Source organism: Serratia sp. LSHTC3, assembly GCF_057197125.1.
In genome coordinates, this window is sequence record NZ_JBXUNP010000006.1 from 57,370 (window position 1) to 114,003 (window position 56,634).

General features: G+C 62.0%; 52 protein-coding genes (2 of these 52 cut by a window edge). 29 read left to right on the top strand and 23 right to left on the bottom strand.

Going from position 1 to position 56,634, the window contains the following annotated elements; genetic code table 11:
- On the top strand, positions 1-502 hold the 3' portion of the coding sequence (gene yidA, locus AC2CGI_RS20185) for a sugar-phosphatase (protein ID WP_021504165.1). The gene continues 314 nt to the left of window position 1, outside the view; only the last 502 of its 816 coding nucleotides appear in the window; the start codon falls outside the window, past its left edge; the stop codon is at positions 500-502.
- Positions 503-527: 25 nt separating this feature from the next.
- Here yidA and AC2CGI_RS20190 read toward each other — a convergent pair whose 3' ends face one another.
- Both AC2CGI_RS20190 and AC2CGI_RS20195 read right to left on the bottom strand, forming a co-directional pair.
- Positions 528-1,469, bottom strand: a complete 942-nt coding sequence (locus AC2CGI_RS20190; protein ID WP_076741175.1) for an ornithine cyclodeaminase family protein — start codon at positions 1,467-1,469, stop codon at positions 528-530.
- Positions 1,456-2,424: a threonine/serine dehydratase gene (locus tag AC2CGI_RS20195; RefSeq protein ID WP_076741174.1), complete on the bottom strand. Its 969-nt coding sequence runs from the start codon at positions 2,422-2,424 to the stop codon at positions 1,456-1,458. The genes AC2CGI_RS20190 and AC2CGI_RS20195 overlap by 14 nt, the downstream gene beginning before the upstream one ends.
- 39 nt (positions 2,425-2,463) lie before the next feature.
- On the opposite strand from AC2CGI_RS20195, the gene AC2CGI_RS20200 reads away from it, so the two are divergent.
- Both AC2CGI_RS20200 and AC2CGI_RS20205 read left to right on the top strand, forming a co-directional pair.
- Positions 2,464-2,877, top strand: coding sequence for a hypothetical protein (locus AC2CGI_RS20200; RefSeq protein WP_139339710.1), 414 nt, complete (start codon positions 2,464-2,466; stop codon positions 2,875-2,877).
- A 38-nt stretch (positions 2,878-2,915) separates the two neighbouring features.
- Entirely contained in the window at positions 2,916-4,196 is a 1,281-nt protein-coding gene (locus AC2CGI_RS20205) for a YidR family protein (RefSeq protein WP_021504162.1), read from the top strand.
- Between the two features lie 30 nt (positions 4,197-4,226).
- Here the strand turns inward: AC2CGI_RS20205 and AC2CGI_RS20210 are convergent, their stop codons facing one another.
- Positions 4,227-4,574: a YceK/YidQ family lipoprotein gene (locus AC2CGI_RS20210; RefSeq protein ID WP_004933911.1), complete on the bottom strand. Its 348-nt coding sequence runs from the start codon at positions 4,572-4,574 to the stop codon at positions 4,227-4,229.
- Between the two features lie 309 nt (positions 4,575-4,883).
- Here AC2CGI_RS20210 and ibpA point away from each other — a divergent pair, with 309 nt between their 5' ends.
- The 3 genes from ibpA (at position 4,884) to AC2CGI_RS20225 (ending at position 7,659) form a co-directional block, all read left to right on the top strand.
- On the top strand, positions 4,884-5,297 hold the full coding sequence (ibpA, locus tag AC2CGI_RS20215) for a small heat shock chaperone IbpA (RefSeq protein ID WP_004933919.1): 414 nt from the start codon (positions 4,884-4,886) through the stop codon (positions 5,295-5,297).
- Between the two features lie 107 nt (positions 5,298-5,404).
- Entirely contained in the window at positions 5,405-5,833 is a 429-nt protein-coding gene (ibpB, locus tag AC2CGI_RS20220) for a small heat shock chaperone IbpB (protein WP_004933922.1), read from the top strand.
- Between the two features lie 167 nt (positions 5,834-6,000).
- Positions 6,001-7,659 (top strand): putative transporter, encoded by a 1,659-nt coding sequence (locus AC2CGI_RS20225; RefSeq protein WP_015376152.1) that lies wholly within the window; start codon positions 6,001-6,003, stop codon positions 7,657-7,659.
- Between the two features lie 39 nt (positions 7,660-7,698).
- Here the strand turns inward: AC2CGI_RS20225 and AC2CGI_RS20230 are convergent, their stop codons facing one another.
- Together AC2CGI_RS20230 and AC2CGI_RS20235 are read right to left on the bottom strand one after the other, a co-directional pair.
- Positions 7,699-8,952, bottom strand: coding sequence for a valine--pyruvate transaminase (locus AC2CGI_RS20230; protein WP_076741172.1), 1,254 nt, complete (start codon positions 8,950-8,952; stop codon positions 7,699-7,701).
- 135 nt (positions 8,953-9,087) lie between these two features.
- Positions 9,088-11,151, bottom strand: coding sequence for an alpha-amylase (locus AC2CGI_RS20235; protein WP_015376154.1), 2,064 nt, complete (start codon positions 11,149-11,151; stop codon positions 9,088-9,090).
- Positions 11,152-11,346: 195 nt separating this feature from the next.
- On the opposite strand from AC2CGI_RS20235, the gene AC2CGI_RS20240 reads away from it, so the two are divergent.
- Positions 11,347-11,499 carry a hypothetical protein gene (locus tag AC2CGI_RS20240; RefSeq protein ID WP_015376155.1) on the top strand — a complete coding sequence of 51 codons (153 nt, stop codon included), beginning with the start codon at positions 11,347-11,349 and terminating at the stop codon, positions 11,497-11,499.
- A 1-nt stretch (position 11,500) separates the two neighbouring features.
- Here the strand turns inward: AC2CGI_RS20240 and ghrB are convergent, their stop codons facing one another.
- The 8 genes from ghrB to AC2CGI_RS20280 all read right to left on the bottom strand — a co-directional run bounded on the left by ghrB (position 11,501) and on the right by AC2CGI_RS20280 (position 18,926).
- Complete coding sequence (gene ghrB / locus AC2CGI_RS20245) at positions 11,501-12,478, bottom strand: glyoxylate/hydroxypyruvate reductase GhrB (protein WP_033631399.1); 978 nt, start codon at positions 12,476-12,478, stop codon at positions 11,501-11,503.
- 73 nt (positions 12,479-12,551) lie between these two features.
- A complete protein-coding gene (locus tag AC2CGI_RS20250) occupies positions 12,552-13,820 on the bottom strand; it encodes an MFS transporter (RefSeq protein ID WP_004933942.1) in 1,269 nt (422 codons plus the stop codon).
- A 130-nt stretch (positions 13,821-13,950) separates the two neighbouring features.
- A complete protein-coding gene (locus tag AC2CGI_RS20255; RefSeq protein WP_033645233.1) occupies positions 13,951-14,916 on the bottom strand; it encodes a sugar kinase in 966 nt (321 codons plus the stop codon).
- 7 nt (positions 14,917-14,923) lie between these two features.
- The gene (locus AC2CGI_RS20260) at positions 14,924-15,676 is read right to left on the bottom strand and encodes a sugar phosphate isomerase/epimerase family protein (RefSeq protein ID WP_015376158.1); all 753 of its coding nucleotides are present in this window, start codon (positions 15,674-15,676) and stop codon (positions 14,924-14,926) included.
- A 165-nt stretch (positions 15,677-15,841) separates the two neighbouring features.
- On the bottom strand, positions 15,842-16,876 hold the full coding sequence (locus AC2CGI_RS20265; protein ID WP_015376159.1) for a LacI family DNA-binding transcriptional regulator: 1,035 nt from the start codon (positions 16,874-16,876) through the stop codon (positions 15,842-15,844).
- Between the two features lie 124 nt (positions 16,877-17,000).
- Entirely contained in the window at positions 17,001-17,663 is a 663-nt protein-coding gene (locus tag AC2CGI_RS20270; protein ID WP_004933954.1) for an OmpA family lipoprotein, read from the bottom strand.
- 247 nt (positions 17,664-17,910) lie between these two features.
- Positions 17,911-18,363, bottom strand: coding sequence for an N-acetyltransferase (locus AC2CGI_RS20275; protein ID WP_015376160.1), 453 nt, complete (start codon positions 18,361-18,363; stop codon positions 17,911-17,913).
- Positions 18,360-18,926, bottom strand: a complete 567-nt coding sequence (locus AC2CGI_RS20280; protein ID WP_004933960.1) for a DNA-3-methyladenine glycosylase I — start codon at positions 18,924-18,926, stop codon at positions 18,360-18,362. Before AC2CGI_RS20280 ends, AC2CGI_RS20275 begins: the two co-directional genes overlap by 4 nt.
- 196 nt (positions 18,927-19,122) lie before the next feature.
- Between AC2CGI_RS20280 and AC2CGI_RS20285 the strand changes: the two genes are divergently transcribed.
- From AC2CGI_RS20285 to AC2CGI_RS20315, 7 genes are all read left to right on the top strand, one after another.
- Positions 19,123-21,111, top strand: a complete 1,989-nt coding sequence (locus tag AC2CGI_RS20285) for an autotransporter domain-containing esterase (protein ID WP_044030180.1) — start codon at positions 19,123-19,125, stop codon at positions 21,109-21,111.
- A gap of 766 nt (positions 21,112-21,877) precedes the next feature.
- Positions 21,878-22,795 carry a glycine--tRNA ligase subunit alpha gene (gene glyQ, locus AC2CGI_RS20290; RefSeq protein WP_076741171.1) on the top strand — a complete coding sequence of 306 codons (918 nt, stop codon included), beginning with the start codon at positions 21,878-21,880 and terminating at the stop codon, positions 22,793-22,795.
- A gap of 9 nt (positions 22,796-22,804) precedes the next feature.
- A complete protein-coding gene (gene glyS, locus AC2CGI_RS20295) occupies positions 22,805-24,874 on the top strand; it encodes a glycine--tRNA ligase subunit beta (RefSeq protein ID WP_004933969.1) in 2,070 nt (689 codons plus the stop codon).
- A gap of 331 nt (positions 24,875-25,205) precedes the next feature.
- Entirely contained in the window at positions 25,206-25,925 is a 720-nt protein-coding gene (locus AC2CGI_RS20300) for a DUF3053 domain-containing protein (RefSeq protein WP_015376162.1), read from the top strand.
- A 541-nt stretch (positions 25,926-26,466) separates the two neighbouring features.
- Positions 26,467-28,380, top strand: a complete 1,914-nt coding sequence (locus tag AC2CGI_RS20305; protein WP_044030181.1) for a PTS mannitol transporter subunit IICBA — start codon at positions 26,467-26,469, stop codon at positions 28,378-28,380.
- 58 nt (positions 28,381-28,438) lie between these two features.
- A complete protein-coding gene (locus AC2CGI_RS20310; RefSeq protein ID WP_021504154.1) occupies positions 28,439-29,584 on the top strand; it encodes a mannitol-1-phosphate 5-dehydrogenase in 1,146 nt (381 codons plus the stop codon).
- Between the two features lie 94 nt (positions 29,585-29,678).
- The gene (locus tag AC2CGI_RS20315) at positions 29,679-30,230 is read left to right on the top strand and encodes an MltR family transcriptional regulator (protein WP_016929575.1); all 552 of its coding nucleotides are present in this window, start codon (positions 29,679-29,681) and stop codon (positions 30,228-30,230) included.
- Here AC2CGI_RS20315 and AC2CGI_RS20320 read toward each other — a convergent pair.
- Entirely contained in the window at positions 30,227-30,835 is a 609-nt protein-coding gene (locus AC2CGI_RS20320; protein ID WP_015376165.1) for a LysE family translocator, read from the bottom strand. The two genes, AC2CGI_RS20315 and AC2CGI_RS20320, sit on opposite strands and share 4 nt — an antisense overlap.
- Positions 30,836-30,977: 142 nt before the next feature.
- On the opposite strand from AC2CGI_RS20320, the gene AC2CGI_RS20325 reads away from it, so the two are divergent.
- A complete protein-coding gene (locus tag AC2CGI_RS20325) occupies positions 30,978-32,444 on the top strand; it encodes an aminotransferase-like domain-containing protein (RefSeq protein ID WP_015376166.1) in 1,467 nt (488 codons plus the stop codon).
- A 73-nt stretch (positions 32,445-32,517) separates the two neighbouring features.
- Positions 32,518-32,880 carry a YibL family ribosome-associated protein gene (locus tag AC2CGI_RS20330; RefSeq protein WP_015376167.1) on the top strand — a complete coding sequence of 121 codons (363 nt, stop codon included), beginning with the start codon at positions 32,518-32,520 and terminating at the stop codon, positions 32,878-32,880.
- Positions 32,881-32,890: 10 nt separating this feature from the next.
- Here AC2CGI_RS20330 and AC2CGI_RS20335 read toward each other — a convergent pair whose 3' ends face one another.
- Both AC2CGI_RS20335 and yiiM read right to left on the bottom strand, forming a co-directional pair.
- Positions 32,891-33,670 carry a class I SAM-dependent methyltransferase gene (locus AC2CGI_RS20335; RefSeq protein WP_021504151.1) on the bottom strand — a complete coding sequence of 260 codons (780 nt, stop codon included), beginning with the start codon at positions 33,668-33,670 and terminating at the stop codon, positions 32,891-32,893.
- Positions 33,671-33,770: 100 nt separating this feature from the next.
- The gene (gene yiiM, locus AC2CGI_RS20340) at positions 33,771-34,442 is read right to left on the bottom strand and encodes a 6-hydroxyaminopurine reductase (protein WP_015376169.1); all 672 of its coding nucleotides are present in this window, start codon (positions 34,440-34,442) and stop codon (positions 33,771-33,773) included.
- 131 nt (positions 34,443-34,573) lie between these two features.
- Between yiiM and AC2CGI_RS20345 the strand changes: the two genes are divergently transcribed.
- Positions 34,574-35,188 carry a histidine phosphatase family protein gene (locus AC2CGI_RS20345; RefSeq protein WP_031299772.1) on the top strand — a complete coding sequence of 205 codons (615 nt, stop codon included), beginning with the start codon at positions 34,574-34,576 and terminating at the stop codon, positions 35,186-35,188.
- A gap of 32 nt (positions 35,189-35,220) precedes the next feature.
- Here the strand turns inward: AC2CGI_RS20345 and AC2CGI_RS20350 are convergent, their stop codons facing one another.
- The gene (locus AC2CGI_RS20350) at positions 35,221-37,149 is read right to left on the bottom strand and encodes a methyl-accepting chemotaxis protein (protein WP_076741170.1); all 1,929 of its coding nucleotides are present in this window, start codon (positions 37,147-37,149) and stop codon (positions 35,221-35,223) included.
- A 125-nt stretch (positions 37,150-37,274) separates the two neighbouring features.
- Positions 37,275-37,895: a superoxide dismutase [Mn] gene (gene sodA, locus AC2CGI_RS20355; RefSeq protein WP_004934003.1), complete on the bottom strand. Its 621-nt coding sequence runs from the start codon at positions 37,893-37,895 to the stop codon at positions 37,275-37,277.
- 416 nt (positions 37,896-38,311) lie between these two features.
- On the opposite strand from sodA, the gene fdnG reads away from it, so the two are divergent.
- The 8 genes from fdnG to selB all read left to right on the top strand — a co-directional run bounded on the left by fdnG (position 38,312) and on the right by selB (position 48,555).
- Complete coding sequence (gene fdnG, locus AC2CGI_RS20360; RefSeq protein WP_130054971.1) at positions 38,312-41,359, top strand: formate dehydrogenase-N subunit alpha; 3,048 nt, start codon at positions 38,312-38,314, stop codon at positions 41,357-41,359.
- A 12-nt stretch (positions 41,360-41,371) separates the two neighbouring features.
- Positions 41,372-42,274 (top strand): formate dehydrogenase subunit beta, encoded by a 903-nt coding sequence (gene fdxH / locus AC2CGI_RS20365; RefSeq protein ID WP_004934014.1) that lies wholly within the window; start codon positions 41,372-41,374, stop codon positions 42,272-42,274.
- The gene (gene fdoI / locus AC2CGI_RS20370) at positions 42,271-42,906 is read left to right on the top strand and encodes a formate dehydrogenase cytochrome b556 subunit (protein WP_004934017.1); all 636 of its coding nucleotides are present in this window, start codon (positions 42,271-42,273) and stop codon (positions 42,904-42,906) included. Before fdxH ends, fdoI begins: the two co-directional genes overlap by 4 nt.
- Positions 42,906-43,835, top strand: a complete 930-nt coding sequence (fdhE, locus tag AC2CGI_RS20375; RefSeq protein ID WP_004934019.1) for a formate dehydrogenase accessory protein FdhE — start codon at positions 42,906-42,908, stop codon at positions 43,833-43,835. Before fdoI ends, fdhE begins: the two co-directional genes overlap by 1 nt.
- Before the next feature lie 114 nt (positions 43,836-43,949).
- Complete coding sequence (locus AC2CGI_RS20380; RefSeq protein ID WP_004934023.1) at positions 43,950-44,600, top strand: DcrB/PsbP domain-containing protein; 651 nt, start codon at positions 43,950-43,952, stop codon at positions 44,598-44,600.
- A gap of 35 nt (positions 44,601-44,635) precedes the next feature.
- Entirely contained in the window at positions 44,636-45,241 is a 606-nt protein-coding gene (locus AC2CGI_RS20385) for a glutathione S-transferase (protein WP_076741169.1), read from the top strand.
- A 66-nt stretch (positions 45,242-45,307) separates the two neighbouring features.
- Positions 45,308-46,702, top strand: coding sequence for an L-seryl-tRNA(Sec) selenium transferase (gene selA / locus AC2CGI_RS20390; protein ID WP_076741168.1), 1,395 nt, complete (start codon positions 45,308-45,310; stop codon positions 46,700-46,702).
- Positions 46,699-48,555 (top strand): selenocysteine-specific translation elongation factor, encoded by a 1,857-nt coding sequence (selB, locus tag AC2CGI_RS20395; RefSeq protein ID WP_076741167.1) that lies wholly within the window; start codon positions 46,699-46,701, stop codon positions 48,553-48,555. Before selA ends, selB begins: the two co-directional genes overlap by 4 nt.
- Here selB and AC2CGI_RS20400 read toward each other — a convergent pair.
- Positions 48,545-49,456 (bottom strand): LysR family transcriptional regulator, encoded by a 912-nt coding sequence (locus tag AC2CGI_RS20400; RefSeq protein WP_015376176.1) that lies wholly within the window; start codon positions 49,454-49,456, stop codon positions 48,545-48,547. The two genes, selB and AC2CGI_RS20400, sit on opposite strands and share 11 nt — an antisense overlap.
- A 121-nt stretch (positions 49,457-49,577) precedes the next feature.
- On the opposite strand from AC2CGI_RS20400, the gene AC2CGI_RS20405 reads away from it, so the two are divergent.
- Positions 49,578-50,204 (top strand): LysE family translocator, encoded by a 627-nt coding sequence (locus tag AC2CGI_RS20405; protein WP_075684580.1) that lies wholly within the window; start codon positions 49,578-49,580, stop codon positions 50,202-50,204.
- Positions 50,205-50,257: 53 nt separating this feature from the next.
- Here the strand turns inward: AC2CGI_RS20405 and AC2CGI_RS20410 are convergent, their stop codons facing one another.
- Positions 50,258-51,505: an MFS transporter gene (locus tag AC2CGI_RS20410; protein ID WP_004934040.1), complete on the bottom strand. Its 1,248-nt coding sequence runs from the start codon at positions 51,503-51,505 to the stop codon at positions 50,258-50,260.
- A gap of 217 nt (positions 51,506-51,722) precedes the next feature.
- Here AC2CGI_RS20410 and AC2CGI_RS20415 point away from each other — a divergent pair, with 217 nt between their 5' ends.
- A complete protein-coding gene (locus AC2CGI_RS20415) occupies positions 51,723-52,715 on the top strand; it encodes an acyltransferase (protein ID WP_021504144.1) in 993 nt (330 codons plus the stop codon).
- Here the strand turns inward: AC2CGI_RS20415 and AC2CGI_RS20420 are convergent.
- From AC2CGI_RS20420 to AC2CGI_RS20430, 3 genes are all read right to left on the bottom strand, one after another.
- Positions 52,710-53,633 (bottom strand): GlxA family transcriptional regulator, encoded by a 924-nt coding sequence (locus AC2CGI_RS20420; protein WP_021504143.1) that lies wholly within the window; start codon positions 53,631-53,633, stop codon positions 52,710-52,712. The two genes, AC2CGI_RS20415 and AC2CGI_RS20420, sit on opposite strands and share 6 nt — an antisense overlap.
- Positions 53,634-53,635: 2 nt before the next feature.
- Positions 53,636-54,187, bottom strand: a complete 552-nt coding sequence (locus AC2CGI_RS20425) for an isochorismatase family protein (RefSeq protein WP_004934049.1) — start codon at positions 54,185-54,187, stop codon at positions 53,636-53,638.
- A gap of 100 nt (positions 54,188-54,287) precedes the next feature.
- Positions 54,288-55,676, bottom strand: a complete 1,389-nt coding sequence (locus AC2CGI_RS20430) for an amidohydrolase family protein (protein WP_076741166.1) — start codon at positions 55,674-55,676, stop codon at positions 54,288-54,290.
- Positions 55,677-55,882: 206 nt separating this feature from the next.
- On the opposite strand from AC2CGI_RS20430, the gene AC2CGI_RS20435 reads away from it, so the two are divergent.
- Both AC2CGI_RS20435 and AC2CGI_RS20440 read left to right on the top strand, forming a co-directional pair.
- On the top strand, positions 55,883-56,503 hold the full coding sequence (locus tag AC2CGI_RS20435) for a nucleotidyltransferase domain-containing protein (RefSeq protein ID WP_021504141.1): 621 nt from the start codon (positions 55,883-55,885) through the stop codon (positions 56,501-56,503).
- Positions 56,454-56,634: the 5' end (the start) of a hypothetical protein gene (locus tag AC2CGI_RS20440; RefSeq protein WP_021504140.1), read on the top strand. 260 nt of this gene lie beyond the right edge of the window; only the first 181 of its 441 coding nucleotides appear in the window; the start codon lies at positions 56,454-56,456; its stop codon lies beyond the right edge, outside the window. The genes AC2CGI_RS20435 and AC2CGI_RS20440 overlap by 50 nt, the downstream gene beginning before the upstream one ends.

Consider the following 56,634-nt stretch of genomic DNA (forward strand, 5'->3'; position numbering starts at 1 on the left):
TCACTTCCAGGCGTTTGATTTCGATACCTTGTATACCCCGAACAAGGACATCGGCAAGTACACCATACACGAGGCGGAAATGACCGGCATTCCGCTGAAATACCGCAGCGTGGAAGAGATGGATCGCCAGATGCGTTTTCCAAAAGTGATGATGATCGACGAACCGGCGCTGCTGGACAGCGCCATCGCGCGCATCCCGGAGGAAACGCGCGCGCGTTACACTATCTTGAAAAGTGCGCCTTACTACCTCGAGATCTTACATAAAAACGTCGATAAGGGCGCCGGGGTGAAAATGCTGGCCGAGCACCTCGGCGTGGCGCGGGAAAACATCATGACGCTGGGGGATCAGGCTAACGATACGGCGATGATCGAATATGCCGGCGTCGGCGTGGCGATGGGCAACGCCATTCCCGAGCTGAAAGCGGTGGCGCAGTTTGTCACCAGCGCCAATACCGAAGACGGCGTGGCGCGCGCTATCGAGAAGTTCGTGCTCAACGCCTGAGAAAACGGGGCGCTGCGGCGCCCCTTTATACTTTCGCCAACACCCCTTTGGCGATCTGCAGATCCTGAATCGCCAAGCCGGTGAGATCGGCGATGGTGATGTGCTGCGGCTCGCGTCGTACCCGCCCGCCCTGCGCCAATGCGGCGCCCATTTCGACGATCGGCGTTGAAGTCAGCTTGTTCTGCCGATAAGCCGTCGCGATCTCGCCATAGTCTGTGCACTGAGCCAGCGCATCGACCAGCAGCGCGTCCGCGCGGGCCACCAGCTCGGTCGCCAGCTCCTGCTTACCGGGCGCGTCGGCGCCCACCGCGGTAATGTGCGTGCCGGGCCGAATATCCGCCGCCTGCAAAATCGGTTCGCGGCTGGGCGTGGTGGTGACGATCAGCTGACAGTGCGCCGCCAGCTCCGCCGCATCCTGCGTGACCCGCACCCGAAAACCCTCAGCCTCGGCATCGCGCCGATACGCCGCCAGCGCCTGTTCGTTGCGGCCCCACACCCATACCTCGCGGCAATCGGTCACCGGTTTCAGACATTGCAGCTGCAGCCGCGCCTGCAGGCCGGTGCCGACCATGCCGATCGCCTGAATATGCGGCGGCGCGCACAGCTCGGCGACGATGCGGCCGGCCAGGGCGGTGCGCAGCGCGGTCAGCCAACCTTCATCTTGCAGCAGCGCCTGCGGCTCGCCGGTCTGGGCGGAGAACGCCATCATCAGCCCCTGATTGCTCGACAGGCCGTGTTCGGCATTGCGATAGAAACCGGTAGAGATCTTGACCACGAACAGTTCGTCGCTTTCCAACCAGGCGGACTTGATGCAGCAGTCGCCGGCGGCCTGCTCGAACAGGAAATGCTGTACCGGCGGCTGTTGCACCCGCTGTTGCGAGTAGGCGATAAAACCCTGCTTCAGCAGCGGCGTAATGGCCTCGGCGTCGAACGCGGCGAGGATTTGCTGCTGATTAAGGATGCGCATCGGCGATGGCCTTGAGGTATTTCTCCAGCACGATGTTTTTACCGCACAGCACCACCGCCACCTTTTTACCTCGGTATTCCGGCGCCAGTTTGCTCGCCGCCGCCAGCGCCACGCCGGCCGCGCCTTCGATAATCCAGCGATCGCTGGCGGCGATCCGGCGCATCGCGTGTTTGATCTCCGCCTCGCTGACCAGCACTTTACGGTCAATCAGCTGCTGGCACAGCGGGAAGGTCACGGCGCCCGGCTCGACGCCGCCGGCGGTGCCGTCGGACAGGGTTTCTTGTTCTTCCACCGGGAAGATATGGCCGGCTTCCAGCGCGCTGTACAGGCTGGTGGCGTTTTCCGGCCAGCAGGCGATAAGCTGCGTGTTCGGCGACAGTTGCCGCAAAACGGTGCCGATGCCGGCGATATAGCCACCGCCGCCGACCGCCACGAACACCGCGTCAAGATCGGCGAGTTGTTCAACCAGCTCCATGCCGCAGGTGCCCTGGCCGGCAATGACCTGCTCGTCGTTATACGGCGAGATGTAGGTTTTCCCCTGTTCGCGTGCGGCTTGTTCCCCCGCCAGTTCGGCGTTCAGCGCGTCGCCCGGCACCAATTCCACGGTGCCGCCCAGCGCCCGGATGGTGTCGAGCTTGATGCTCGCCGCCGTCTCCGGCGCATAAACCGTGACGCCAACGCCCATCCGTTGCCCCGCCAGGGCGACAGCCTGGCCGTGGTTGCCGGTTGAGGCGGCGATCACGCCGCGCCGGCGTTGCTCGTTATCCAACAGCCGCAGCTTGTTGCTGGCGCCGCGAAATTTAAAGGAACCGGTGTGCTGCAGGTGGTCGCATTTCAGATACAGCTCGCAGCCCAACTGCTGAGAAAGCAGCACGCTGCGCTCCAGCGGCGTGACCCGCACCTGAGGGCGCAGTTGCTGATGAGCGGAAACAATGGCATCGAAGAGGGTGTTCATACCGGCTCCAGAAAATTAATTTGGACTTAAAAATCCAGTTTGTACTTTTTTGTATTGATTGTAAACCCCGCGGCCCGACCTTCGGGCACACCGATCAGAAAACGGCAACGGTCGGCGGGAGCATTGCCGTTTTCGGTGAAAATAATCATAAACCTGTCGTTTAGCGGCACGATTTTTTATTTATTTGCGTTAAGTAAGGCGCTGCCGCTGCCTTATTCTTATAAGGGAAGTGAGAATAAAAAAATAGCGTTTGCATCACCCACCTCTATTACATTGGCGCCGTTGAGTCTCGCCGGCAGGAATTCTATCGCCTGGTCGGCCGCTTATTTCCTGCCGACGCCGTCGATCGGCTTAAATGATAAGACGCTGGAAAATAATTGCGTGATTTCGAATCGAAAAATCCTCCCGCCTCACCCTCACAGGCCATATGAAACGCTGCGGGCGATCCGGTAAGATGACGGCTCAGTGCCAGCATGTGCAGGAGAGCCGCCATGAGCCATCGGGAAAAACAACTGACTTTCGACCCTCGTGGGCATCAGTTAACCAATATCAACGTCTGGACGCCGGACAGTCAATGGCTGGCTTATGACGTGCGCCCGCGCGGCGCCTCTTTCACCGGCCTCAGCATCGAGCGTGTCAACGTCGCCAGCGGCGCGGTGGAGGTGATTTATCGCGCCCAGCACGGCGCCCACGTTGGCGTGGTCACGGTCAGCCCCGATGCGCCGGCGCGCTATGCCTTTATTCACGGACCTGAGCACCCGGACAGCGCCTGGCAGTATGATTTTCACCACCGCCGCGGGGTGATCGTCAGCGAACCGGATCGCGAGTTGGCCATCACCCTCGACGCGCTGGATATCACCGCGCCCTATACCCCCGGCGCGCTGCGCGGCGGCAGCCACGTGCACGTTTTCAGTCCGGACGGCAGCCGCCTCAGCTTTACCTACAACGATCACGTGATGCATGAACGCGATCCGGCGCGCGATCTGCGCAACGTCGGCGTGGCCGTGCCGCTGCACGGGGTTAATCCGCCAAAACAGCACCCGCGCGAGTACGACGGCAGCCACTATTGCGTGTTGGTCAGCGAGACGGTGCCGCAGCCGCAGCCGGGTAGCGATCAGATCAATCGCGCTTACGAAGAAGGCTGGATCGGGCGCGAAGGCTACCGTAAGGCCGACGGCAGCCGGCAGCGCTGGGCGCTGGCATTTATCGGCGATACGTTGTCCGCTGCCGGAGAGAAGCTGTCTGAGGTGTTTATCGTCGATCTGCCGGAGAACGACGTCGACTACGCCCGGGCGGGCGCTCTGCCGCTGCAGGGGACGGAAAGCGAGCTGCCGGCGCCGCCGCTTGGCGTCAGGCAGCGGCGGGTAACCTTTACCGGGGATCGCCGTTTTCCTGGCGTGGCTGGTGCGCCGCGCCACTGGCTGCGCAGTTCGCCGGACGGCAGCCAGATAGCTTTTCTGATGAAGGACGACGGCGGCGTGGTGCAGCTGTGGACGGTGTCGCCTAACGGTGGCGAGCCGCGCCAGGTGAGCCGCAGCGAGCATGACATCCAGTCGGCGTTCAGCTGGCACCCGCAGGGCGGGACGATAGCCCTGGTGTGCGACAACAGCGTGATGCTGTGCGAGGTGGCCAGCGGTCGCCTGCAGCGTTTGACGCCGCGCAGCGTGCAGCCGCCGTCGGGGGATGCCGTGGTGTTCTCGCCGGATGGCAAGAAAGTGGCGTTTATGCGCGAGATAGCGGGGTTCAACCAGATCTTCGTGGTTGAGGCGTAAGGCGGGCCTGATGACCCGCTGCGTGCGCGATTAGTGCGTGGCGGTGCTGTCGTCGCCCTGGCCGGGATTGCCGGTCGCCGCCAAATTCTGCTGCTCGCTGCGCAGGATACGCGCTTTTGGCGAGTCTGCGGTGGCGTCGTTGCCGGATCGCAGATAGTCGTAAGGCAGCAGCACGGTATCCATCACCGCGGAGAACGGCAGATCCAGCGCCACCAGCGGCATCATCGCCCAACTGGTGTTGTCGTCCTTCAGCATGTCCACGCTGGCGCGGGTGCCGGGATAGTAACCCTGATTCGGGCCGGTATGGCTCATCACGCTGGAGCAACCGCTGGTCGCCAACAACATGCAGCCCGTCGCTATCGCTTTCATCATCGTCATTAATCCATCCTGCAGGGTTGCTGTGCCCCTAAATTAAGCTGATTTATAACATCCTGTTGCTGCTTTAAAAGAAGCAAAATCCCGCTCTGTGGCGGCTCTCTCACTTTAGTGTAAGTGGTAAAAAAAACTTTTACCTTATTGGTGCAAATTTTTTTGATCCTCGCCTGTTGAATTGATGAAAGCAACCCCCATTTTATCATCAGAGCCGAATTGAGAATTCGCCGTAAGGGAATTCTGGCTTAATTAGCCTGTCCAGAGTGGAAGGCGTATTTATTTCAACCTCGCTGAAGTGCCTTAGGAGGCTGTTTTATGCGTAATTTTGATCTTTCCCCGCTATACCGTTCCGCCATTGGTTTCGATCGCCTGTTCAACGCGCTGGAGGCTGGCCAGAGTCAGGGCAACGGCGGTTATCCCCCTTATAATGTCGAGCTGGTGGATGAAAATCATTATCGGATCGCCATCGCGGTAGCCGGGTTTGCCGAGCAGGAGCTGGAGATCACCACGCAGGACAATCTGCTGATCGTGCGCGGGGCGCACAACAATGAACCGGCAGAAAAAACCTATTTATACCAGGGCATCGCCGAGCGTAATTTCGAGCGTAAATTCCAGCTGGCCGAACATATTCAAATTAAAGGCGCCAAACTGGAGAATGGCCTGTTGTATATCGACATGCAACGCATCGTGCCGGAAACATTAAAACCGCGCCGCATCGAAATTAAATAAATTTCCGTTTCGCCGGCAGGTACGCTGCCGGTAAATATGAAGTCATGATTAGCCTGCCGTCAGGGGGCTGAATAAACACATCTCGCTTAATGAAAGGAGTTGTTCCTATGCGTAATTACGATTTATCCCCGCTTCTGCGTCAGTGGATTGGTTTTGATAAATTGGCCAGTTCAATGGGCGGCCAGGAACCCCAGGGGTTCCCGCCGTATAACATCGAGAAAAGTGACGACAATCACTACCGCATTTCTCTGGCGCTGGCCGGTTTCCGGCAGAGCGAACTGAATATTGAAGTGGAAGGGCCGCGGTTGACCGTCAGCGGTAAACCCACGCCGCCGGAAAAACAGGTCGAGTACCTGCATCAGGGGCTGGTGTGCAAAGAGTTCCAGTTGACCTTCACCCTGGCGGAACACCTGCAGGTGTCCGAGGCCAAATTTGAAAATGGCCTGTTGCACATCGATCTGGTGCGTCAGGTGCCGGAAGCCTTGCAGCCTCAGCGCATCGCCATCGGCGCGACGCCGGAGCTGGAAGCGAAATAACCGGCTGAAAAACGGCCATCATCATGCGGGGGAGATCCAAACGGATCTCCCCCGTTGCGTTATGTGGCGCACGCCACAGTCCCCTCGTCTGCCCGATGCCATAATCCTTGTTAATTGTGTGTCTTTGGCCGCAAATCCCATGTTCAACTTTGGCAAGGATGTGACCTATGAGCGATATCGCCCTGACCGTCAGCATGTTGGCGTTGGCGGCCGTCATTGGGCTGTGGATGGGGAACTGGAAGCTGTATGGCGTCGGGTTGGGCATTGGCGGCGTGCTGTTCGGCGGTATCCTGGTCGGCCACTTTGCCCAGAGCGGGCAAATCAGCCTGAATGGGGACATGCTGCACTTTATCCAGGAGTTTGGCCTGATCCTGTTCGTCTACACCATCGGCATCCAGGTCGGCCCCGGTTTCTTCTCTTCGCTGCGCGTCTCCGGTCTGCGGCTCAACGCCTTCGCGGTGCTGCTGGTGCTGACCGGCGGCATCGTGGCGGCGGCGGTACACAAGCTGTTCGACGTGCCGCTGCCGATCATCCTCGGCGTGTTCTCCGGCGCGGTCACCAACACCCCGGCGCTGGGCGCCGGTCAGCAAATCCTGACCGATCTCGGTTCCGATCCGGCGCTGGTGGACGGCATGGGGATGGGTTACGCCATGGCCTATCCGTTTGGCATATGCGGCATCCTGCTGGTGATGTGGCTGATCCGGCTGATTTTCCGCATCAACATCGAGCGTGAGGCTCAGGCGTTTGAAAGCAGCCTGGGCAATCAGCGCGAGTTGCTGCACGCCATCAACGTGGCGGTGCGCAATCCCAATCTGCAGGGCATGGCGATCAAAAGCGTGCCGCTGCTCAACGGTGAAGCGATCGTCTGTTCGCGCCTCAAGCGCGGGGAGCTGTTGATGGTGCCGGCGCCGCACGAGCGGCTGGAGCTTGGCGACTACCTGCATCTGGTGGGCAAACGCGAAGATCTGGAGAACGCCCGGTTGGTGATCGGAGAAGAGGTGGATGCCTCGCTGTCGACGCGCGGCACTGCGCTGCAGGTGGTGAGGGCGGTGGTGACCAACGAGCAGGTGCTGGGCAAGAAAATCCGCGATCTGAATCTGAAGCAAAAGTATGACGTGGTGATTTCACGCCTCAACCGCGCCGGCGTGGAGCTGGTGGCCGGCAGCAACGTGACGCTGCAGTTTGGCGACATTCTCAACCTGGTCGGCCGGCCGGAGGCCATCGACGCGGTGACGGCGATTGTCGGCAACGCCCAACAAAAACTGCAGCAGGTGCAGATGCTACCGGTCTTTATCGGTATCGGCCTCGGGGTGTTGCTCGGTTCCATTCCGCTGTTCGTGCCCGGCTTCCCGGCGGCATTGCGGCTGGGGCTGGCCGGCGGGCCGCTGGTGGCGGCGCTGATCCTGGGGCGCATCGGCAGCATCGGCAAGCTGTACTGGTTTATGCCGCCGAGCGCCAACCTGGCGCTGCGCGAACTGGGCATCGTGCTGTTTCTGGCGGTGGTTGGTTTGAAATCGGGCGGTAACTTCATCGATACGTTGCTGCACGGCGAGGGGCTGACGTGGGTCGGGTACGGCGCCTTGATCACCGCGATTCCGCTGCTGAGCGTCGGTATTCTGGCGCGCACGGTGGGCAAGATGAACTACCTGACGCTGTCCGGCATGCTGGCGGGATCGATGACCGATCCGCCGGCGCTGGCGTTCGCCAACGGTCTGCATCCCACCAGCGGTGCCGCGGCGCTGTCTTACGCCACCGTTTATCCGCTGGCGATGTTCCTGCGCATCATGTCGCCGCAGCTGCTGGCGGTGCTGTTCTGGACGCTGTAATCCATCAGGGCGCCGTGGTGGCGCCCCAATGGATTGCGCTTAGTTCGCTTCCTGATGCGCGCGTTCGATCTCTTCTGCCAGGATCGCCACGCCGCGCTCGATTTTCTCCGGGTCGGGCACGTAGTTCATGCGCATGCACTGGTGGGTGTGCGGCCAGTCGTGCTCCAGCCCCGGGAAGAAGTAGTGGCCCGGCACCATCAGCACGCCGCGCTTTTTCAGGCGCTGATACAGCACCTCGGTAGTGATCGGCAGATCCTTGAACCACAGCCAGAGGAAGATGGCCCCTTCCGGTTTGTGGATCAGGCAGCGCTCCGGCGACAGGTAGCGGCGGATAATCTCGATGGTGTGTTCGACGCGCTGTTTGTAAAACGGGCGAATCACCTCGTTCGACAGGCGCAGCAGATCGCCGCGCTCGATCATTTCCGTCGCCATCGCCGGCCCCATGCTGCCCGGCGACAGGCTGATGATGCCGTTCATGTTGGTCAGCGCGGTGATCACCTTCTCGTCGGCGATCACGATGCCGCAGCGCGAGCCCGGCAGGCCGAGTTTGGACAGGCTCATGCACAGGATGGTGTTCGGGTTCCACAGCGGCGTGGCGTCGCTGAAGATAATGCCGGGGAACGGCACGCCGTAGGCGTTGTCGATCACCAGCGGAATATCGCGCTGCTGCGCCAGCAGGTCGAGCTTCATCAGCTCTTCGTCGGTGATCACGTTGCCGGTCGGGTTGGTCGGCCGTGAAACGCAGATCATGCCGATGTCGTCGCCGATGGTGAGGTGTTCGAAATCAACGTGATATTTGAACTGGCCGTCCGGCAGCAGCTCGATGTTCGGTTTGGCGGAGACGAACAGCCCTTCGTCCAGCCCGGCATCGGCATAGCCGATATATTCCGGCGCCAATGGGAACAGCACGCGACGGCGCGAACCGTCAGCGTAGCGGCCGGCGAACAGGTTGAACAAGTAGAAAAACGCGCTTTGGCTGCCGTTCGTCAGTGCAATATTCTGTGGTGAAATCTCCCAGCCGAGCTCGTCGCGCAGCAGATTGGCCAGCGCTTTCAGCAGCGCGTCCTTGCCTTGCGGGCCGTCATAGTTGCACAACGCTTCGGTCAGTTTGCCCTGGTCGAGCATCTCCTGGCACAGCTGTTTGAAGTAGGCTTCCATCTCTGGGATCTGCGCCGGGTTGCCGCCGCCGAGCATGATGGCACCGGGGGTGCGCAGGCCTTCGTTCAGGTCGTCCATCAAACGGGTAATGCCCGCATAACGGGTAAATTTTTCGCCGAAAAGTGAGAAAGTCATAGGTGCAGCAGTACTGTTTTTTAGCAGGTAATCCCCCACCATACCGCCAGACAAATTCCTCTGCAATGCGGCCGACAAATCGACCAATGGGCAAAAGCTTTGCTCATTAGCCGATTGTCAGCATATTACGCTGGATTATTGTGACCGTTCGCCGGCCCATACCACCATCACCTTATCGTCGCCGAGTCGACGGCTGAAGGCATAGTAGGCGGCATGCGGCTGCGGCGTTTGCACGCCGCCACCGATCGCCGGGTGGCGAGCGCGGAACTGCCCCAACCGTTGCCAGTGGGCCAGCAGCGAGGCTTTTTCCCCCTGCAACTCAGGCCAGTTCATGTCGGAGCGGGTGCCCTGCAGCGGATCGGAACCGGTTGGGCCGAGCGGGCGGCCGCTTTCATCGCCGTAGTAAATCTGCACCGCCCCCGGCGCCAGCAACAGCAGGTTCGCCGCCCGCTGTTGGCGCACCTGCGAGCCTTTGGCGTCGCTGGCGAAGAACAGCCGGGTGTCATGTGAAGAGAGGTAGCTCAACACGTTGAAATCCTGCAGCCGCTCGGCCATCTGCCGGTAGGTGGCATCGATGTCGGCAAAGCAGCCCAGCGCCTGCGACGCCTGGTCCTGGAAATCGAAGTTGATCATCGCGTCGAAGCCGTTTTGGTAATAGTCGCTTTTCATCACCCCGTGGCCCCAGGCCTCGCCGGTCATCCAAAACGGCGCGTCATCCAGCGCCTGCTGTGGATGCTCCGCTTTCCACGCCGCCAATGCCGCCGTGGCGCGCCGCTTCAACAGCGCCAGCGTCGGTTTTTCCACGTGCTTGGCGGTGTCGACGCGAAAACCGTCGATGCCGTAATCGCGCACCCACTGGCTGAGCCAGACGGTCAGGTAATCGCGGGTGGTGGCGCCGGGCATGTCGCGAGCGGCGGTGTCGGGTTTGTGGCGATAGAACAGCGGCAGGCCGCTGGCGCCGGGCGCTTCGGTTTTGATGTCCGGCAGGAAGGCCAGCGACATCGTCAGGTCGTCATAGCCCGGCGCGTCATAGTCGCCGATGTCGGTGCGGATCCAGTTTTTCCCCCACCATGGGCGCCAGCCCGCCTTGTCGCTGAAATTGATGTAGTCGTTGAAGCTGTGCCAGTTTTGCCCTGGCCCGGGGCGCCAGTCGCTCCAGTTTTTCCCCAGGGTTTTCTCCACCTCTGCACCCTGCAGATACAGCGAGCCGAAGTGGAACGTTTGCATATCCGCCAGCGTGGCGTAGCCGACATGGTTCACCACCACGTCGAACAGAATGCGAATGCCGCGCTGATGGGCCTGCTCGACCAGCGTGCGCAGCTCCTGTTCGGTGCCCATGTTGGCGTCGAGGCGCGTCCAGTCCAGCGCGTAATAGCCGTGATAGGCGTAATGCGGGAAATCGCCTTGGGTGCCGCCGCCGACCCAGCCGTGGATCTGCTCCAGCGGTGAGCTGATCCACAAGGCGTTGACGCCGAGCTGCTGCAGATAATCCAGCTTCTGCGTCAGGCCGGCCAGATCGCCGCCGTGAAAGGTGCCTATTTCCTGCAGGCCGTCGCTGCGGCGCCCGTAGCTGTGGTCATTGGCCGGATTGCCGTTCTCAAAGCGATCGGTCAGCACGAAGTAGACCGTGGCGTTATGCCAACTGAACGCCGCCGGTTTCGCCGTGGCGGCGGATTCCAGCAGCAACAGGCCGCCGCTGGCGGCGGCGGGCTGCAGCGTGATTTTCCCCTGGCTCACCTGCGCCGTTTGGCCGGAATAGAAATCGCGCAGCGTTTCGCCTTCGGTGAAGGTGGAGGCGACGTCGACCGTGACCGGCTTGCCGTCCCAGCGCGGGCAGCTGCGCACGGCAACGGCGGCGCTTTCCGGCGCGCTGCTCAGGCTGAGCTGCAGCGTCGGCGTGCCGCTGCGGGTGTCGATGCGCACCTGATAATCGCCGGCGCGGAACTGCCGCCAGCTGGCCGGCGGATGGGCGCCGCAGGGCTGCAGCGACAGCGTTTGGTTAAGCTTCACCGCCTCGGCGGGCTGCCAGCAGTGGTTATCCTGATACAGCCGCAGCGGCAGCTGGCCTTTGGGCAGCGCGGCCTGGCTGGCGAACAGCCCGGCGGCAGTTTCGTCGAAGGCCGGGAAACCCGCCAACGTCCAGCCGGCCAGTGCCGAAGGCGACAGCAGTATCAACAAGGGCAGGGGTAACAGTTTCATGGCTCTCCTTACGCGTGGCAGGAAGCGTTTTTTCCGCTGGGTAGCGCCAGTGTGGCAAACGGCGGAAAAATGGCCTCCTCCCTGCGAGGGTTTTTCGGGGAGGAGGAGAAGGGCGGAGCGTTTTCGGATTGATTCGGCTTGGCTTTGCGCGCGCGCTGCGGCAGATTAAACGATGAACATCAAAGGAGGTTAGCGATGACGGACAAAAACTGGCGAGAAGAGATCGTTCGGGCAATTCAGGATGCCGAATTGCAGCACTTCGCCGAAGAACATCAGCTGCAGGCGCTGTTCGCGCCGCAGCAGGAAGAGCAACACGGCCGGTTATCCGCAGACCACCGGCCGCGCTGAGTTATTTCCGCAACAGCTGCGGATTGACGCAGTTTTCTTTCACCGTGCCGGTCAATGCCGCGATCAAGTTATCCACCGCGCAGGCGGCCATGCCGTAGCGGGTTTCATGGGTGGCGGAGCCGATGTGCGGCAACGCCACCACGTTCGGCATGCTGAGCAGCGGCGAATTGGCCGGCAGCGGCTCTTTCTCGAACACGTCCAACCCGGCGGCGTGGATCACGCCGTTTTGCAGCGCTTCGATCAACGCCTGCTCATCCACCACCGGCCCGCGGCCGGCGTTGATCAGAATGCCGCTTTTCTTCATTTTCGCCAGCTGATCGCGGCCGATCAGATGGAAAGTTTGTTCGGTCAGCGGCAACGTGATGCAAACGAAATCCGATTCGGCCAGCAGGGTATCCAGATCGCAGCGACGGGCGTTGAAGCGTTGCTCCGCCTCTTCGTGCGTGCGGCGGGCGTTGTACAGCACCGGCATGCCGAAGCCGAAGTGCGCGCGCTGCGCCAGCGCCAGGCCGATGCGCCCCATGCCGAGGATGCCGATGGTTTTGTGGTGCACGTCGACGCCGAACCAGTCCGGCCCGATGCTGCCGCGCCATTCGCCGGCCTTCACCCGCTCCGCCACTTCCACCACCCGGCGCGCGGTCGCCAGCACCAGGCTCATGATGGTGTCGGCGACTGTTTCGGTCAGCACCGTCGGGGTATGCATCAGCAGCACGTTATGGGCGTTGAGCGCCTCGACGTCGAAGTTGTCGTAGCCGACGGAAACGGTCGAGGCCGCGCGCAGTTTGGGCGCCTGCTGCAGGAAAGCTTCGTCAATTTTACCGCCGGAACCGATGATCCCTTCGGCCTGCTGCAGCGCCTGGCGCAGTTCGTCGCGGTTCTCCGGCTGCAGGCCGTTGAAGGCGTGCACGGTGAAGTGCTGTTCCAGACGTTCACGCAGATCGGCGGGCAGGCTTTTGTACAATACGATAGAAGGCTTCATCACGAACTCCAGCTGGGCCAAAGGGGGCATGGCGCCCCCCCGGTTGGGTTAACAGAGAAAAAGTATAACCGGATCAAGCCAATTGTGGCTGGATCTCGTTGCGGGCGGGCTTGACGATCAGCGTCAGCACCACCGCCACCACCAGTGCGATGGCCATAAACATGTAAGAGGCCGCCGGGCTGCCGGTGGCGCCATTCAGATAGCCGACGAACCACGAACCGAAGAACGAACCCAGCGCGCCCATGCTGTTGATCAGCGCCATGGCGCCCCCGGCGACGTTTTTCGGCAGCATTTCCGGAATGATGGCGAAGAACGGCCCATAAGGGGCGTACATCGCGGCGCCGGCGACCACCAGCAGGCCGTAGGAGATCCAGAAGTGGTTGGTGCCGACGGCGTAAGAGCCGAAGAACGCCAGCGCGCCGATCAGCAGCAGCGGCCAGACGAACAGCTTGCGGTTTTGCATTTTGTCCGACGCCCAGGAGACGACGATCATGGCGATGGTTGCCGCCAGGTAAGGCACCGCCGACAGCCAGCCGGCTTCCACCATGCCCATCTGCATGCCGCTGCGCAGGATGGAAGGCAGCCACAGCACGAAGCCGTACACGCCGATGCTCCAGGCGAAGTACTGCACGCACAACAGGATCACGTTGCGTGAGCGGAAGGCTTCGCCGTAGTTGCGCACGGCCTTGATGCCTTTCTGTTCTTCGTCCAACTGCTGTTGCAGCGCCTGTTTCTCATCGGCGCTCAACCAGCCGGCCTGCGCCGGTTTGTCTTTCGCCAGCACCCACCAGCAGAACGCCCAGATAACCGCCGGAATGCCCTCGATGATGAACATTTCGCGCCAGCCGAAGGCGTGGATCAGGTAGCCTGACACCACAGACATCCACAGCACCGTCACCGGGTTGCCGAGGATCAGGAAGGTATTGGCGCGTGACCGCTCCGATTTGGTGAACCAGTTGCTGATGTAGATCAGCATCGCCGGCATCACCGCCGCTTCCACCACGCCGAGGATAAAGCGGATGGCGGCCAACATCGGGATATTGCTCACCACGCCGGTCAGCGAGGCGCAACCGCCCCACAGGATCAGGCACCAGAAGATCAATTTTTTGACGCTGCGGCGTTCGGCGTAGATGGCGCCGGGAATTTGGAAGAAGAAATAACCGAGGAAAAACAGCGCGCCCAGCAGCGAGGCCATGCCCTTGGTGATGCCGAGATCCTCATTGATGCCGGCGGCGGAGGCGAAGCTGAAGTTGGCGCGATCGAGATAGGCCAGGCTGTAGGTGATAAACACGATGGGCATGATGTACCACCAGCGTTTGGCCGCGACAGTCGCTTTGTTCATGTTCAGTATCCTTCAGTGGTGTTGCATCCCCTTCGCCCGGCATGCCAGAAGAAGGGGCAGATGCTCTCCCGACGCGTCCCGGTTGTAGGGCCAGAGGCTGACGTCATGCGGAGAAGTCGTTTTTTTATTGTTATTCGGCCAGCGCCGCGCGGGTCGGCAGGCCTTCGCTGTCGCCGATGGCCTGGATCGCCAGCGAACCGATTTTGTTGCCGCGCTGCACCGCCTGTACCAGCGTTTTGCCTTCCAGCAGGGCGCTGAGGGTGCCGACGGCAAAGCCATCACCCGCCCCCACGGTATCCACCACGTTGTCGACCTTGACTGCGGCCACCGCCGCCTTATCGCCGGCGGCGGTTTTAAACCAGGCGCCGTCCGGGCCGGTTTTGATGATCACCGCCTGCACGCCGCGTTCCAGATAGAAATCAGCGATGCCTTCCGGCGTCGATTGGCCGGTGAGGATCTGCCCCTCTTTCAGCCCCGGCAGCACCCAGTCGGCGGCGAACGCCAGCTGGTTCAGCTGCTCGATCATCACCTCGCGGCTGGGCCACAGCACCGGGCGCAGATTGGGGTCGAACGAAATGGTTTTGCCCATGGCGCGCATCTCGCGCGCCGCATGGTGGCACAGCGCCAGCGATTCGCCGGACAGCGCCGCCGCCACGCCGCTCAGGTGCAGGTGGCGCGCGGAACCGAAATACTCGCGGTTAAAATCGGCAATCGACAGGTGGCTGGCCGCCGAGCCCTTGCGGAAGTATTCCACGCTGGGATCGGTACCATCGGTGGTTTTGGATTTCACCTGAAAACCGGTCGGATAGTGGCCATCGACCGTCACCTGCCGGTAGTTGATGCCTTCTTTTTTCAGCTGCTGCAGGGCGAAGCGGCCGAACGAGTCATTGCCGACGCGGCTGACCCAGCCGACGTTCATGCCCAGACGCGCCAGGCCGATCGCCACGTTCAGTTCGGCGCCGGCGATGCGTTTGGTGAAGGTTTCCACCTCCGCCAGGTCGCCGGTTTGCGCCGCCACGAACATCGCCATGGCTTCGCCCAGCGTGACCACATCCAGGGGCGTCTGCTGCGCCGTCGTTGCCGTTAACGTTGTCATCATGGGGTTACTCCGCACGCAAAATATTGACGTAATGACGGGTGACGGCCTCCAGGTCATCGCCCTGCAACGGGAATTCGATACCGCGCGGCGCATCGTGCGGCAGGCGGGCCAGCAGATCGCGCCAGCTGCCGTCGGTATCGTCCAGCGCGACGGCGCGCCAGCCGCGCGGGCCTTGGGTGGCGGCTTTGACGTGCACGTAACCGACGTGGCGGGCCAGGCGCTCGGCGGCGGCGAAGGCGTCTTGCCCCACCCACAGCCAGTTGGCCATATCGAAGGTCATGCTGACCGGCAGATGGCTATCTTCCGCGGCGTGGAAAAAGGCGTTCAGCATCGACAAAATGCCGCAGTCCGGCGTTTGGTCGTTCTCGACCACCAGCTTGACCGGGTGTTGCTCCAGCGCCACTTTCAGCTCGGTAAAATCGAAGCCGGGGCGGAAATGACCGAGGGACAGCTTCAGCTGGCGCGCGTTCAGCGCCTGCGCTTCCGCCAGCAGCGCCGGCAGGTTGGGGTTCAGCGTATGTTGCGGGGTGAACAGCGCCTCAGGGGCGGAGTAGACGGCGAACAGCTGCTGGCGATCGATCTCTTGCGCCAGCACCGGCAGGCTGTCCAGCTCGCCGGCGGCGAACAGTTCGCGGCGGATCTCCACCCCGTCGGCGCCAGCGCCGGCGATGAGGGGCAACAGCGCGCGCTGGCCGCCGTGTTGTTTGACGGTATCGGTGCCGTAGGCGCCGGTGACCACGATGATTTCTGTTTTCATTTTGACTCCTGAGGCGGCATTGTCGCCGCCGCTGCTGTTACCGGTACGTTAAATGGAACCGGTTCCAGCGAAAAGCGGCAGAGTGTAAAAATATGATCGCAATCACGAAGCTGAGCAAAAAACAGCCGGTGAGGGCGGGACGGTTAACGCCCCGGAAAAGGCGGGTTAGCGGGTGGTGGAGCCGCGGACGATCAGCTCGCCGGAGAACATCTGCTCGCCGCTGGGGGCGGCCAGGCCCTGAATGCGATGCACCAGCCGTTCCAGCGCAGCGTGCCCCATTTGGTAGGTGGGCTGTTTCAGCGTGGTGATGCCGACGCCCGCCAGTTCCGCCCACTCCAGTTCGTCAAAGCCCAGCAGGCCGATGTCGTTGCCCCACTGGATGCCGAGCCGACGCATGGCGCGCGCCACCTGCAGCGTCAGGGCGCCGTTGGCGGAGATCACCGCCTTGCGCATGCCGCGGTGGCGGCCGCTGAAATCGCTCAGCACCTGCTCCAGTTTCTGCCGATCGTTGAGCGGCGTTTCGGCCTGCTCCGCCAACAGCGCGGGGTGCTGCGCCATGGTATGCCTGAAGGCGTGCAGGCGTTCCAGGCGGGTATTGACCGTACCGAGCGGCTCGCTGAGGAACAGGATCGCTTCGAAACCTTGTTGCAACAGGTGTTCGGTGGCGACGGTGGCCGCTTCGCGGTTGTTCAGGCCCACCACGTCGCAGGCGAAGTCGGGGATTTTGCGGTCGATCAACACCATCGGCAGCATCGACTGTTGCAGCGTGGATAACGCTTCCTCGCGCATGCCGACCGCGTTGACCACGATACCTTCCACCCGGTAACTGCTGAGCAACTGCAGATAGTGCTGTTCCTGATTGACTTCGTTGTTGGTATTACACACCAGCAGGGTAAAGCCGTGCTGGCGGCAGGCGGCCTCGATGCCGCGCATCACGTCCACCGAATAGGGGTTGGTGATATCGGCGAGGATCAGGCCGATCAGGCGGGTCTGGCCGCCCTTCAGGCTGCGCGCCATCTGGCTTGGCCGGTAGTCGAGCTGCTGGATCGCCTGTTCGATGCGCTGTTTGAGATCGTCGGAAAGCAGGTGTTGTTCACCATTCAGATAGCGCGACACGCTGGTCTTGCCGGTTTTGGCGATGCTGGCCACATCGCTGATGGTGGCGCGTCCCGATGCGCGCGTTGCCTTGACAGTGCTCACAGCCGATCCCTCCTGCGGTTAATTGCCAAGGAGACTACCATACCCGATGTGCGGGCGGGAATGTTGAAGGGTAAGGAGAAAATCGCAGGGAGGCGGCGGGGCGCAGGTGGCGCCCCGCACGGGATTACTGCAGCGGGCTGAGCGTGATCTCGACGCGGCGGTTTTGCGCCTTGCCTTCCGCGGTGCTGTTGGAGGCGATCGGGTTGTCCGGGCCGGCGCCGGTGGTGCGGATACGGTTCGCCGCCACGCCCTGGGTGATCAGCGCGCTGGCTACGCCGTCGGCGCGCTGCTGCGACAGGTTCATGTTGAGCGAACGGGAACCGGTGCTGTCGGTGTAGCCGACCACGTTGACCGCGGTTTTCGGATACTCTTTCAGCACCATGGCGACGCCGGTCAGGGTGTTGGCGCCCGCCGGTTTCAGCGTGGCGCTGCTGCTGTCGAAGGTCACGTTGTTCGGCATGTTCAGCACGATGTTGTCGCCCTGACGGGTGACGCTGACGCCGGTGCCTTTCATCTTGTCGCGCAGTTTGGCTTCCTGCACGTCCATGTAATAGCCTACGCCGCCGCCGAGGGCTGCACCGGCCGCTGCGCCGATCAGCGCACCCTTGCCGCGATCTTTCTTGGAAGAGGACAGCACGCCGACGCCGGCGCCCAGTGCGGCGCCGAGGCCTGCGCCGATGCCGGATTTGCCGGCTTCGGATTCACCGGTGTAAGGGTTGGTGGTACAGGCCGACAGCGCGAGCGTAAGGCTCACGGCGCCGGCAATAATTGCAATGCGTTTTTTCATGTTCTTGTCCTTAATGGCATCAGAATCTGTACGCGCCGGCCCAAAGCGGGGACGCAAAAAAGTGGGTGACGCAGGGAGCCCGCATCGCCGCGCTACCTATGACGCGCGCTTTCGCCGGCAGTTCCGGAGAAAAACGTGACAAATGATGAGCGCGGGTAAGTGCTGGGGGAGTTATGCGGCAAAACGCCGGGCGGCGCCATGCAGCGGATTCCTAATTGTGCGCATCCGGGGTGCGGATGCGCCTTTTTTAAGCGTAACCGGTTGAGTTTTCGACTGCCGGCCAGTTCATGATCAGCGTATAGGCCTGGGTTTCATCATTGAACAGGCGCTGCGTTATCTGAAAGCCGTGCTTGTGGTAGAACGCGCAGGCGCGCAGGTTCTGTTGGTACACCTCCAGACTGAGTCGGCGGTAGCGCTGTTGCACGTGCGTCATCAGCGCCTGGGCGACGCCGCGGCCGTGAAACGCCCGATCGACAAACAGCGCGCCGATGAACTGCTCGTCCAGCACGCTGATAAAGCCGACGATCTCGCCTTCGTGCCAGCAGGCCCAGCTTTGCGCGCGCGGCAGGTAGTTTTCCCGCACCAGCGCGGCGCTCTCACGCCAGTATTTTTCCGCCACGAACGGATGGGCGGCGATGGTGCTGGGCAGCCACAGCGCCATCAGCCGTTCGATATCCTCCGGGCCACAGGGGCGGATCACCGTGGCTTTGGGTAACACATGCACCCCGTGAGATGATCGTTCACCAGCCCGCTGGCCTGCATGAAGGCGTAACAGATGGTGGAGCCGATAAACTTGAAGCCGCGCTTTTTCAGCGCCTTGGACATGGCGTCGGACTGCTCGGTTTTGGCCGGCACCTGGTTCAGCGCTTGCCAGCGGTTGAGCTGCGGCCGGCCGCCGACGAAGTCCCAAATGAAGGTAACGAAATTCTCCCCGGCCGCCTCCATCGCCAGATAGGCCTTGGCGTTGGTGATGATGGCTTCTATCTTGCCGCGATGGCGGATGATGCCGCTGTCCTGCAGCAGGTTTTCCACGTCTTGTTCGGTCATGGCGGCGACCCGCTGCGGATCGAAACCGTGGAAAGCGCGGCGGTAGTTCTCGCGCTTTTTCAGGACGGTGATCCAGGAAAGGCCGGCTTGCTGCCCCTCGAGGCACAACATTTCAAACAGCTCGCGCGCGTCGGTGGTGGGCGCGCCCCATTCCTTGTCGTGATACTCGAGATACAACGGATCGGCCGTCACCCAACCGCAACGTTCGTCTGCCATCCTGAATGTCCTTATGCTGTGTTTATGAACAGTAATCATCGCTCGAAGCGCCGAACTTGGCAAGTCTCTGATTGTTTTGTCATCAGCCCGCTTGACGTGACGAAAAAGCCGACAATAGTTACTACATGGCCGGTGGAAAACTGACCAGCGATAAAAACGACATGGCCTTCATTTGCAGGCTCTCAGGAGTCGATTCATGCCTCTAAAAATAACGTGCATGCCCCGCCCGGCGGCGCTTGCAGTGGCGTTACTTTGCAGTGTGACCCTTCCGGCTCAGGCGTACGATCAACTCTACGTCTTTGGCGACAGCCTGAGCGATACCGGCAACAACGGCCGGTTCACCTATGACGGCAGCCAGCACCTGCTGTACGACGAAGCGTTGGCGCAACGCATCGGGGCGGCGCTGGTGGCTTCGGACAACGGCGGTGAGAACTACGCCGCCGGCGGCGCCGTGGCGGTGCCGGGCCTGAACCCGGCCGACAACACCCAGGAGCAGGTGCAGCGCTATCTGAACCGGGTCAATGGCCAGGCCGACGGCGACGGTTTGTATATTCATTGGATCGGCGGCAACGATCTGGCGGCGGCGGCGCTGAATGCCGCTACCGCGCCCGGCGTGGCCTATAACAGCGCCGCCGCGGCGGCCGCGCAGGTGCATTCGCTGCTGAACGCCGGTGCCGGCACGGTGATCGTGCCGACGGTGCCGAACATCGGCTCCACGCCGCAGCTGATGGAATTGATCATTCAACAGGCGCTGTCTCCGGTGCAGGGGGCGGCGATCCAGGCGGCCTATGCCACGCTTAATTCGGTGGCGACGCCGGACAACGCTTCACGCACGCAGGCGATCCACGCAGCGTTGGCCGCTGCGGCGAAGCAGGGCAGCGCCATTCCTCAGGTGCAGCAGGCGATCGCCGCGCAGCTTATCGCGGCGTATGACGGCCTGAGCGCGCAGGCCGCTCAGCTGACCGATTTCTATAATCAAAGCGAAGACCGTTTGCTGGCGCAGGGGAGCGGCAATATCGTGCGGGTGGACGTCAACAAGCTGTTCGCCGAAGCGATCGCCAATCCGGCGCAGTTCGGCTTCGCCAACACCGCCGGCATGGCTTGCCCGCCGGGCGTTTCCTCGGCGGTTTGCCGTTCCGACATGCCCGGCTTCGACGCCGGCCAGTCCTATCTGTTCTCCGACCATTTCCACCCCAGCCCACAGGCGCATCTGCTGATTGCGGATTATATCCAGGCGGTGTTGGATGGCCCGGCGCAGGTGGTGGCGCTGAATCAGGCGACGGCGGCGATGGCGCGTGACAGCCGCGCCACGCTCGACAGCCGCTTCCAGCAGCTGCGCAACGGCGACAACCCGCAGGGTTCGCTGGGCGTGTTCGGCGGTTACGCCGGCCAGCACTACGACTATGCCGATAACCGGGCCGCGGGGGACGGCAACGCTACCACCCACAACCTGACCGTCGGCGTGGACTATCAGCTGACCGACAGCTGGTTGATCGGTGCGTTGATCGCCGGTTCCAACGACGATCAGCATCCTTCCAGCCGCTTTGATTACAAGGCGCGCGGGCTGCTGCTCTCGGCTTTCAGTTCACTGGCGATATTCGAGCACGGTTGGGTCAACGCCGATCTGCACTATGCGACGATGGATTATGACGACATCCGCCGCAGCATGCGGCTGGGGCCGCTGACGCGCACCGAAACCGGTTCAACCTCCGGCAGGCAGTGGGGGGCGCGCGTGACCGCCGGCTATGACTTCCCGATCGCTTCTTACCTGACCACCGGGCCGGTGGCGCAGTTCGCCTGGGATTACAGCCGCGTTTCCGGTTACAGCGAAGACGGCGATGACAGCACCGCCATGCGCTTCAACGATCAAACCTACCACTCGCAGATCGGTGCGTTGGGTTGGCGGCTGGATACGCAATTCGGCGTGTTTAACCCTTATGCGGAAGTGAGTTATCAGCATCAGTTCGGCGATGACGTCTACCGCGCCGGCGGCGGCCTGAAATCGACGCAAACCTCATTTACTCGCGACAGTGCGGGCCAGGACAAAAACTGGGTGGATGTCACGCTCGGGGCCAACATGCCGTTGACGGACAGGGTGTCGGCCTTCGCCACCGTCTCGCAAACCGGCGGCCTGAGCAGCGGCGAGCAGTTTATGTATAACGTCGGCGTCAGCGCGCGTTTTTGAATGGGGTGCCTGCAGAGCGCGTTTGCCAAAGGCGCGCTAAATGGCATTGCGTAAGCGATACGTTCTTATAAGGGAAGCTAATTAAGAGGAAGCGGACGGGAATTAATTATGCGGGCCGTCATGATGCTGACGGAAATACAAAAAAAAACTGATCCTATGAAAGGATCAGGTAGCCACTTGGCCAACACCAGGGAAAATTTTAATTATTATTGTATAACCAAAGATTAACTGTCAATGGGTTTATGTGGCTCATTGTTGGCGTATTACATATCCGCTTGTTTCTCCTCGAGTCGCTGCCGCGGCCCATCGCGTGATCTCTCCTTATTTTTCACGATATAAGAAATAATTTGGCGGTTAGTCACATTATCTGCCGGTGAGGCGAGTTTTTTAGTTGATAAAATTAACAAAAATAACATTGGCGTAACTTTGCCCTGTGGCAAATATAAGCATGTGTGCATTTCAATCTGCGTAAATAGGGTTGGTGAGAACAGGAGCTGCGGGCGAATAAGTGACGATTTAAGCAACGATTAGTCTCGTTTTTTGTTAAGTTATTCTAATGTTTTTGGCGGGTCGTATTTTCGCCCCGTTCGTCGCCGGTGAAATTAGCCGGCTAACCGGCGCCCTGTCCTGCGCGCGCCGCGCGCGAAAATCCAGCGTTTCTCGCCCCGATTCGCACTTGTTGCCGGATTCTGGCTGTATATCTTACGGTCAACGGGTATACTGGCTCATTCCATCTAAATCCACTTGTATCGCGTGCGAATTCAACATGCAAAAGTTTGATACCAAGACCTTCCAGGGCCTGATCCTGACACTGCAGGATTATTGGGCGCGCCAGGGCTGCACCATCGTTCAACCATTGGACATGGAAGTCGGCGCGGGAACCTCACACCCGATGACGTGCCTGCGCGCACTGGGGCCGGAGCCGATGGCCGCCGCCTATGTGCAGCCATCTCGCCGCCCGACCGACGGCCGCTACGGCGAAAACCCGAACCGTCTGCAGCACTACTACCAGTTCCAGGTGGTGATTAAGCCATCGCCGGACAACATTCAGGAACTCTACCTGGGCTCGTTGAAAGAGCTGGGTCTGGATCCGACCATCCACGACATTCGCTTCGTGGAAGACAACTGGGAAAACCCGACGCTCGGCGCCTGGGGCCTGGGTTGGGAAGTGTGGCTGAACGGCATGGAAGTGACGCAGTTCACTTACTTCCAGCAGGTCGGCGGCCTGGAGTGCAAGCCGGTGACCGGCGAGATCACCTACGGTCTGGAGCGTCTGGCGATGTACATCCAGGGCGTGGACAGCGTGTACGATCTGGTGTGGAGCAACGGCCCGCTGGGCGTCACCACCTACGGCGACGTGTTCCATCAGAACGAAGTGGAGCAGTCCACCTACAACTTCGAATACGCCGACGTCGACTTCCTGTTCTCCTGCTTCGAGCGGTACGAGAAAGAAGCCCAATCGCTGCTGGCGCTGGAAAAACCGCTGCCGCTGCCGGCCTACGAACGCATCCTGAAGGCGGGCCATACCTTCAACCTGCTGGATGCGCGCAAGGCGATTTCGGTGACCGAGCGCCAACGCTACATTCTGCGCATCCGCACGCTGACCAAAGCCGTTGCCGAAGCCTACTACGCTTCCCGCGAAGCGCTGGGCTTCCCGATGTGCAACAAGAAGAACGAGAACTAAGAGGCAGCCATGACTCAACAGACTTTCCTGGTGGAAATCGGCACGGAAGAGCTGCCGCCGAAGGCTCTTCGTTCCCTGGCGGAATCTTTCGCCGCCAACTTCACCGCCGAGCTGGACAACGCCGGCCTGGAACACGGTGAAGTGAGCTGGTTCGCCGCACCGCGCCGCCTGGCGCTGAAAGTGGCTAACCTGAGCGCGGCGCAGGCCGATCGCGAAATTGAAAAACGCGGCCCGGCGATCGCCCAGGCGTTCGACGCCGAAGGCAAACCGAGCAAAGCGGCCGAAGGCTGGGCGCGCGGCTGCGGCATCACCGTCGATCAGGCTGAACGCCTGGTGACTGACAAGGGCGAGTGGTTGATGTACCGCGCCCACGTCAAAGGCCAGTCGGCGCAACAACTGCTGGCCGGCATGGTCAGCACCGCGCTGGCTAAACTGCCGATCCCGAAACTGATGCGTTGGGGCGACTCCGACGTGCAGTTCGTGCGTCCGGTGCACACCGTTACGATGCTGCTGGGCGCCGATCTGATCCCGGGCACCGTGCTGGGCATCGAATCCGCGCGCACCGTGCGTGGCCACCGCTTCATGGGCGAAGCCGAGTTTACCCTCGACAACGCCGACCAATACCCGCAGATCCTGCTGGAGCGCGGCAAAGTGGTCGCCGACTACGAAGCGCGTAAAGCGCTCATCAAGCGCGACGCCGAGCTGGCGGCGCAGAAGATTGGCGGCAAGGCCGATCTGAGCGACAGCCTGCTGGAAGAAGTGGCCTCGCTGGTGGAATGGCCGGTGGTGCTGACCGCCAAATTCGAAGAGAAATTCCTGGCGGTGCCGGCGGAAGCGCTGGTGTACACCATGAAGGGCGATCAGAAGTATTTCCCGGTGTACGACGCCGCGGGCAAACTGCTGCCGAACTTTATCTTTGTGGCCAATATCGAGTCGAAAGACCCGCAGCAGATCATTTCCGGTAACGAGAAGGTGGTGCGTCCGCGCCTGGCCGATGCCGAGTTCTTCTTCAACACCGATCGCAAGAAACGTCTGGAAGACAACCTGCCGCGCCTGGAAACCGTGCTGTTCCAACAGCAGCTGGGCACCCTGCGCGACAAGACCGATCGCATTCAGGCGCTGGCGGGCTGGGTTGCCGGCCAGATCGGCGCCGACGTCAACCACGCCACCCGCGCGGGCCTGCTGTCGAAGTGCGACCTGATGACCAACATGGTGTTCGAATTCACCGACACCCAGGGCGTGATGGGCATGCACTATGCGCGCCACGACGGTGAGGCGGAAGACGTCGCCGTTGCGCTGAACGAGCAGTATCAGCCGCGCTACGCCGGCGATGCGCTGCCGCAGTCGCTGGTGGCCTGTTCCCTGGCGATCGCCGACAAGATGGACACCCTGGCCGGCATTTTCGGCATCGGGCAGCATCCGAAAGGCGATAAAGACCCGTTCGCGCTGCGCCGCGCCGCGCTGGGCGTGCTGCGCATCATCGTCGAGAAAAACCTGCCGCTGGATCTGCAGACCCTGACCGAAGAGGCGGTGCGCCTGTACGGCAGCAAGCTGACCAACGCCAAAGTGGTCGATGAGGTGGTGGAATTCATGCTGGGCCGCTTCCGCGCCTGGTATCAGGAAGAAGGCCACGCGGTCGATACCATTCAGGCGGTGCTGGCGCGCCGTCCGACCAAGCCGGCCGACTTTGACGCGCGCGTCAAGGCGGTATCCCACTTCCGCACGCTGGACGAAGCGGCGGCGTTGGCTGCGGCCAACAAACGCGTCTCCAATATCCTGGCCAAATCTACCGAAACGCTGAACGACAGCGTGCGCGCCTCGGTGCTGAAGGACGCGGCGGAGATCCAGTTGGCGACCCACCTGGTGGTGCTGCGCGACAAGCTGCAGCCGTACTTCGCGGCGGGCAATTACCAGGAAGCGCTGGTGGAACTGGCTGCGCTGCGTGAACCGGTGGATGCGTTCTTCGACAACGTGATGGTAATGGCGGACGATGCGGAAGTGCGCGTGAATCGTCTGACGCTGCTGAGCAAACTGCGTGAACTGTTCCTGCAGGTGGCGGATATCTCCGTACTGCAGTAAACGGCTCTGTGCTGTGAAAAGGCGCCTGCGGGCGCCTTTTTTATTTCCGTTTCCTGGGTGCGAAGGCAAGGTCGCCTGGCGACTTGGGGGGCGACTTGGGGGGCGACTTGGGGGGCGACTTGGGGAAATTGAAGCATCCGGTCGCCGACGGCAATGAACCTCAGTGCGTTTTGCGCACGATGTTCAACCGCCTCCGGCCGAGACAATGTTCACCGCAAACGGAATCGCGTATCGGAACGCCGCCAGTTGATCTATTCTTATAGGCGCACGGAGTGCGGAAAAAGGGGCGGAGTCCAATGAAAAAGCAGGTTTATAACAGGAGTTATGTCACATGGCGGTAGGGATCCAGAGCAGAGGTTTCGCGCGTTGGTTGGCACCGGTATTGGCATTGTTGGTGGTCATGCAATTGACCGCCTGCGGCGATAAAGAGCCGGAACAGCGCAAAGCATTCATTGATTACTTACAGAATACCGTGATGCGCAGCGGGGCGAACATCCCCACGCTGAGCGAAGACCAGAAGCAGAAGTTCGGCAACTATGCCGGCGATTACGCGATTTTGGTCGGCTTTTCACAGCAGCTGTCCAAGTCGGTCGGCGCCAGCCTGACGCCAGCGCTGGATCAGATTAACCAGATCCGCACCGCACAGGACTATCTGAACAAACGCGATGCGTTGCAGCAATCGGTCGGGGCGTTGAACCTGCTGGGCCAGCAGATCCAGTCCGCCAAGTCGCAGGCGGATACCGCCCGCACGGCGCTGAAACAGCCCGACGATCTGAAGGCGGTGTATAACCAGGCCTATGACAAAATCGTCACCGCGCCAGCCAACGCCCTGATGCCGGCAATCCCGACCACCGCCAGCTTTGTGCAGGATCTGGTGCAGGTTGGCGATTTCCTGCAGAGCCAGGGCAATCAGGTCAGCTTCAACAACAACGGCGTGCAGTTCCGCACCGCGCAGCAGGTGGCGCAGTACAACACCATGATGTCGAATCTGGTGGCCAAACAGCAGAACCTGGTGAATGCGCAGAAAGCCATTCAAAGCGTGACGCAATAACGCGCCTACGACGATCTACAGGCCGGCATTGCCGGCCTGTTTTATTTCCCCTCAGCGTTTCCAATAGCTTGCTGGTTTATTACGCAGGCTTCTGTACTACACTTCAATTAATCCATTCATTCGGCATTGTAGTTTTCTTTCATTCATCACTTCGCTAGTTCCCGGCGGGATGAGTGCTCACAGGGAAGATCAAACAGAGCGTCGCGTTCGGGCGCTGCAGCTAAAAATAAATTGTGATGTTTATCACAATTTAAAAACAAACAACCAAGTTAAAAATGTGACATTAATCACTTTATTGTCGGTTTTTGGGCGATTTTTTTCTCACTGTGCTTTTTTTACACGCCATAAATGTGATCTTTATCACCATAAATGAGGGGTTGTTGGGGTGTTGTGTGTGACTTGTGTCACAAAAAATTCGTGAAGTTCGCGTGACAAAAACAGCGTGATAGAGTCCGTTTCGCATACAGCGGCAACACGGCTGGATCGTCACAACAATAATCACGCGCTCTATTGTCAGCGCGTAACAATAGGGGTGTGTTTTATGTTTTCACCAGACATCAAGGTTAAAGTGCAAAACTTTGGCCGCTTCCTGAGCAACATGGTGATGCCCAACATCGGCGCCTTTATCGCCTGGGGGATTATCACCGCGCTATTCATTCCAACCGGCTGGCTGCCGAATGAGACCTTAGCCAAGCTGGTCGGCCCGATGATCACCTACCTGCTGCCGCTGCTGATCGGTTATACCGGCGGGCGGCTGGTGGGCGGCGATCGCGGCGGCGTGGTCGGCGCCATCACCACCATGGGCGTCATCGTCGGCGCCGACATGCCGATGTTCCTCGGCGCGATGATCGCCGGTCCGCTGGGCGGCTGGGCCATCAAGCACTTCGACCGCTGGGTGGACGGCAAGATCAAAAGCGGCTTTGAAATGCTGGTGAACAACTTCTCCGCCGGCATCATCGGCATGCTGTTGGCGATCCTGGCCTTCCTGGGCATCGGGCCGCTGGTGGAGGTGCTTTCCAAGCTGCTGGCGGCGGGCGTGCACGTGATGGTGACGAACAACCTGCTGCCATTGGCGTCCATCTTCGTTGAACCGGCGAAAATCCTGTTCCTGAACAACGCCATCAACCACGGCATCTTCTCGCCGCTGGGCATCCAGCAGGCGACGGAAGCCGGCAAATCGGTGTTCTTCCTGATCGAAGCCAACCCAGGCCCGGGCATGGGCGTGCTGATGGCCTACATGTTCTTCGGCCGCGGCAGCGCCAAGCAATCCGCCGGCGGTGCGGCGATCATTCACTTCCTGGGCGGCATCCACGAAATCTACTTCCCGTACGTGCTGATGAACCCGCGTCTGCTGCTGGCGGTGATCCTGGGCGGCATGACCGGCGTATTCACCCTGACGATGCTGAACGGCGGCCTGGTGTCTCCGGCTTCCCCGGGGTCGATTTTGGCGGTGCTGGCGATGACTCCGAAAGGCGCCTACTTCGCCAACATTGCGGCGGTGTGCGCAGCCTTTGCCGTCTCCTTCGTGGTGTCCGCTTTCCTGTTGAAAACCTCCAAGGTGAAAGAGGATGACGATCTGGAAGCCGCGACCCGCCGCGTGCAAGAGATGAAATCGCAGTCCAAGGGCGGCGCGGCCGCGCCGGCGGCGGTCGATGGCGATCTGAGCACCGTGCGCAAAATCATCGTCGCCTGCGATGCGGGCATGGGCTCCAGCGCCATGGGCGCCGGGGTACTGCGCAAGAAAGTGGCCGACGCCGGGCTGAAGAACATCTCGGTGACCAACAGCGCCATCAACAGCCTGCCGGACGATGTGGATCTGGTGATCACCCACCGCGATCTGACCGAGCGCGCGATGCGCCATGCGCCGCAGGCCCAGCACATTTCGCTGACTAACTTCCTCGACAGCAAGCTGTATGGCGATCTGGTCGAGCGTTTGCTGGCGGTGAACACCGCTGCCGCAGCGGCCCCGCAGAGCGGCGCGCACGCGGCTGCAGAGGCCGGCGAACCGGGGCTGTTCAAGCTAAGCGAGAGCAACGTGTTCCTCAACCTGCAGGCCAGCGACAAAGAGCAGGCGATCCGCTTCGCCGGCGAGCAACTGGTGAAGGGCGGCTACGTTGAGCCGGAATACGTGCCGGCGATGCTGGAGCGCGAAAAGCTCACCTCCACCTACCTGGGCGAATCGATCGCCGTGCCGCACGGCACCATCGAGGCCAAAGACCGGGTGCTGCGTACCGGCGTGGTGTTCTGCCAATACCCGCAGGGCGTGCGCTTCGGCGATGAAGAGGATGAAGTGGCCCGTCTGGTGATCGGCATCGCCGCGCGCAACAACGAGCATATCCAGGTGATCACCAGCCTGACCAACGCGCTGGATGACGAGAGCGTGATCGAGCGGCTGGCGAATACCACCAGCGTTCAGGAAGTGCTGGACCTGCTCGGCGGCAAAAAAGCCGGATAACAGAATCATTTTCAAGGGTGCAGCGTGCTGCACCCTTCGACATTAAGAAGGTAGAGTTATGAAAGCATTACATTTTGGCGCAGGGAACATCGGCCGCGGTTTTATCGGCAAGCTGCTGGCGGACGCCGGGGTTGAGCTGACCTTCGCCGACGTCAATCAAACGGTGCTGGATCTGCTGAACAGCCGTAAAAGCTACCAGGTGCACGTGGTGGGCGAGCAAGAGCGCGTAGAGAGCGTCAACAACGTCAGCGCCGTCAACAGCGGCAGCGAAGCCGCGGTGGCGCTGATCGCCGAGGCGGATCTGGTGACCACCGCCGTTGGCCCGCAAATTCTCGCCAAAATCGCCGGCACGATCGCCAAAGGGCTGGTGCTGCGCCATCAGCAGGGCAATGTGCAGCCGCTGAACATCATCGCCTGTGAGAACATGGTGCGCGGCACCAGCCAGCTGAAGCAGCACGTGTTTGCCGCGCTGCCGCAGGACGAGCAGGCATGGGTTGAGCAGCACGTCGGCTTCGTCGATTCGGCGGTCGATCGCATCGTGCCGCCGGCGGACAGCAGCGATCCGCTGGAAGTGACGGTGGAAACCTTCAGCGAATGGATCGTCGATCAGACGCAGTTTAAAGGCCAGCCTCCGGCGATCGCCGGCATGGAGCTGACCGATAACCTGATGGCCTTCGTCGAGCGCAAGCTGTTCACCCTCAACACCGGCCACGCGATCACCGCCTACCTCGGCCAACGGGCCGGGCTGCAAACCATTCGCGACGCCATTCTCGACCCGGCGATCCGCCGCGTGGTGAAAGGGGCGATGGAAGAGAGCGGCGCGGTGCTGATCAAGCGTTACGGCTTCGACGCCGACAAGCACGCCGCCTACATCAACAAAATTCTCGGCCGCTTCGAAAACCCGTATCTGCACGATGACGTCGAGCGCGTAGGGCGCCAGCCGCTGCGCAAGCTGAGCGCCGGCGATCGCCTGATCAAACCGCTGCTGGGCACGCTGGAATACGGCCTGCCGCATGCCAACCTGATCCAGGGCATCGCCGCCGCCATGAGTTACCGCAGCGAACAGGATCCGCAGGCGCTGGAGTTGGCGGAATTGCTGAACACGCTCGGGCCGAAAGCCGCGCTGGCGCAAATTTCCGGCCTGCCGGCGGAAAGCGAGGTTGTAGAAGAGGCCGTTGCTGTGTATAACGCCATGCACAAGTAGAATCGTGATGATGAACACCCGAGCGCAGCTTGCTGCGCTCCTGGAACCCGAGTTCGGCATCGACGGCCCTCCCCACGCCTTTCGAAAAGCGACGATGGAAGAAGCACAGGCATTTGAAAACCAGGTTCTGGAAAAGCTGAACGCGGGCAAAACGGTGCGCAGCTTCCTGATCGCGGCGGTAGAGCTGCTGGCGGAAGCGCTCAACGTGCTGGTGGTGCAGGTATTCCGCAAGGACGACTATGCGGTGAAATATGCCGTCGAACCGCTATTGTCCGGCAGCGGCCCGCTGGGGGAGCTGTCGGTGCGCCTGAAGCTGATGTACGGGCTGGGGGTGATTTCCCGCCACGAATATGAAGACGCCGAGCTGCTGATGGCGATGCGCGAAGAGCTGAACCACGACGGTTCGGAATACCGCTTCGTCGACGACGAAATCCTCGGGCCGTTCGGCGAGCTGCACTGCGTGGCCGCGTTGCCGCCGGTGCCGACCTTCCTGCAGCCGGGCGAGGCGGATGAAGCGCTGATCGCCATGCAGCGTCAGCGCTATCAGCAGATGGTGCGCTCCACCATGGTGCTGTCCATTACCGACCTGATCGCCGGCATCGGTGCCAAACAACCTTCCCGACTCTCTCCTCTCGGCCGCGGCTAAGCGAAGGCCGCGCGCCATTCGTCGAACAGCAACCACAGCGCGGTGGCGGCCATCAGCCCGGACATCACGCCGTTGAAGGCGCGCAGTTTCCAGGTGACCCGCAGCGCGTTGCGCAACCGGTCACCCAACACCGCCCACAGCAGCACGCACGGCAAGTTCAGCAACGCGAAACCGGCGATGATAGACAGCGTATGGACAAAGGTGGCGCCTTCGCGCGGGGTGAACAGGATCGCCACGTTGATCACCATCAGCCAGGCCTTGGGGTTGACCGCCTGAAACAGCGCGCCGTTGAGCAGGCTCATCGGCTGCGCCTGCTCTTTGGCGTCCGGCGAGGCCGCCTGAAACAGTTTCCACGACAGCCACAGCAGGTAGGCGCAGCCGATCACCGCCAGCGGGAAGCGGATGACGCCGGCCCAGCTCAGCGCCAGCGCCAGCAGCGGGATAATGATCGCCAGCTGTACTGCACAACCGACGCAGATGCCGAACAGCATCGGCAGGGTGCGGCGCAGGCCGAAGTTGACGCCCGACGAGGCCAGCAGCAGGTTGTTGGGGCCGGGGGTGATCGACATGACGGTGACGTAGCTGACAAAGGCGGAGTCCAGCATGGCAGGTTCCTTGAAAATGACGGTGATAACGAGAGGATCAGCATAATCGCTGCGATGGGATGGTGACAGAACCACAAATCGGATATTGTCATGGTTACAGTTGTGTGAAATGTAAACTGTACCCATTGCCTGGAGAGAAACTGTGACCTTGCTCGATGAAACCCCGGATACCCGTTACCTGCAGCTGGCGGATACGCTGGCCGAAGCCATTCGCCGCGGCACGCTGCAGCCCGGCGACCGCTTGCCTTCGGTGCGGCGCTGTGCGCAAACCCATCGCGTCAGCATCAATACCGTGGTGTCGGCTTACCGCACGCTGGAGGATCGCGGGCTGATCGAAGCGCGGCCGCAGTCGGGGTTTTATGTCCGCAGCACGCTGCCGGCGCTGAAGATGGCCTCGGCGCCCAGCGGCCGCATCGAACCGCCGGCGGACGACGTGCTGGCGTTGATCGATACGGTGTTCGCCGCCCAGCAGAACCCGGCCTTCACCAACATTGCGCTGGCCTGCCCGCAGACCAGCGACTTTTATCCCGGCGGCAAACTGGGGCGCATGCTGTCTTCCCAACTGCGCCGCCAGCCGGGTCTGATCGGACAATATCCGTTGCCGCCCGGCAGCCTGCGGCTGCGTCAGCAGATCGCCCGCCGCTCAATGACGCTCGGCATGCTGTTGGAGCCGGGCGACGTGGTGCTGACCCACGGCTGCATGGAAGCGCTGCAGCTGGCGCTGCGCGTCACCACCCAACCGGGCGACTGCGTCGGGCTGGAGTCGCCGACCTACTTTTACCTGCTGCCGCTGCTGGCCAGCCTGGGACTGAAAGCGCTGGAAATCCCTACCGATCCGCAGCTGGGGCTGTCGTTGGACGCGCTGGAGCTGCTATTGAACGAGAAGCGGCTGAATGCGGTGATCGCCATGCCGACGGTGCAAAACCCGCTGGGTTGCACCATGCCGCTGGCGGCGAAAAAGCGGCTGGCGCGGCTGATGAACGATCATCAGGTGCCGTTGATTGAAGACGGGCTGTATGCCGAGATCCAGTTCGGCGGGGCGCTGTCGCCGGCGGTGAAGGCGTTCGATCGCGACGGCTGGGTGCTGTTTTGCTCCAGCTTCACCAAAACGCTGGCGCCGGATTTTCGCGTCGGCTGGATCTGCGGCGGCCGTTTTCACGAGGCGTTGCGCAAGCTGAAGGCGGTGTCGTCGATGTCCGAGTCGCAGCTGCTGTCGGAAACGCTGGCGACCTTCCTGGAGAGCGGCGGCTACGATCACCATTTGCGCAACCTGCGCAAGCGCTATGCGGCGCAGGTCGACGAGGCGAGGGCGCTGATCGCCCGGCATTTCCCGCGCGGCACGCTGGCCACGCAGCCGGCGGGCGGCTTCGTGTTCTGGGTCGAATTCCCCCCCGGCGTGGACAGCGTGGCGCTGTTCCATCAGCTGCTTGAGGAGCAGATCTGTTTGACGCCGGGCACCCTGTATTCCCCGAGCGGGCGCTACCGCAACGCGCTGCGGCTCTCCTGCTGCTACCCGTTCAACGCGCGCTACACCCAGGCGCTGGCTCGGCTCGGCGCCAGGGCCTGCGAGATGAGCGGCCTGCCGCCCGGCATTGCGCAGGACGGGTAACGGCGCGCGCCTTTTGCTACAATGCCGGTATCATTGATTAGCGTGCCATTTTGGGCACAATGGGCCAGAGACCATGAAAGAGAAAGAAAAGGCAGAGATCAAGCGCCTGAGCGACCTGCTGGACGCCTTGAACCACAAAGACGCCACCGTGATCCAACAGGGCAACCCTGACTTGATCGCGCAGCACACCAAAGAGAAAGAGAAGCTGGCGACGGAGATCGAGCGCCTGAAAAACGTGCGCGGCGAGAAGCTGAGCGCCGAAGCGCAGAAGCTGAGCCAGCTGCCGTTCAGCCGCGAGATCACCAAGAAAGAGCAGGCCGATATGGGCGCGCTGAAGAAAAGCGCGCGCGGGCTGATCGTAGTGCACCCGATGACCGCGCTGGGCCGCGAGATGGGCCTGAAAGCGGTCACCGGCTACGCCAAGAAAGCGTTCTGAATCCCGGGCGTCAGACCTTGGTGGTGAAATACGCCTTGGTCTGATAGGGCACGGTGACCGTGTCCTGGCCCCGCAGTTCCTCTTCTTCCGCCACCAGTTGGCGCAACCGATCGATAACCTGCTCCTGTTGCGCCTGCGGCAGCGCGGCGATAAAGCTGGTTGAACGTACCCGGTTGTAGATCACGTCCTCCACCGCCCCCCGGTGGCCGAGCATAAACACCTGCTCCTGCAGCGGTTCAAAGCCTTTGAACGGGAAGAATTTGCGCCATTCGCCGGTATAGAAACGCGGCGCATCGCCTTCGTGGCTATCGACGATCTGATTCAGTTTACGCACCCAACCGACGCGCGCATCGCGCATGTTCCACACCAGGCCGAGTTTGCCGCCGGGCTTGAGAATGCGCTGGATTTCCGCCAGCGCCTGCGGCGTGGCGAACCAATGGAAGGACTGGGCGCACACCACGGCATCCACCGACTCGTCCGGTAGCGGGATCGCGTCGGCGGTGCCCGCCAGCGTTTTCACCTGCGGCAGCGCCGCCGACAGTTTTTCCAGCATTTGCGGCACCGGTTCGACGGCGATCACCTGCGCGCCGGTTTCCAGCAGGCGCGGGGTGAACTTGCCGGTACCGGCGCCGAGATCGATGACCGTCATGCCGGCGTGCAGGCCGATGACGTCACGCAGCCAGACGGCGATTTCCGGCGGGTAATCCGGCCGGCCTTTCACATAGCGATCGGCATTGGCCTGATAGCCCTCGGCGGCGGCGTGATGAATCGAATGGGTCGGGGTGGTCATATCCTGGCTCCTGGCTGAAAAAACGTGCGGCTACAGTATAGGCGGAAGAAAAGGGTTAACGCGGCATTCGGCGCACGTTTTTCATTTTCCGCTCGCGCGTTCAACGGCCGAGCAGGCGGCGGTTGAAATCCTCAAGGCGCCCTTCGGCGAGCCGCGTGAGCATGGTCTTGCTCCAGCTGGCGGAGAGGCCGGCCACCGCCAACAGACGGCGATACTGTTCCGCATCGAACGGCATATGCCAGGCGATGGCGATGGCTTCGGCCACCGACACATCGCTGTTGCGCGCCGCCAGCGCCAGCGGGCGATCGCCGCTGACCGCGCCCGGCGACACCACCCGATACAGCCAGCCGCAGCGGCCGCTTTGCTGCATCAGCACCGAAATGTCCTCGATGGCGAAGTGATAATTGAGCTTGAAGCACGGCGAGCGCGGCTGGGTGACCTGGATCAGCGCCTCGCCCCAGCGGAAGATGTCGCCCATAAACACATTGTGTTCGGTCAGCCCTTCGGTGGAGATATTCTCGCCGAAGGCCGGGGCGCAAAATTGCTCGGCCTGCGCCGGAAACTGCTCGCGCCAGTGGGCATAATGCTCGCGCGGGTAGTGACACAGCGCGCGGTCCGGCCCGCCGTGGTAGCTTTTTTCGGCCTGTTCGTCGCCTTCCAGGCCGAGCGGCGTGAGCCGGATGGCGCCATCCACCTGGCGTTTGGCGATGGCGCTGGGGCGCCCGCCTTCATAGGGTTGGATGCTGCCGATGTAAACGTCTGGGTGATGCATGTGCGCCTCCGTGTCTCGCGTCGAGGGCTCAGCATAGCCTGAGTTGTTCTCGTACACTACCCGGCGTTTACCTGTACGGAAGGATGTGTTTTTCCTGTCTATATTTAGGCTTTTATCGTCGAGAAAAAACCATGCGTTTCATTGTATTGAGGCATGCGGAGTCAGAATGGAACCGCTCGGGGATTATTCAGGGGCGAAGTGACAGTCCGCTGACAGAAGAGGGGCGACGTCAAATCGCTGGGCTTGGCGCTCGCTTGCAAATGTTATCGGTCACTTTGTTGATCAGTTCACCGGCTGGTCGGGCTTTTACGACAGCGGAGACGTTGGCTGAGAGATGTGGCTGCACTGTGCAAATGGATGAGCGTTTGCAGGAGCAAGATTTTGGCCGACTGGAAGGATTATCTTATGCGCAGGCCATGCGCGATTATCCAGAAGCGACGCAGTGCCTCTTTGCCGGTAAGGCAGAGGCGTCGGCTCCGGGAGGGGAGAATGCTTATGAGGTTGCCTGGCGCCTGATGGCTTGTCTGTCCGATCTGGCTGTCGATGGACAAAATCAAACGCTTGGTGTGGTTACGCACGGCCATGCTCTGCAGGCACTGATTTGGTGGCTTAAAGGGGCTGACCCGCAGGAGGACCTCCGCAGATACGGTCATCGCAATTGCGGCTACGCAATGCTTGATGCGACCGCCTCTGGTTTTAACTTGTTGAATTGGGGAGTCGCGACCCACCTGTTGCCACAAAGATAGGGCGAGGAACGGATATTCCTCGCCTGAGGGCGTCAGAAGGTGGTCCAGTTATCTTCCGCTGCGGCGTTGGCGGCCGCGGGTTTTACGGCCGACGCTTTCGGCGCGGCGGCTTTCACGGCGGCGGGTTCGGTCTGCTCCGCCAAACGGAACACCGAAACGCTCTGCAACAGCATGTCGGCCTGCTCTTCCAGCGAATCGGCGGCGGCGGCGGACTCTTCCACCAGCGCGGCGTTCTGCTGAGTGGTATGGTCCATTTCGACGATCGCCTGGCCAATCTGGGCGATGCCGCGCGTCTGTTCATCGGAGGCGGCGGCGATCTCGGCCATGATGTCGCGCACGTGGGTGACCGAGCGGACGATCTGCTCCATGGTATTGCCGGTGCTTTCCACCAGTTCGGTGCCGGTTTTCACCCGGCTGACCGATTCGGCGATCAGCCCTTCGATCTCCTTCGCCGCTTGGGCGCTGCGGCTTGCCAGGCTGCGCACTTCGCTGGCGACCACCGAGAAGCCGCGTCCCTGTTCGCCGGCGCGCGCTGCTTCCACCGCGGCGTTGAGCGCCAGGATGTTGGTCTGGAAGGCAATGCCGTTGATCAGGGTAGTAATTTCGGCGATACGCTGCGAACTGCTGGAAATATCGCGCATGGTGCTGACCACGTTCTCCACCAGCTTGCCGCCCTGTTGCGCGGTCTGCGAGGCGTCGGTGGCCAGCTGATTGGCGTGATGGGCGTTGTCGGCGTTCTGTTTCACCGTGGCGGTCAGCTGTTCCATGCTGGCGGCGGTTTCCTCGACCGCCGCCGCCTGCTGCTCGGTGCGGGAAGAGAGATCGGTGTTGCCGGCGGCGATTTCCGCGGAGGCGGTGGAGACCTGGCTGACCCCCATCTGGATCTTCTCAATCATGGTGCGCAGGTTTTGGCTCATGGCCGCCACCGCGTTCAGCAGCTGCCCCAACTCATCGCGGCGGGTGCTGGTCTGCGCCTGGCGCAGATCGCCGCCGGCGATGCGTTCCGCCATCGCCAACGTGCTGTGCAGCGGACGGGTGATCTGCAGCGTGATACGCCAGGCGATAAGCACTCCGGCGATAATCGCGATCAGGGTGGTGATGCCCATCTGCAGCTGCGCCAGGTTGATGTTGCTGCGCGTCTGCGCCAGTTCGTCCTGCATAAAGGCGTTCACCAGCGTGCCGATCTCATGCGCGCGTTCACCGAGCTGTCGGCTGATCTGCTGCTCGTGCTCATAGGCCGGTAGGTAGGCCGCGATGCGGTTTTTGTAATCGTCCAGGGCGGCCAGCAGCGGCTGCAGCTGCGGGCGCTGCGCGTCGCTGACCCGGCGGCTCAAGGCGTTGGCCGCGTCGCGCGCGTCATCGATGGCCGCCATCAGCGGCGCTTCGGTTTCCTTGTTCAGGCTCAGCAGCAGACCGCGCGCGCCGTAGCGCACCTGGGTCAGCTTCTGGTTCAGCTGGATGAAGGCCAACTGCAGATCGCCGTTGGTGAGCTGGCGCTCCACCTGGCTCAGGCTGGCCTGCACTTCCGACATGTTCCAGCTCTGGCGCACCGCGTCTTTCGCCGAGACCGCCTGCTCAAAGATTTTTTGCTGTTGCTGGTATTCCCCGATCAGCGTCACCAGACGCTGCAGATCCTTGCGGCTTTGGGCGTCCCAGTCCAGCGCCTGCCCCTGATCTATCAGTTTGACGGCGTTTTCAATATTGGCGCGGTTGTTCTGCAGATACTCCGGCTGGTAGGTCTGGCCGTACATGGCGCGGTTGTATTTGGCCTGGTTGATCTCCTCGTTCAGCCGGTTGCTGAAGTCGATGCGATCGGCGCGGGATTCGATGATGTGCAGATATTGCGCTCCGGTGCCGGCGATAACGACCGCCAACAGCAGCAACAGCGCGAAGCCGAGGCCGAGCTTTTTACCTACGGTGAGATGAGTGAACTTTCCTGCCAATGCTTGCAATGCCGCCATAGCGTTTTTCCTTCTCCGGGCGAACGTCAATTGAACAAACCATCGGCAGGAAGTGGTCAAACTTTAGCGGATTTCAGGCAAAAAAATACCCGCCGGCGGCGGGCATCTTCATCAACGGGGGCGAATTACTTCTTCGCGGCGAAGCGCGCGGCGGCTTCATCCCAGTTGACCACGTTCCAGAACGCCTTGATGTAGTCAGGGCGTTTGTTCTGATATTTCAGGTAGTAAGCGTGTTCCCACACGTCCAGGCCGATGATTGGGAAACCGGAAGCGCCGGCGACGGCTTCGCCCATCAGCGGGCTGTCCTGGTTGGCGGTAGACACTACGGCCAGCTTGCCGTCTTTCAGCACCAGCCAGGCCCAACCGGAACCGAAGCGGGTGGCTGCGGCTTTCTCGAACTCTTCCTGGAATTTCTCAACGCTGCCGAAATCGCGCTCGATGGCCGCTTTCAGATCGCCGCCCAGCGTGGTGCCGGTTTTCAGGTTTTTCCAGAAGAAGCTGTGGTTGGCGTGGCCGCCGGCGTTGTTGCGCATGAAGGTGCGTTTGTCGGCAGGCACTTTATCCAGATCCTGGATCAGCTCTTCAACGCTGTATTTAGCCAGCTCAGGGTAGGCTTCCAGCACGGTGTTGGCGTTGTTGACGTAGGTCTGGTGGTGTTTGGTGTGATGGATTTCCATCGTCTGCTTGTCGAAATGCGGTTCCAGTGCGTCGTAAGCGTACGGCAGGGATGGCAGTGAATAACTCATAATCATCATCTCCAGTGGTGTATGGGCGGCGCAAAGGGCGAGCACCGCGTAAGCAGTCGGATCATTATAGTTAATTAAATGATATTGAAAATGATTATCAATGCCCTGTGAACTGTGTGGTTAATAAACAAATCGTTGCGTTAACATGCTGATAGAAGAGGGCGCTGGGGAGCCGCGTCGAACCGCCGCCCCGGCGCGTTGGTTACTCTCTATACTGTAGGGAGCGCCAACGCCGAAATGTATCGAAATGTGCCAATGCGTTCACTGAATGAGCACGAGTGTGTAACAACCACAAGCACGCTGTGGTAATATGGCCGGCGTTCGTAGCAAGCATAACAACAGTGACATTCGCGTTTGCCGCGCTAGCGGGCAGGCGCATTTGAACAATGTGACAATCGAGAGTAAAGGAGACCCCCATGCAGGTCAGCAGAAGGCAGTTCTTTAAGATCTGCGCTGGCGGTATGGCAGGAACGACGGTGGCCGCGCTGGGCTTTGCCCCCGAAGTGGCGTTGGCGGAAACCCGGCAGTACAAACTGCTGCGCGCCCGCGAGACCCGTAATACCTGTACGTATTGTTCCGTCGGCTGTGGGCTGTTGATGTACAGCCTTGGTGATGGCGCCAAAAACGCCAAAGAAAGCATTTTCCATATCGAAGGGGATCCGGATCACCCGGTAAACCGCGGCGCGCTTTGCCCGAAAGGCGCCGGCCTGGTTGACTTCATCCACAGCGAAAGCCGCCTCAAGTACCCGGAATACCGGGCGCCAGGGTCGGACAAATGGCAGCGCATCAGCTGGGACGACGCCTTTACCCGCATCGCCAAGCTGGTGAAGGAAGACCGTGACGCCAACTTCATCAAAACCAACGACCAGGGCGTTACCGTCAACCGCTGGCTGACCACCGGCATGCTGTGCGCCTCGGCCGCCAGCAACGAAACCGGTTTTCTGTCGCAAAAATTTAGTCGCGCTCTCGGCATGCTTGCCGTAGACAACCAGGCGCGTGTCTGACACGGACCAACGGTAGCAAGTCTTGCTCCAACATTTGGTCGCGGTGCGATGACCAACCACTGGGTTGATATCAAGAACGCGAATTTGATTATCGTCATGGGCGGTAATGCGGCGGAAGCGCATCCGGTGGGGTTCCGCTGGGCGATGGAAGCCAAAATACACAACAATGCCAAGCTGATCGTGATCGATCCGCGCTTTACCCGAACCGCATCGGTGGCGGACTTCTACACGCCGATCCGCTCCGGGACCGACATCGCTTTCCTGTCGGGCGTGTTGCTGTATCTGATGACTAACAACAAATTTAACCGCGAATACGTCGAGGCCTACACCAACGCCAGCCTGCTGGTGCGGGAAGACTTTGCCTTCGAAGACGGCCTGTTCAGCGGCTACGACGCGGAAAACCGTAAGTACGACAAAACCACCTGGAACTACCAGTTCGACGAGAACGGCTTCGCCAAGCGCGACGTCACGCTGCAGGATCCGCGCTGCGTGTGGAACCTGCTGAAGCTGCACGTGAGCCGCTACACGCCTGACGTGGTGAGCAACATCTGCGGCACGCCGAAGGACGATTTCCTCAAGGTGTGCGAATACATCGCCGAAACCTGCGTGGCGGATAAGACCGCCTCGTTCCTGTACGCCTTGGGCTGGACTCAGCACTCGGTCGGCGCACAGAACATCCGCACCATGGCGATGATCCAGCTGCTGCTCGGCAACATGGGCATGGCGGGCGGCGGCGTCAACGCGCTGCGTGGCCACTCCAACATCCAGGGTCTGACCGATCTCGGCCTGCTGTCGCAGAGCCTGCCGGGCTACCTGACGCTGCCGTCGGAGAAACAGACCGATCTCGAGACCTACCTGAAGGCTAACACGCCGAAGGCGCTGCTGCCGGGCCAGGTGAACTACTGGGGCAACTACCCGAAATTCTTCGTCAGCATGATGAAGACCTTCTACGGCGACAAGGCGCAGAAGGACAACAGCTGGGGCTTTGACTGGTTGCCGAAGTGGGACAAAGGCTACGACGTGCTGCAGTACTTCGAGATGATGGCGCAGGGCAAGGTCAACGGCTACTTCTGCCAGGGCTTTAACCCGGTAGCGTCGTTCCCGAACAAAAACAAGGTGGTGGCTTCACTGTCCAAGCTGAAGTTCCTGGTGACCATCGATCCGTTGAACACCGAGACCTCCAACTTCTGGCAGAACCACGGCGAGTTCAACGAAGTGGATCCGTCGCAGATCCAGACCGAAGTGTTCCGCCTGCCGTCTACCTGCTTCGCCGAAGAGAACGGCTCGATCGTCAACTCCGGCCGCTGGCTGCAGTGGCACTGGAAAGGCGCGGACGCCCCGGGTGAAGCGCTGAACGACGGCGAGATCCTGGCGGGCATCTTCAGCCGCCTGCGCGAGATGTATGCGCGCGACGGTGGCGCGGTGCCTGAGCAGGTGCTGAACATGACCTGGGACTACCTGACGCCGGACAACCCGGCGCCGGAAGAGGTGGCGCAGGAGAACAACGGCAAGGCGCTGGCGGATCTGCTGGATGCCGACGGCAAAGTGCTGGTGAAAAAAGGCGAACTGCTCAGCTCGTTCGCGCAATTGCGCGACGACGGCACCACCGCCAGCGGCTGCTGGATCTTCGCCGGCAGCTGGACGCCGGCCGGCAACCAGATGGCGCGGCGCGACAACGCCGATCCGTCCGGCCTCGGCAATACGCTGGGCTGGGCCTGGGCATGGCCGCTCAACCGCCGCATTCTGTACAACCGCGCCTCGGCGGATCCGCAGGGTAAACCGTGGGATCCGAAACGCCAGCTGTTGGAGTGGGACGGCGCCAAGTGGGTCGGGGCCGATATCCCGGACTACAGCACCGCCGCGCCGGGCAGCGACGTCGGGCCGTTCATCATGCAGCCGGAAGGCATGGGCCGCCTGTTCGCCACCGACAAGATGGCGGAAGGGCCGTTCCCTGAACACTACGAGCCGTTCGAAACGCCGCTCGGCACCAACCCGCTGCACCCGAACGTGGTGTCCAACCCGGCGGCGCGCGTGTTCAAGGACGATCTGGCGGCGATGGGCAAATCCGACAAGTTCCCTTACGTCGGCACCACCTATCGTCTGACCGAGCACTTCCACTACTGGACCAAGCACGCGCGGCTGAACGCCATCGCCCAGCCGGAACAGTTCGTGGAAATCGGCGAAAAGCTGGCGGAGAAGAAGGGCATCAAGCAGGGCGATACCGTGAAAGTCAGCTCCAACCGTGGCTACATCAAGGCCAAGGCGGTGGTGACCAAGCGTATTCGCACGCTGCAGGTGCACGGCCAGGAAGTCGACACCATCGGCATCCCGATCCACTGGGGTTACGAAGGGGTGGCGAAGAAAGGCTTTATCGCCAACACGCTGACGCCGTTCGTCGGCGACGCCAATACGCAAACGCCGGAGTTCAAGGCGTTCCTGGTCAACGTGGAAAAGGTGTAACGGAGACGAATTATGGCCATGCAATCTCAAGACATCATTCGTAAATCCGCCACCAATGGTTTCACGCCGGCGCCGCGCGCCCGTGACCACCAGGAAGAAGTGGCCAAACTGATCGATGTCACCACCTGTATCGGCTGCAAGGCCTGTCAGGTGGCCTGTTCCGAATGGAACGACATCCGCGACGAAGTGGGACACAACGTCGGGGTGTACGATAACCCCGCCGATCTGACCGCCAAGTCGTGGACGGTGATGCGCTTCTCCGAGGTGGAGGAAAACGGCAAGCTGGAATGGCTGATCCGCAAGGACGGCTGCATGCACTGCGCCGATCCGGGCTGCCTGAAGGCCTGCCCGTCGGAAGGCGCGATCATTCAGTACGCCAACGGCATCGTCGACTTCCAGTCCGAGCACTGCATCGGCTGCGGCTACTGCATCGCCGGCTGCCCGTTCGACGTGCCGCGCATGAACAAGGACGACAACCGGGTGTACAAGTGCACCCTGTGCGTCGACCGCGTGGACGTCGGCCAGGAACCGGCCTGCGTGAAAACCTGCCCGACCGGCGCGATTCACTTCGGCACCAAGGAAGCGATGAAGCAGGTGGCGGCGGATCGCGTCAGCGAGCTGAATACCCGCGGCTACCAGAACGCCGGTCTGTACGATCCGGCGGGGGTGGGCGGCACGCACGTGATGTACGTGTTGCACCACGCCGACAAACCGCAGCTGTACCACGGTTTGCCGGACAACCCGAGCATCAGCCCGGCGGTGACCTTCTGGAAGGGCGTGTGGAAACCCCTGGCGGCCATCGGCTTTGCCGCCACCTTCGCGGCCAGCGTGTTCCACTATGTCGGCGTCGGGCCTAACCGCGTCGAAGATGAGGACGAGCACGACGAGTCGCACGACGAGGAGACGCGCAAATGAGAAAGGAAAAGCCCATTCAGCGTTACAGCGCGCCGGAGCGCATCAACCACTGGATCGTGGCGTTCTGCTTCGTGTTCGCCGCCATCAGCGGGCTGGGGTTCTTCTTCCCCTCCTTCAACTGGCTGATGAACATCTTCGGGACGCCGCAGCTGGCGCGCATTCTGCACCCGTTTGTCGGGGTGATCATGTTCGCCGCGTTCCTGCTGATGTTCCTGCGCTACTGGAAGCACAACCTGATCAACCGGGAAGATATCGTCTGGGCCAAGAACATCCACAAAATCGCCATGAACGAGGAAGTGGGTGATACCGGGCGCTATAATTTCGGCCAGAAGTGCGTGTTCTGGGCGGCGATTATCAGCCTGGTGCTGCTGCTGGCCAGCGGCGTGGTGATCTGGCGGCCGTATTTTGCGCCGTCGTTCTCCATTCCGCTGATCCGCATCGCGCTGCTGGTGCATTCGCTGGCCGCGGTCGGCCTTATCATCGTGATTATGGTGCACATTTACGCCGCATTGTGGGTAAAAGGCACCATTACCGCGATGGTGGAAGGCTGGGTGCCGGCGGCCTGGGCCAAGAAACATCATCCGCGCTGGTACCGTGAGGTCCGCGAGAAACGACAGGAAGATAAACCCTGATGAGTATCCGCATCGTTCCTAAAGAGCAGTTAGGGGCACAGCGTGAGAAGTCCACAACGGCGGAGAACATCCCGCCGTTACTTTTCGCCAACCTGAAAAGCCTGTACAGCCGCCGCGCCGAACGTCTGCGTCAGCTGGCGGTCGACAACCCGCTGGGTGACTACCTGAACTTTGCCGCCGAGCTGGCGCAGGCGCAGCAGCATGCGCTGCACGATAACCCGCTGGCGCTCGATCTTAGCGAAGCGTTGGCGCAGGGCGCCGCCAGCGGCAAACCGCCGCTCGATCTGAGCGTGTTCCCGCGCAGCGAGCACTGGCGCAAGCTGCTGACGTCGCTGATCGCCGAGCTGCGCCCGCAGGCGCCGGAACACATTCTGGCGGTGCTGGACAACTTGGAGAAGGCCTCGGCGCACGAGCTGGAGCTGATGGCCGACGCCTTGCTCAACCGCGAGTTTGGCAAGGTAGGCAGCGAGAAGGCGCCGTTTCTCTGGGCCGCGCTGTCGCTCTATTGGGCGCAGATGGCCAGCCTGATCCCCGGCAAGGCGCGCGCCGAATACGGCGAGCAGCGCCAGTTCTGCCCGGTGTGCGGCAGCATCCCGGTCTCCAGCATGGTGCACATCGGCACCGTCAACGGCCTGCGCTACCTGCACTGCAACCTGTGCGAAAGCGAATGGCACGTGGTGCGGGTGAAGTGCAGCAACTGCGAGCAGACTCGCGATCTCAACTACTGGTCGCTGGACAGCGAGCAGGCGGCGGTGAAGGCGGAGAGCTGCGGCGACTGCGGCACTTACCTGAAGATCCTCTATCAGGAAAAAGACCCGCAGGTCGAAGCGGTGGCCGACGATCTGGCTTCGCTGGTGCTGGACGCCCGTATGGAAGAAGAAGGCTTCGGCCGCAGCAGCATCAATCCGTTCCTGTTCCCGGCGGAGTAACCGCCCGGCCCCGTTCGCGCGGGGCCGGATGAGCAATTTCAGAACGGGCTTCTGGCAATCGCCCGGGCGAGTTGCTACGTTTAGGCCATAACGCGCCAAGCGAAAGGAACCACGATGTTAAACACCCTGGCAAAACTGACCGCGGTCGCCGTGTTGGCGGTTGGACTGGCGGCCTGCGACAACAAAGACGACACCAAACCGGCGGTGCCGCCGCCGGACACCAAGCCGACCGTGACGCAGCCCGCGCCACCGCCGCCGCCTGCGCCGGTAGAAACCCCGCCCGCGCCGCCGGGGCTGAACGTGTCGCTGCAGAAGGGCAAGATCACCTTCGAGCTGCCGCCGGGCTTTAGCGATCAAACGCTGAACAGCGGCATCATCAACGACAGCACCTCCACCATTCAGCGCTTCCTTGACGGCAAGTCGCGCCAGAGCGCGGTCTCGTCCGAAGTGATCCCGCCGGACGGCATGAAGCTCAACACCAGCGACAAAATGCTGAAAGAGCTGACGCAGAGCGCCATCACGGTGCTGGCCGAACGCTATCAGAATATCCAGACCACCAAAGAAGAGAACTTCAGCGTCGGCAAACAGAAGTTTCGCCGGGTGGATACCGAACAGACCGTCAACGGGCAAAAGGTGGTCTCCACCCTGGTGTTGACGGTGTTCAACAAGCGGGTGGTGACGTTGCAAATGCTGTCGCCGGCCAAAACGCCGGAAGTGCATCAGGCGCTGGTGCAGCGGATTATCGATACCCTGGCGGTGAAGTAAGGACGCCGCAGCCAGGACGAAGCGGAGGAGACCGGATGAAGCTTATCGGCAGTTACACCAGCCCCTTTGTGCGCAAGATTTCCGTGATGCTGCTGGAGAAGGGGATTGCGTTCGAGTTCGTCAACGATCCGCCGTATGAGCCCGGCAGCCGGGTGAAGGAGTTGAACCCGCTCGCCAAGGTGCCGGTGCTGATCGCCGATGACGGCGAGGTGTTTTACGACTCGCCGGTGGTGGCCGAATACCTCGAGCTGCTGGCGGTGGAGCCGGCGTTTTTGCCGGCCGAACGCGCCGCAGCGTTGCGCGTCCGGCAGGTGGCGGCGTTGGCGGACGGCGTGACCGAAGCGGCGGCGACGCTGTTCCGTGAAAGCCGGCGCGCGCCGGAAAAACAGGACGAAAGCTGGATGCTGCGTCAGCGCGACAAGCTGACGCAGGGCCTGGACGCCCTGGAGGCGCTGGCGCGGGAAAAAACGTGGCTCAATGCCGAGCGGCTGACGCTGGCGGATATCGCCACCGGCTGCGCGCTGGGCTACCTCAATTTCCGCCGCATCCTGCCCAACTGGTGCGTCGAGCGCCCGGCGCTGGTCAAACTGGCCGAACGCCTGTTCGCCCGCGAAAGCTTCGCCCGCACGGCGCCGCCCTGAGTTTTTTCTCCCCGCCGCGGCGGGGTTTTGCTATGCCGATACGTTTAAACTGAAAACCGAGCGACCATGAGCACTGAATCCCACCTTCTTTACAGCCAACTGCCCGCCATCGACCGCCTGCTGCGTGAACCCGCGATTGAACCGCTGGTGGCGCAGCATGGCCAGACGCTGATCGGCGAACTGCTGCGCCGGCTGCAGGCCCAGGCGCGCGACGCGATCAAACAACGGCAACGCTTGCCGGCCTGGTGCGGCGACTGGCCGCAGGCGCTACGGGACGAGCTGGCCCGGCAGCAACGCCCGGCTTTGTTGCCGGTGTTCAACCTCAGCGGCACCGTGCTGCACACCAACCTCGGGCGCGCCCTGCTGGCGCAGCCGGTGAAGGATGCGGTGAACGCGGTGATGGGGGAGGCGGTGACGCTGGAGTACGATCTGGACGGCGCCGGGCGTGGCCATCGCGATCGGGCGGTGGCGAGTCTGCTGTGTCGGCTGACCGGCGCGGAAGACGCCTGCATCGTCAATAACAACGCGGCGGCGGTGCTGCTGATGCTGGCGGCGATCGCCCCCGGCAAAGAGGTGGTGGTGTCGCGCGGCGAGCTGGTGGAAATCGGCGGCGCGTTCCGCATTCCCGACGTGATGCGCCAGGCCGGCTGTCAATTGGTCGAGGTCGGCACCACCAACCGCACCCATCTGAAGGATTACCGCCAGGCCATCAACGAGCAGACTGGCTTGTTAATGAAAGTGCACACCAGCAACTACAGCATTCAGGGCTTTACCGCGGCGGTCGACGAGGCCGAACTGGCGCAGCTCGGGGCCGAACAGGGCGTGCCGACCGCCACCGATCTGGGCAGTGGCTCGCTGATCGATATGGCGCAGTACGGCCTGCCCGCCGAACCGATGCCGCAGCGGCTGCTGGCCGCCGGCGTCGATCTGGTGACGTTCTCCGGCGATAAGCTGCTGGGCGGCCCGCAGGCTGGCATCATCGTCGGCAAAAAGGCGCTGATCGCGCGTTTGCAGCAGCACCCGCTCAAACGCGCGCTGCGCGTCGGCAAGCTGACGCTGGCGGCTCTGGAGGCCACGCTGCGGCTCTATCTGCAGCCGGAAAAACTGGCTGAGCAGCTGCCGACGCTGCGGCTGCTGACCCGCCCACAGCAGGAGATGCAACAGACGGCCGAGCGGCTGCTGACGGCGCTGACGCCACGGTTCACCGCCGATTTCGAGCTGCGCGCCGAACCATGCTGGTCACAGATTGGCAGCGGTTCGCTGCCGGTGGATCGCCTGCCCAGCTATGCCCTGACCTTCACGCCGCGCGACGGCCGCGGTGCCACGCTGGAAGCGCTGGCCGAACGCTGGCGCCGTCTGCCGCAGCCGGTGATCGGCCGCCTCGGCGACGGCCGGCTGTGGCTGGATCTGCGCTGTCTGGAACAGGAAGGGGCGCTGATCGCAGCGCTGAGCGCATCATGATCATCGCCACCTCCGGCCATGTCGATCATGGCAAAACCACCCTGCTGCAGGCGATCTCCGGGATCAACGCGGATCGCCTGCCGGAAGAAAAGCGCCGCGGCATGACCATCGATCTGGGTTACGCCTACTGGCCGCAGCCGGACGGCCGGGTGCTGGGCTTTATCGACGTGCCCGGCCACGAGAAATTCCTCGCCAACATGCTGGCGGGCGTCGGCGGCATCGATCATGCGTTGCTGGTGGTGGCCTGCGACGACGGCGTGATGGCGCAAACCCGCGAGCATCTGGCGATCCTGCGCCTGAGCGGGCGCCCGGCGCTGACGGTGGCGCTGACCAAGGCCGACCGGGTGGACGCGGCGCGTATCGATGAGGTGCGCGGTCAGGTGCGTGACGAGCTGGCGGGCCAGGGCTGGCCCGATGCGCCGTTGTTCGTGACCGCGGCGGTGGCAGGCGAGGGCATCGAGGCGCTGCGCGCGCATTTGCTGGCGTTGTCGCCCGCTGAACATGCGCTGACGCGCCGTTTTCGCCTGGCGGTAGACCGCGCGTTCAGCGTCAAAGGGGCGGGGCTGGTGGTGACCGGTACCGCGCTCGGCGGCCGGGTGAAGGTGGGGGATACGCTGTGGCTGACCGGCGCCGACGCGCCGGTGCGGGTGCGCGGCCTGCATGCCCAGAATCAGACCGTGGAGCAGGCGCAGGCCGGGCAGCGCATTGCGCTTAACATCAGCGGCGATGTCGATAAAGAGCGGGTCGCGCGCGGCGATTGGCTGCTGGCGCAGCGTCCGCACGAAGCGGCGGAACGCATTCTGGTGGCGCTGGAGACGGATCGGCCGATCCGCCATTGGCAGCCGCTGCATCTGCACCATGCCGCCAGCCACATCACCGGGCGCATTTCGTTGCTGAACGACGGGCTGGCGGAACTGATCCTCGATCGTCCGCTGTGGTTGGCGCAGAACGATCGGCTGGTGCTGCGCGATATCGGCGCGCGGCAAACGCTGGGCGCGGCTCGGGTGCTCAGGCTGAATGCGCCCAAGCGCGGCAAGCGTCAGCCGGACTATCTGGCATGGCTGCAGGCCCTGGCGCTGGCGCAGGACGATGCGCAGGCGCTGGCGCTTGAATTGCCGCACGGCGCGCTGTCACTGGCGGCGTTCGCCTGGGCGCGTCAATTGACGGACGATGGCTTGGACGAGCTGCTGGCGAACCGCGATCTGCTGATCGTCGGTGACCGAGCGCTGGCGCAGGATCAGGTGCAACAGGCGGAAAGCCGCCTGCTGCAGGTGCTGGCGGAGTATCACCAACAGCACGCCGATCAGCTGGGCTTAGGGCGCGCCCGCCTGCGGCGCATGGCGCTGCCGCAGCAGCCTGAAGCATTGGTGTTTATGATGATCGATCGGCTGCTGCGGGCCGGCGCGCTGCGCAATACGCGCGGCTGGCTGCACCTGCCGGAACACGGCCTGGCGTTCAGTGCCGAAGAGGCGCCGCTGTGGGCGCGCATCGAACCGCTGTTCGGCGACGAACCGTGGTGGGTGCGCGATCTGGCGAGCGAATTGGGCGAGGAAGAGAGCCGGGTGCGCGCGCTGCTGCGCAAGGCGGCTCAGTTGGGCCATGTGACGGCGGTGGTGGTGGATCGCTATTACCTCAGCCGACGCATCGATCAGTTCGCGGCGCTGATCCGCGAGCTGGATGCGGAGCGCGGGGGCGCCAACGCCGCCGATTTCCGCGATCGGCTCGGCGTCGGGCGCAAGCTGGCGATCCAGGTGCTGGAGTTCTTCGATCGCAGCGGCTTTACCCGCCGCAAGGGCAACGAGCATCTGCTGCGCGACGGCGGGTTGTTCGGTAGCGAGTCCCCTACCCGATAAACCTGACGGCGGCCCGGCTGACGTCGGGCGTTTGGGCGGTGAGAAACGCCTGTAAACGTTCGATCAGCGGCCGTTTTGCCGATTCTTCCGGCCATACCAGATAGTAACCGTCGCCGGTGCGCACGGCGACGTCACAAGGCAGCACCAATAATCCCTCCTCAATCGTCCGCAGGCTCAGCGCCAGATCGCCGATCGAGACGCCGTGCCCGGCAATGGCTGCCGCGTTGCCCTGTTCCAGCGAATCAAATACCTGGCCGCGCATGAGATCGATCGGGGCCGCGATGCCGCTTTTCTGCAGCCAGCGCCGCCAGTCGCGCCGATCGGGCGACGGGTGGATCAGCGGGCAGGCGGCGAGATCCCGCTGCCCGTCGGCGAGCAGCGCGGGGGCGCAAATCGGGATCAGCCATTCGTCGAACAGCTTGGCGGCGGCGGTATTGGCGCCAAAATGGCCGTTGCCGAGCAGGATGGCGCAGTCGTAGGGTTCGCTGAAAAAATCCACGCTGTCGATGTCCATCCAGACGCTGGCTGCCTGCACCTCGAACGCCTGCGCCGTTTGCCGGAACCGGCTCAGGCAGTCCAGCAGCCAGCGCAGGGTCAGGGTGGAGGGCGCCTTCAGCCGCAGCAGATCGCGGTGGCTTCTGAACAGCTCGCAGGCTTGCTCGATGCGGCCAAACCCTTGCTGCAGCTCGGCGGCGAAGATTTTCCCCTGCGGCGTGACCTCGATACGCGGGCCGTTGCGCTGGAACAGCCGGCAGCCGAAGTGCTGCTCCAGCGTTTTGATGTGCTTGCTGACCGCGCTCGGGGTGAGATGCAGCTCCTCGGCGGCCAGCGTGAACGAGCCGGTGCGGGCGGCGCTTTCGAAGGCGCGCAGGGCGTAAAGCGGCGGAAGGGAACTGGCCATCGCGGCGTCTCTAATAATGAGTCTGATTCACAGTAAACGACAGGATTACTCCTTTTTCAAGGCGGGGGCGGCGGCATGATAATGGCGCGACGCCAACTGACTGAATGTGAGTGAAATAAAGATGAACCTGTCGTTGCTGGCGGCGTATTTCGCCGCCATTTTGTTGCTGATCGCCACGCCGGGGCCGGTGGTGGTGATGGTGGCCAACACCGCGGCGCGCTTTGGCGCCCGGCGTGCGCTGTTGACCGCGCTGGGCAGCAACGGAGCCTCCTTGTTGCTGATCGGCGTCGCCGCGCTGATTATCACCGGGCTGTTCGCCGTGGATATGCGCTTGCTGCAGTGGATAGGCCTGCTGGGTTGCCTGTTTATTGGCCGTATGGCGATCGTCTCGCTGTATGAGGATTTATCCGCGCGAGCCCCCGATGCGCAGCCCGTTGCGCCGCCGCAAAAACGCTCGGCGATCCTGAACGGTTTTCTGGTGGGCATCGCCAACCCCAAAGACATTATCTTCTTCGTCGCCTTTTTCCCGCAGTTCATCGCCGTCACCCCCTCGATCGGCGCCAGCCTGACGCTGCTGACCGCGCTGTGGGTGCTGGCGGACTTCGCCATTTTGCTGACCTATATCACCCTGCTGTCGGGAACGGCGCTGCAGCGCGCGCGGCGGGCGATCTCTGTCCTGTCGGCATTGCTGTTGTTGGCGGTGGCGGTGGTGGGAGCGGGGTATGCACTGTGGGGGTTGCTCGGCTGAAGCCGCATAAAAAACGCCGGTCGGGAAACCGGACCGGCGTTTTATCGTCGCGTTTACGCCGCGCCGTTCGGCTGCGGCGTGGGGTCGCCGTTGCGGCGTTTGCCGAGGAACAGCGCCACCAGCGTCAGCCAGCACAGGCCGCTGATGAGGTTGAACAGGTTGAACAGCCCGCTGCCGCCCCAGACGTAGGCGACCTTGGCCAGCTCGATGCCGACGGTGAACACCATCATGCTCAGCATGCCCATCGTGGCCGACACTGTGCCCTTGCTGACGTTGCTGGAGAACAGCGTCAGGCGGTACAGCCCGGCGTTGGCCAGGCCAATGCCGAAGGCGTACAGGCTCAGGCCGGCGGTCATCCACAGGTAGGCGTGGCTGGAGAACTGGGTCGCCAGCGCGGCGATCAGCAGCCCCAGCAGCATCGGGCCTGCGCCCAGCTTGATCAGGCGCTCCACGCTGTTTTTGCCGGTCAGGCGCGCCAGCGTCAGGTTGCCGAGGATCAGCGCGCCGAACACCGGGATCTGCAGCAGGCCGTAGTCCAACGTCGACAGCGACTCGCCGCTGATCAGGATCACCGGCGACTGGGCGATCCAGGCCAGCAGCGGCAGGCTGGCGAAACCGATCGCCAGGGCGCCGCACAGGAAGCGGCGGTTGCCCAGCACCTGGCGGTAGTCGCGCCACAGGTTGGCGGCGGAAAACGCCTCGCCCTGCAGCGTGGCGGTTTCCGGCATCGCTTTCCACAGGCCGTAGAAGGCGATGGCCGCCAGCGCCGCAAACAGCACAAACATGCTCTGCCACGGCGCGACGTGGATCAACGCCGCACCGGCCAGCGGCCCGAGCAGCGGGGCGATCAGCGCCACGTTAGCCATCAGGGCGGTGATTTTGATGCACACCGCCTCCTCGAACGACTCCTGGATGGTGGCGTAGCCGACCGCGCCGATAAAGCACAGGCCGATGCCCTGCAGGAAACGCATGGCGATAAACTGCTCGATGGTGGTGACCAGCAGGATCGCCAGGCAGGAGACGATGAAGAACGCCACCCCGGCCAGCATCACCGGGCGACGGCCGCGACGATCCGACAGCGGCCCGAGCAGCCACTGCAGGAAAATGCCGCCGGCCAGATAGGCGGTCATTGAGGTGGGCACCCACTCTTCGCCGGCGTTGAAATCCGCCACGACGGCCAGCATGCCCGGCTGAATCATATCGTTGCCGATATAGGTGGCGAACTCGAACAGCACCAGACAAAGAGGGAATAAAAGCGCCTGCCGGCCCAAACGTGCCGCAGGTGGTAATGTCGTTTTCATATTATTGTACTGATAGTAAAAGAGAAAAAGGAACTGCCAGGGCGGGAAGCGCAAACTGAGCGAGTTGTGGCGGCTATTTTGCCGCCAATTGTTCACCTTCGCAATCATAAGGTGTTGTTTAAGTGCATTCTGATATTTCGCTTTTGGGTTGTCGCCGAACGCCGTGCCCGATAACCTCTTCTTAACATATCAATATGACACAAGATCGGGCGAGCGTTTGAGCGAGAAAATCGGCTGGATAGACAACCTGCGGGCGATGGCGTGCATGATGGTGGTGATGATCCACGCCACCACCTATTACGTCACCAACGGCGCGGCGATAGGGTTGCACAACTGGGACATCGCCAACGTACTGAACTCGCTGTCGCGCGTGTCGGTGCCGCTGTTCTTTATGATTTCCGGCTACCTGTTCTTCGGCGAAAAGAGCGCCGGCCGGCGGCATTTCACCCGCATCATCTGCTGCATTCTGTTCTACAGCGCCATCGCGCTGATCTATATCGCGGCCTTCACCAAGATCGGTTTCTGGCCGTCGCTGCGCGGCATCCTGCAAAAGCCGGTGTTTTACCACCTGTGGTTTTTCTACGCCATCGCGGTGATTTACCTGCTGTCGCCGCTGATCGGCGTCAAGTCGGTGTCGCGCCGCTATCTGGCCGTCGCGCTGGTGGTGTTGGCGGCGATCGCCAACCCGAATACCGACAAGCTGGCCTTCGGCAACGCGCACCTGCTGCCGGTTAACCTCTATATCTACGGCGATACCTTCTACTACCTGCTGTATGCGTTGGCCGGGCGGGCGATTGGCATGATGGAGGCGCGCGGGCGCGCCGTGGGCTGGTTGGCGGCATTGGGATTTGCGCTGTGCGTGGCGCTGATCGCGCGCGGCACCAAGCATCAGCTGTTCATCAACGGCAACTTCGCCGATACCTACTACATCTACAGCGGCCCGCTGGTGTTTATGGCGGCGGTGGCGCTGCTGGTGTGGGTGAAACACTGTTTGCCGCAGCCGATCGGCTGGCTGAGCGTATTTTCCCGCCATTCGCTGGCGATTTACGGTTTTCACGCCCTTATCGTTAACGTGATGCGCAGCCGGCACCTGGATTTCACCGGCCACCCGCTGCTGGATATCTTCTGGGTGTTCGGCGTGGCGCTGGGGCTCAGCCTGCTGCTGTCTGTCGGCCTGCAGCGGCTGGATACCCGCCGGCTGGTGTCATAGCGGCGAGCGCTGGCGCTGCTGGGCGCGGCGCAGCTGCCGCCCGGAAGAAAAACCGGCCGCCAGCGCGGCCTTCTCCAACCCATACCCTTGCTGCAGGCGCTGTTGCGCCACCGCCAACCGCAGCTGCTCATGATATTCCCGTACGCTGATGCCGACGTGGCTGCGAAACAGCCGCGCCAGATGGCGGCTGCTGACGTGCGCCTTCTCCGCCACCTGCGGCACCGACCAGTCGGCTTCCGGCTCGGCGGCCATCACGTCCTGCGCGCGGTGCACCGCCGGGTGCAGGTGGTTGCGGTAACGCAGCCAGGGCGACAGTTGCGGATCGTCGCCGGCGCGGCGGAAATAAACCACCATGTCGCGTGCGACGTCGCGCGCCCGGCCGGAGCCGCAGTGGCGGTGGACCAGATGCAGCGCCAAATCGATGCCGGTGGTGATGCCCGCGCTGGTGTAGACGCCGCGGTCTTCGACGAAGATGCGGTTCTCTTTCACCTGCGCCGCCGGCGCCTGCAGGCGGATGCGTTCGATGACGTCGTGGTGGGTGGTGCACTGATAGCCGTCGAGCAGCCCGGCCTGCGCCGCCAGCAGCGCGCCGGAACAGATGCACACCAGGGTGATGCGCTGCTGCTGCAGATCGGGCCGCAGCGTCGCCAGCCAGCGGCGGGCCTGCTCGGCCTCTTCACCGGCGAAATAGCGCTGCGAATCGCCGACGCCCGGCAGCACCAGAATGGCGCCGTCTTCCAGGCGTTCGGGCAACGGCTGCAGGCCGCTCAGCGTCATGCCGATGGAGCAGACGACCTGCGGCGCCGGGCTGAGGTAACGCAGGCTGAACGACCCGGCGAGGCGCAGGGTTTCCGCCGGGCCGCTGACGTCGAGCGACAGCACGTTGGGCAACAGCAGAAAATAGACGGCCTGCGGCATGGTTACTCCTGTGCGAGTTGCGCCAGCGCCTCATCCACGCTGGCGATGCGGGCGAAACGATCGACCAGTACGGTTTCAGTATGCCGCTTCAGCTGCGCGGGGGTAAAGACTTCACCGTCGGGATGGCGCATCGGGAAGGTCAGCGTCGCCTCGGTGACGAAGGTCACCCGATAACCGAGATCGGACGCCACCCGGGTGGTGGTTTCACAGCACTGTTCGGTGCGGATGCCGGAGATGATCAGGTGGTTGATATCCCGCTCGCGCAGCCAGGCGTCGAGGCCGGATTCGGTCAGCGCATTGTGTACATGCTTATGCACGGTGATATCCGCCTGGTGGGTGAGGAACGGCAGGCGCTGCACGTGGCCTGAAGCCAGCGAGAACGGCCCCTGCGGCGAGACGTGCAGCACGTCGACCAGCGCCGCGCCGCGTTGCTGACAGCCCGCGATCAGACGGGTCAGCGCCTGTTGAAACGCCGGCAGATCGTCCTCCTGCCAGAATGGACGGTGCTGGAATGATTGCTGGACATCGATGATCAATAACGCGCTCTGTGACATTTTCGGCCCTCCGCCAGTGTGTGTAGCGACCATATTGCGCCGCTCATTACTCTGGCAGAAGGCCAAAAACGGCCATCATGATGACAACAGCGGACCGACCTTAGGCTTTGCTCACCTGGCCAGCCACCAGGCGCCCCTGATGGAAGGTGGCGCTGCGCGCCGGCAGGCGGGCGACCGCCTCGGCGGAACAGCTGGCGTTGACCAGCACGAACTCGGCGGCATCGCCGGCTTTCGGCCAGGCGCGCTGGCCCTTATCGTCCAGCGGCAGCACGCCGCCGGTGGCGATGGCCATGGCGCGCGACAGGTGATACTCGTCGGATCCGCGGTACAGCTGGGCGTACAGGTTGGCCTTTTCCAGGATGTCGCCGGTGCCGAACGGCGACCAGTGGTCGATCACGCTGTCGGTGCCGGTCATCACGAATACCCCTTTCTCGCTGAGCTGCGGCAGCGGCATCATCAGGCTGCCGATCGGCACCGTGGAGGCGATGGTGATCTGCTGCGCCGCCAGCCGGGTGGCGGTTTCCGCCAGTTCGCCCGGCGTCAGCGTGGTCAGGGCGAAAGCGTGGCTGATGGTGACCTTGCCGCGCAGCGCCGGGTTTTTCTCCACGGTGGCGATCATGTAGTTGATGGCGGCGACCCCGGCCGGGCTGGTTTCATGCAGGTGGATATCCACGCCTTTGCCGGTATCGAGGGCGATCTGGAACATGGCGTCCAGCGATTTCTCCATCGCGCCGTCGACGTTGGTCGGATCGAGCCCGCCGACGTACTGCACGCCCATCTGCATCGCTTCGCGCATCAGCGCATCGACTTTGGAGTGCAGCAGGCCGTGCTGCGGGAAGGCGACGATTTCACAGCTGAAGTCCGCCCGGTGGTTTTCCAGCGCGCGCTGCAGGTGCTCCAGGCTTTTCAGGCCGCTGACCGGATCGATATTGCAGTGGCTGCGCGCCACGGTGCTGCCTTTGGACTGCAGCAGGGCGATCAGATTTTCCGCCCGCTGCTGCGAGGTGGGCAGCAGTTTCGGGATCAGCGTCTGCTCCAGCGCGATCATGTCCATGATGGTTTTGCCCTGGCGCGGGCGCGGCGCTTGCCACGGGCCGCTGTAGAAGGTTTTGTCCAGGTGGATGTGCATATCGCGAAACGCCGGCAGCAGCAGCCGGCCCTGCGCCTGATAGCGGGGCACGCCGGCGGGCAACGCGGCGTTGGCGGCGTGAATGGCGGCGATCTTGCCGTCTTTGATCTCAAGCGTGTATAGCGCGGTGCGGGTGCCGATCACCGTGTCGCCGTCGTATTCAAAGCCGTCTTCCAGCCGCACCTCGCTCAGGCAGTAGTGGCGATCGGTCAGGGTCATCGGCGTTGGCGCACACGGCTCGCCGCCAGGAGACGCGGCCTGTGCCACGCCACCGGTCAGGCCGATCACCGCGCAGGCGGTGGTGAGTTTGCCGGTTTGGCTGAGGAAGGCTCTGCGGCCCGGTTGTTGAGGGTTTTCCACGTTCGGTTCCTTAATCCAGAGATGAGGGGTGAAAACATCCTCCAATTTAGGAGAGGAAGCGGCCGGTTGGCAGCGACATTTGCCACTGGTGACTATTCGATTTGGTAATGACCGGCGTGCGCCGGGGCAAGGATTTTCCTGGCTTGCTCTTTCGTAGCTTTAATGGCTACATTTGTAGTCATTAAAGCTACATTGAGGTTAGCGTGATGCACGAACCGATGCTCGAGCTGCTGTTCAGCGAATACCGTAGAAAAGTGCTAAGCCTGCTGTTTATTGAGCCCGGGCGAGCGTTTCACGTGCGGGAAATTGCGCGGCGTACCGCAACTCAGGCCGGGACTTTACATAAAGAGTTGAGCAGGCTGGCTGAGGGGGGCATTTTGCTCAGGCAGCGGCAGGGCAACCAAATTTGCTATCAGGCCAACGCTGATTGCCTGATTTTCCCAGAGCTGGCGGCTATTTTCCGCAAGGTTTGCGGGCCGGCGGAGTGCTTAAGGCAGACATTGGCAGCGTTTGGCGAAGCTATTGAACGCGCTTTTATTTTTGGTTCTGTCGCCAGTGGCAAAGCGACGGCGGCCAGTGATATCGATGTTCTGATTGTCGGCAAACTGTCTTTTGCGGAGGTGATTCAGGCGGTTTACCCGCTGCAGGAAACGCTGGGTCGGGAAATTAACCCCAAACTGTACTCGCCGGAAGAGTGGCGGGCGGCTTTGGCCGAGAACTCCGCGTTTATACAGGACATTATGCAGAAACCCCAACTTTGGATTGCGGGAGACAAGGATGACGCTGGACAATCTGGTCGGGCTGGGACTGGAGGTGATAACGCCTGACGCAGGGGCGATTAAAAAATTGCTGGCCGCCGCCGCGCGCAACCGACGCGATGCGGATATCACTCAGCTCAGCAATGAGAGCCGTTTCGACACGGCATATAAGGTGATCATGCAAATGGCTAATGCCGCTT

What these genes read in the sequence shown, in the direction of transcription:
- AC2CGI_RS20190 (WP_076741175.1), bottom strand. Translation starts at nt 1,469, where the DNA reads ATGCGCATCCTTAATCAGCAGCAAATCCTCGCCGCGTTCGACGCCGAG.
- AC2CGI_RS20195 (WP_076741174.1), bottom strand. Translation starts at nt 2,424, where the DNA reads ATGAACACCCTCTTCGATGCCATTGTTTCCGCTCATCAGCAACTGCGC.
- AC2CGI_RS20205 (WP_021504162.1), top strand. Translation starts at nt 2,916, where the DNA reads ATGAGCCATCGGGAAAAACAACTGACTTTCGACCCTCGTGGGCATCAG.
- AC2CGI_RS20210 (WP_004933911.1), bottom strand. Translation starts at nt 4,574, where the DNA reads ATGACGATGATGAAAGCGATAGCGACGGGCTGCATGTTGTTGGCGACC.
- ibpA (WP_004933919.1), top strand. Translation starts at nt 4,884, where the DNA reads ATGCGTAATTTTGATCTTTCCCCGCTATACCGTTCCGCCATTGGTTTC.
- ibpB (WP_004933922.1), top strand. Translation starts at nt 5,405, where the DNA reads ATGCGTAATTACGATTTATCCCCGCTTCTGCGTCAGTGGATTGGTTTT.
- AC2CGI_RS20225 (WP_015376152.1), top strand. Translation starts at nt 6,001, where the DNA reads ATGAGCGATATCGCCCTGACCGTCAGCATGTTGGCGTTGGCGGCCGTC.
- AC2CGI_RS20230 (WP_076741172.1), bottom strand. Translation starts at nt 8,952, where the DNA reads ATGACTTTCTCACTTTTCGGCGAAAAATTTACCCGTTATGCGGGCATT.
- AC2CGI_RS20235 (WP_015376154.1), bottom strand. Translation starts at nt 11,151, where the DNA reads ATGAAACTGTTACCCCTGCCCTTGTTGATACTGCTGTCGCCTTCGGCA.
- AC2CGI_RS20240 (WP_015376155.1), top strand. Translation starts at nt 11,347, where the DNA reads ATGACGGACAAAAACTGGCGAGAAGAGATCGTTCGGGCAATTCAGGAT.
- ghrB (WP_033631399.1), bottom strand. Translation starts at nt 12,478, where the DNA reads ATGAAGCCTTCTATCGTATTGTACAAAAGCCTGCCCGCCGATCTGCGT.
- AC2CGI_RS20250 (WP_004933942.1), bottom strand. Translation starts at nt 13,820, where the DNA reads ATGAACAAAGCGACTGTCGCGGCCAAACGCTGGTGGTACATCATGCCC.
- AC2CGI_RS20255 (WP_033645233.1), bottom strand. Translation starts at nt 14,916, where the DNA reads ATGACAACGTTAACGGCAACGACGGCGCAGCAGACGCCCCTGGATGTG.
- AC2CGI_RS20260 (WP_015376158.1), bottom strand. Translation starts at nt 15,676, where the DNA reads ATGAAAACAGAAATCATCGTGGTCACCGGCGCCTACGGCACCGATACC.
- AC2CGI_RS20270 (WP_004933954.1), bottom strand. Translation starts at nt 17,663, where the DNA reads ATGAAAAAACGCATTGCAATTATTGCCGGCGCCGTGAGCCTTACGCTC.
- AC2CGI_RS20280 (WP_004933960.1), bottom strand. Translation starts at nt 18,926, where the DNA reads ATGGCAGACGAACGTTGCGGTTGGGTGACGGCCGATCCGTTGTATCTC.
- AC2CGI_RS20285 (WP_044030180.1), top strand. Translation starts at nt 19,123, where the DNA reads ATGCCTCTAAAAATAACGTGCATGCCCCGCCCGGCGGCGCTTGCAGTG.
- glyQ (WP_076741171.1), top strand. Translation starts at nt 21,878, where the DNA reads ATGCAAAAGTTTGATACCAAGACCTTCCAGGGCCTGATCCTGACACTG.
- glyS (WP_004933969.1), top strand. Translation starts at nt 22,805, where the DNA reads ATGACTCAACAGACTTTCCTGGTGGAAATCGGCACGGAAGAGCTGCCG.
- AC2CGI_RS20300 (WP_015376162.1), top strand. Translation starts at nt 25,206, where the DNA reads ATGGCGGTAGGGATCCAGAGCAGAGGTTTCGCGCGTTGGTTGGCACCG.
- AC2CGI_RS20305 (WP_044030181.1), top strand. Translation starts at nt 26,467, where the DNA reads ATGTTTTCACCAGACATCAAGGTTAAAGTGCAAAACTTTGGCCGCTTC.
- AC2CGI_RS20310 (WP_021504154.1), top strand. Translation starts at nt 28,439, where the DNA reads ATGAAAGCATTACATTTTGGCGCAGGGAACATCGGCCGCGGTTTTATC.
- AC2CGI_RS20315 (WP_016929575.1), top strand. Translation starts at nt 29,679, where the DNA reads ATGGAAGAAGCACAGGCATTTGAAAACCAGGTTCTGGAAAAGCTGAAC.
- AC2CGI_RS20320 (WP_015376165.1), bottom strand. Translation starts at nt 30,835, where the DNA reads ATGCTGGACTCCGCCTTTGTCAGCTACGTCACCGTCATGTCGATCACC.
- AC2CGI_RS20330 (WP_015376167.1), top strand. Translation starts at nt 32,518, where the DNA reads ATGAAAGAGAAAGAAAAGGCAGAGATCAAGCGCCTGAGCGACCTGCTG.
- AC2CGI_RS20335 (WP_021504151.1), bottom strand. Translation starts at nt 33,670, where the DNA reads ATGACCACCCCGACCCATTCGATTCATCACGCCGCCGCCGAGGGCTAT.
- yiiM (WP_015376169.1), bottom strand. Translation starts at nt 34,442, where the DNA reads ATGCATCACCCAGACGTTTACATCGGCAGCATCCAACCCTATGAAGGC.
- AC2CGI_RS20345 (WP_031299772.1), top strand. Translation starts at nt 34,574, where the DNA reads ATGCGTTTCATTGTATTGAGGCATGCGGAGTCAGAATGGAACCGCTCG.
- AC2CGI_RS20350 (WP_076741170.1), bottom strand. Translation starts at nt 37,149, where the DNA reads ATGGCGGCATTGCAAGCATTGGCAGGAAAGTTCACTCATCTCACCGTA.
- sodA (WP_004934003.1), bottom strand. Translation starts at nt 37,895, where the DNA reads ATGAGTTATTCACTGCCATCCCTGCCGTACGCTTACGACGCACTGGAA.
- fdxH (WP_004934014.1), top strand. Translation starts at nt 41,372, where the DNA reads ATGGCCATGCAATCTCAAGACATCATTCGTAAATCCGCCACCAATGGT.
- fdoI (WP_004934017.1), top strand. Translation starts at nt 42,271, where the DNA reads ATGAGAAAGGAAAAGCCCATTCAGCGTTACAGCGCGCCGGAGCGCATC.
- fdhE (WP_004934019.1), top strand. Translation starts at nt 42,906, where the DNA reads ATGAGTATCCGCATCGTTCCTAAAGAGCAGTTAGGGGCACAGCGTGAG.
- AC2CGI_RS20380 (WP_004934023.1), top strand. Translation starts at nt 43,950, where the DNA reads ATGTTAAACACCCTGGCAAAACTGACCGCGGTCGCCGTGTTGGCGGTT.
- AC2CGI_RS20385 (WP_076741169.1), top strand. Translation starts at nt 44,636, where the DNA reads ATGAAGCTTATCGGCAGTTACACCAGCCCCTTTGTGCGCAAGATTTCC.
- selA (WP_076741168.1), top strand. Translation starts at nt 45,308, where the DNA reads ATGAGCACTGAATCCCACCTTCTTTACAGCCAACTGCCCGCCATCGAC.
- selB (WP_076741167.1), top strand. Translation starts at nt 46,699, where the DNA reads ATGATCATCGCCACCTCCGGCCATGTCGATCATGGCAAAACCACCCTG.
- AC2CGI_RS20400 (WP_015376176.1), bottom strand. Translation starts at nt 49,456, where the DNA reads ATGGCCAGTTCCCTTCCGCCGCTTTACGCCCTGCGCGCCTTCGAAAGC.
- AC2CGI_RS20405 (WP_075684580.1), top strand. Translation starts at nt 49,578, where the DNA reads ATGAACCTGTCGTTGCTGGCGGCGTATTTCGCCGCCATTTTGTTGCTG.
- AC2CGI_RS20410 (WP_004934040.1), bottom strand. Translation starts at nt 51,505, where the DNA reads ATGAAAACGACATTACCACCTGCGGCACGTTTGGGCCGGCAGGCGCTT.
- AC2CGI_RS20420 (WP_021504143.1), bottom strand. Translation starts at nt 53,633, where the DNA reads ATGCCGCAGGCCGTCTATTTTCTGCTGTTGCCCAACGTGCTGTCGCTC.
- AC2CGI_RS20425 (WP_004934049.1), bottom strand. Translation starts at nt 54,187, where the DNA reads ATGTCACAGAGCGCGTTATTGATCATCGATGTCCAGCAATCATTCCAG.
- AC2CGI_RS20435 (WP_021504141.1), top strand. Translation starts at nt 55,883, where the DNA reads ATGCACGAACCGATGCTCGAGCTGCTGTTCAGCGAATACCGTAGAAAA.